52 protein-coding genes and 1 pseudogene (2 of these 53 running past the window's edge) are annotated in these 57671 nt (G+C 71.3%); 35 read left to right on the plus strand and 18 right to left on the minus strand.

Annotated features, from left to right (window positions below):
* The 21 genes from ACFYO5_RS22930 to ACFYO5_RS23030 form a co-directional block, all read left to right on the plus strand.
* Nucleotides 1-482, plus strand: the 3' end of a protein-coding gene (locus ACFYO5_RS22930) for an alpha-ketoacid dehydrogenase subunit beta (protein WP_356565534.1). Its footprint begins 523 nt before the window's first position; only the last 482 of its 1005 coding nucleotides appear in the window; its start codon lies beyond the left edge, outside the window; its stop codon occupies nt 480-482.
* 23 nt (nt 483-505) lie between these two features.
* Nucleotides 506-1846 carry a dihydrolipoamide acetyltransferase family protein gene (locus ACFYO5_RS22935; RefSeq protein WP_388711518.1) on the plus strand — a complete coding sequence of 447 codons (1341 nt, stop codon included), beginning with the start codon at nt 506-508 and terminating at the stop codon, nt 1844-1846.
* Between the two features lie 192 nt (nt 1847-2038).
* On the plus strand, nt 2039-3139 hold the full coding sequence (locus ACFYO5_RS22940; protein WP_388711521.1) for an LLM class flavin-dependent oxidoreductase: 1101 nt from the start codon (nt 2039-2041) through the stop codon (nt 3137-3139).
* A 45-nt stretch (nt 3140-3184) separates the two neighbouring features.
* Nucleotides 3185-4585: an MFS transporter gene (locus tag ACFYO5_RS22945; protein ID WP_388711524.1), complete on the plus strand. Its 1401-nt coding sequence runs from the start codon at nt 3185-3187 to the stop codon at nt 4583-4585.
* A complete protein-coding gene (locus tag ACFYO5_RS22950) occupies nt 4582-5271 on the plus strand; it encodes an HAD family hydrolase (protein ID WP_388711527.1) in 690 nt (229 codons plus the stop codon). Before ACFYO5_RS22945 ends, ACFYO5_RS22950 begins: the two co-directional genes overlap by 4 nt.
* Complete coding sequence (locus tag ACFYO5_RS22955) at nt 5268-6002, plus strand: SDR family NAD(P)-dependent oxidoreductase (RefSeq protein WP_388711530.1); 735 nt, start codon at nt 5268-5270, stop codon at nt 6000-6002. Before ACFYO5_RS22950 ends, ACFYO5_RS22955 begins: the two co-directional genes overlap by 4 nt.
* Nucleotides 5999-6778: an AfsA-related hotdog domain-containing protein gene (locus ACFYO5_RS22960; protein WP_388711533.1), complete on the plus strand. Its 780-nt coding sequence runs from the start codon at nt 5999-6001 to the stop codon at nt 6776-6778. Before ACFYO5_RS22955 ends, ACFYO5_RS22960 begins: the two co-directional genes overlap by 4 nt.
* A gap of 124 nt (nt 6779-6902) precedes the next feature.
* The gene (locus ACFYO5_RS22965) at nt 6903-7514 is read left to right on the plus strand and encodes a hypothetical protein (protein WP_356565521.1); all 612 of its coding nucleotides are present in this window, start codon (nt 6903-6905) and stop codon (nt 7512-7514) included.
* 26 nt (nt 7515-7540) lie between these two features.
* Complete coding sequence (locus tag ACFYO5_RS22970) at nt 7541-8362, plus strand: hypothetical protein (protein ID WP_388711536.1); 822 nt, start codon at nt 7541-7543, stop codon at nt 8360-8362.
* Between the two features lie 36 nt (nt 8363-8398).
* Nucleotides 8399-8923 (plus strand): flavin reductase family protein, encoded by a 525-nt coding sequence (locus ACFYO5_RS22975; RefSeq protein WP_356565517.1) that lies wholly within the window; start codon nt 8399-8401, stop codon nt 8921-8923.
* Between the two features lie 9 nt (nt 8924-8932).
* The gene (locus tag ACFYO5_RS22980) at nt 8933-9589 is read left to right on the plus strand and encodes an MBL fold metallo-hydrolase (RefSeq protein ID WP_356565515.1); all 657 of its coding nucleotides are present in this window, start codon (nt 8933-8935) and stop codon (nt 9587-9589) included.
* A gap of 80 nt (nt 9590-9669) precedes the next feature.
* Nucleotides 9670-10758 carry a 3-oxoacyl-ACP synthase III family protein gene (locus ACFYO5_RS22985; protein WP_388711541.1) on the plus strand — a complete coding sequence of 363 codons (1089 nt, stop codon included), beginning with the start codon at nt 9670-9672 and terminating at the stop codon, nt 10756-10758.
* 2 nt (nt 10759-10760) lie between these two features.
* On the plus strand, nt 10761-11735 hold the full coding sequence (locus ACFYO5_RS22990) for a zinc-binding dehydrogenase (protein ID WP_356565511.1): 975 nt from the start codon (nt 10761-10763) through the stop codon (nt 11733-11735).
* 213 nt (nt 11736-11948) lie between these two features.
* The gene (locus ACFYO5_RS22995; RefSeq protein ID WP_356565509.1) at nt 11949-12203 is read left to right on the plus strand and encodes an acyl carrier protein; all 255 of its coding nucleotides are present in this window, start codon (nt 11949-11951) and stop codon (nt 12201-12203) included.
* Nucleotides 12204-12234: 31 nt separating this feature from the next.
* Nucleotides 12235-13185: a 3-oxoacyl-ACP synthase III family protein gene (locus tag ACFYO5_RS23000; protein ID WP_388711545.1), complete on the plus strand. Its 951-nt coding sequence runs from the start codon at nt 12235-12237 to the stop codon at nt 13183-13185.
* A 68-nt stretch (nt 13186-13253) separates the two neighbouring features.
* A complete protein-coding gene (locus ACFYO5_RS23005; protein ID WP_388711548.1) occupies nt 13254-14237 on the plus strand; it encodes a JmjC domain-containing protein in 984 nt (327 codons plus the stop codon).
* On the plus strand, nt 14234-15553 hold the full coding sequence (locus tag ACFYO5_RS23010) for an MDR family MFS transporter (protein WP_388711551.1): 1320 nt from the start codon (nt 14234-14236) through the stop codon (nt 15551-15553). Before ACFYO5_RS23005 ends, ACFYO5_RS23010 begins: the two co-directional genes overlap by 4 nt.
* Nucleotides 15550-15693 carry a hypothetical protein gene (locus ACFYO5_RS23015; RefSeq protein ID WP_388711553.1) on the plus strand — a complete coding sequence of 48 codons (144 nt, stop codon included), beginning with the start codon at nt 15550-15552 and terminating at the stop codon, nt 15691-15693. The genes ACFYO5_RS23010 and ACFYO5_RS23015 overlap by 4 nt, the downstream gene beginning before the upstream one ends.
* 4 nt (nt 15694-15697) lie before the next feature.
* Entirely contained in the window at nt 15698-17083 is a 1386-nt protein-coding gene (locus ACFYO5_RS23020) for a YcaO-like family protein (RefSeq protein ID WP_388711556.1), read from the plus strand.
* A 229-nt stretch (nt 17084-17312) separates the two neighbouring features.
* The gene (locus tag ACFYO5_RS23025) at nt 17313-18047 is read left to right on the plus strand and encodes a ScbR family autoregulator-binding transcription factor (protein WP_388711559.1); all 735 of its coding nucleotides are present in this window, start codon (nt 17313-17315) and stop codon (nt 18045-18047) included.
* The gene (locus ACFYO5_RS23030; protein WP_356565495.1) at nt 17972-18733 is read left to right on the plus strand and encodes an SDR family NAD(P)-dependent oxidoreductase; all 762 of its coding nucleotides are present in this window, start codon (nt 17972-17974) and stop codon (nt 18731-18733) included. The genes ACFYO5_RS23025 and ACFYO5_RS23030 overlap by 76 nt, the downstream gene beginning before the upstream one ends.
* A gap of 61 nt (nt 18734-18794) precedes the next feature.
* Here ACFYO5_RS23030 and ACFYO5_RS23035 read toward each other — a convergent pair whose 3' ends face one another.
* Nucleotides 18795-19442 carry a ScbR family autoregulator-binding transcription factor gene (locus tag ACFYO5_RS23035; RefSeq protein WP_388711563.1) on the minus strand — a complete coding sequence of 216 codons (648 nt, stop codon included), beginning with the start codon at nt 19440-19442 and terminating at the stop codon, nt 18795-18797.
* 166 nt (nt 19443-19608) lie between these two features.
* Here ACFYO5_RS23035 and ACFYO5_RS23040 point away from each other — a divergent pair, with 166 nt between their 5' ends.
* The 8 genes from ACFYO5_RS23040 (at nt 19609) to ACFYO5_RS23075 (ending at nt 28125) form a co-directional block, all read left to right on the plus strand.
* Nucleotides 19609-20670, plus strand: coding sequence for a ScbA/BarX family gamma-butyrolactone biosynthesis protein (locus ACFYO5_RS23040; RefSeq protein WP_388711566.1), 1062 nt, complete (start codon nt 19609-19611; stop codon nt 20668-20670).
* Nucleotides 20667-21821, plus strand: a complete 1155-nt coding sequence (locus tag ACFYO5_RS23045; protein ID WP_388711569.1) for an acyl-CoA dehydrogenase family protein — start codon at nt 20667-20669, stop codon at nt 21819-21821. Before ACFYO5_RS23040 ends, ACFYO5_RS23045 begins: the two co-directional genes overlap by 4 nt.
* 164 nt (nt 21822-21985) lie before the next feature.
* Complete coding sequence (gene hpt, locus ACFYO5_RS23050) at nt 21986-22549, plus strand: hypoxanthine phosphoribosyltransferase (protein WP_388711572.1); 564 nt, start codon at nt 21986-21988, stop codon at nt 22547-22549.
* Nucleotides 22550-22620: 71 nt separating this feature from the next.
* On the plus strand, nt 22621-23886 hold the full coding sequence (locus ACFYO5_RS23055) for an FAD-binding protein (RefSeq protein WP_388711575.1): 1266 nt from the start codon (nt 22621-22623) through the stop codon (nt 23884-23886).
* Nucleotides 23883-24374: an NUDIX hydrolase gene (locus ACFYO5_RS23060; RefSeq protein ID WP_388711578.1), complete on the plus strand. Its 492-nt coding sequence runs from the start codon at nt 23883-23885 to the stop codon at nt 24372-24374. The genes ACFYO5_RS23055 and ACFYO5_RS23060 overlap by 4 nt, the downstream gene beginning before the upstream one ends.
* Nucleotides 24371-25051, plus strand: a complete 681-nt coding sequence (locus ACFYO5_RS23065; RefSeq protein WP_388711581.1) for an HAD family hydrolase — start codon at nt 24371-24373, stop codon at nt 25049-25051. Before ACFYO5_RS23060 ends, ACFYO5_RS23065 begins: the two co-directional genes overlap by 4 nt.
* A complete protein-coding gene (locus tag ACFYO5_RS23070; RefSeq protein WP_388711584.1) occupies nt 25048-26445 on the plus strand; it encodes an MFS transporter in 1398 nt (465 codons plus the stop codon). Before ACFYO5_RS23065 ends, ACFYO5_RS23070 begins: the two co-directional genes overlap by 4 nt.
* Before the next feature lie 318 nt (nt 26446-26763).
* A complete protein-coding gene (locus tag ACFYO5_RS23075) occupies nt 26764-28125 on the plus strand; it encodes a DUF3500 domain-containing protein (RefSeq protein WP_388711586.1) in 1362 nt (453 codons plus the stop codon).
* Nucleotides 28126-28307: 182 nt separating this feature from the next.
* Here the strand turns inward: ACFYO5_RS23075 and ACFYO5_RS23080 are convergent, their stop codons facing one another.
* Both ACFYO5_RS23080 and ACFYO5_RS23085 read right to left on the minus strand, forming a co-directional pair.
* Nucleotides 28308-30719 carry a glycoside hydrolase family 44 protein gene (locus ACFYO5_RS23080; RefSeq protein ID WP_388711589.1) on the minus strand — a complete coding sequence of 804 codons (2412 nt, stop codon included), beginning with the start codon at nt 30717-30719 and terminating at the stop codon, nt 28308-28310.
* 912 nt (nt 30720-31631) lie between these two features.
* On the minus strand, nt 31632-32216 hold the full coding sequence (locus ACFYO5_RS23085) for a tetratricopeptide repeat protein (protein ID WP_356565475.1): 585 nt from the start codon (nt 32214-32216) through the stop codon (nt 31632-31634).
* 152 nt (nt 32217-32368) lie between these two features.
* On the opposite strand from ACFYO5_RS23085, the gene ACFYO5_RS23090 reads away from it, so the two are divergent.
* Nucleotides 32369-32809, plus strand: coding sequence for a hypothetical protein (locus tag ACFYO5_RS23090; protein WP_388711592.1), 441 nt, complete (start codon nt 32369-32371; stop codon nt 32807-32809).
* Complete coding sequence (locus ACFYO5_RS23095; RefSeq protein ID WP_388711595.1) at nt 32806-36636, plus strand: hypothetical protein; 3831 nt, start codon at nt 32806-32808, stop codon at nt 36634-36636. Before ACFYO5_RS23090 ends, ACFYO5_RS23095 begins: the two co-directional genes overlap by 4 nt.
* Before the next feature lie 720 nt (nt 36637-37356).
* Here the strand turns inward: ACFYO5_RS23095 and ACFYO5_RS23100 are convergent.
* The 4 genes from ACFYO5_RS23100 to ACFYO5_RS23115 all read right to left on the minus strand — a co-directional run bounded on the left by ACFYO5_RS23100 (nt 37357) and on the right by ACFYO5_RS23115 (nt 39627).
* A complete protein-coding gene (locus ACFYO5_RS23100) occupies nt 37357-37977 on the minus strand; it encodes a hypothetical protein (protein WP_388711598.1) in 621 nt (206 codons plus the stop codon).
* Nucleotides 37978-38026: 49 nt separating this feature from the next.
* Nucleotides 38027-38863: a rod shape-determining protein gene (locus tag ACFYO5_RS23105; protein ID WP_388711601.1), complete on the minus strand. Its 837-nt coding sequence runs from the start codon at nt 38861-38863 to the stop codon at nt 38027-38029.
* A gap of 4 nt (nt 38864-38867) precedes the next feature.
* Nucleotides 38868-39239, minus strand: a complete 372-nt coding sequence (locus ACFYO5_RS23110; RefSeq protein ID WP_388711604.1) for a TraR/DksA family transcriptional regulator — start codon at nt 39237-39239, stop codon at nt 38868-38870.
* Nucleotides 39240-39300: 61 nt separating this feature from the next.
* A complete protein-coding gene (locus ACFYO5_RS23115; RefSeq protein WP_388711607.1) occupies nt 39301-39627 on the minus strand; it encodes a TraR/DksA family transcriptional regulator in 327 nt (108 codons plus the stop codon).
* A 363-nt stretch (nt 39628-39990) separates the two neighbouring features.
* On the opposite strand from ACFYO5_RS23115, the gene ACFYO5_RS23120 reads away from it, so the two are divergent.
* From ACFYO5_RS23120 to ACFYO5_RS23135, 4 genes are all read left to right on the plus strand, one after another.
* Nucleotides 39991-40977, plus strand: a complete 987-nt coding sequence (locus tag ACFYO5_RS23120) for a HAMP domain-containing sensor histidine kinase (RefSeq protein WP_388711610.1) — start codon at nt 39991-39993, stop codon at nt 40975-40977.
* On the plus strand, nt 40970-41629 hold the full coding sequence (locus ACFYO5_RS23125) for a response regulator (RefSeq protein ID WP_388711612.1): 660 nt from the start codon (nt 40970-40972) through the stop codon (nt 41627-41629). The genes ACFYO5_RS23120 and ACFYO5_RS23125 overlap by 8 nt, the downstream gene beginning before the upstream one ends.
* 581 nt (nt 41630-42210) lie before the next feature.
* On the plus strand, nt 42211-44481 hold the full coding sequence (secD, locus tag ACFYO5_RS23130; RefSeq protein ID WP_388712293.1) for a protein translocase subunit SecD: 2271 nt from the start codon (nt 42211-42213) through the stop codon (nt 44479-44481).
* Between the two features lie 141 nt (nt 44482-44622).
* On the plus strand, nt 44623-45138 hold the full coding sequence (locus tag ACFYO5_RS23135; RefSeq protein ID WP_388711615.1) for a MarR family winged helix-turn-helix transcriptional regulator: 516 nt from the start codon (nt 44623-44625) through the stop codon (nt 45136-45138).
* 428 nt (nt 45139-45566) lie between these two features.
* Here the strand turns inward: ACFYO5_RS23135 and ACFYO5_RS23140 are convergent, their stop codons facing one another.
* The 11 genes and pseudogenes from ACFYO5_RS23140 to ACFYO5_RS23190 all read right to left on the minus strand — a co-directional run.
* Nucleotides 45567-45962, minus strand: a complete 396-nt coding sequence (locus ACFYO5_RS23140; RefSeq protein ID WP_388711618.1) for a nuclear transport factor 2 family protein — start codon at nt 45960-45962, stop codon at nt 45567-45569.
* Nucleotides 45963-45989: 27 nt separating this feature from the next.
* Nucleotides 45990-46780: pseudogene (locus ACFYO5_RS23145) on the minus strand (MBL fold metallo-hydrolase).
* A 614-nt stretch (nt 46781-47394) separates the two neighbouring features.
* Nucleotides 47395-47778 (minus strand): toxin Doc, encoded by a 384-nt coding sequence (locus ACFYO5_RS23150; RefSeq protein WP_388711621.1) that lies wholly within the window; start codon nt 47776-47778, stop codon nt 47395-47397.
* Nucleotides 47778-48017: a hypothetical protein gene (locus ACFYO5_RS23155; protein WP_388711624.1), complete on the minus strand. Its 240-nt coding sequence runs from the start codon at nt 48015-48017 to the stop codon at nt 47778-47780. The genes ACFYO5_RS23150 and ACFYO5_RS23155 overlap by 1 nt, the downstream gene beginning before the upstream one ends.
* 402 nt (nt 48018-48419) lie before the next feature.
* On the minus strand, nt 48420-49196 hold the full coding sequence (locus ACFYO5_RS23160; protein ID WP_388711627.1) for a hypothetical protein: 777 nt from the start codon (nt 49194-49196) through the stop codon (nt 48420-48422).
* A gap of 224 nt (nt 49197-49420) precedes the next feature.
* Entirely contained in the window at nt 49421-50008 is a 588-nt protein-coding gene (locus tag ACFYO5_RS23165; protein WP_388711630.1) for a hypothetical protein, read from the minus strand.
* Nucleotides 50009-50966: 958 nt separating this feature from the next.
* Complete coding sequence (locus ACFYO5_RS23170; protein ID WP_388711633.1) at nt 50967-52913, minus strand: alpha-L-fucosidase; 1947 nt, start codon at nt 52911-52913, stop codon at nt 50967-50969.
* A 434-nt stretch (nt 52914-53347) separates the two neighbouring features.
* A complete protein-coding gene (locus tag ACFYO5_RS23175) occupies nt 53348-54064 on the minus strand; it encodes a FadR/GntR family transcriptional regulator (RefSeq protein WP_388712296.1) in 717 nt (238 codons plus the stop codon).
* A 79-nt stretch (nt 54065-54143) separates the two neighbouring features.
* Entirely contained in the window at nt 54144-55187 is a 1044-nt protein-coding gene (locus tag ACFYO5_RS23180; protein WP_388711635.1) for an ABC transporter permease, read from the minus strand.
* Nucleotides 55188-55189: 2 nt separating this feature from the next.
* Entirely contained in the window at nt 55190-56782 is a 1593-nt protein-coding gene (locus ACFYO5_RS23185) for a sugar ABC transporter ATP-binding protein (RefSeq protein ID WP_388711638.1), read from the minus strand.
* 97 nt (nt 56783-56879) lie between these two features.
* A protein-coding gene (locus tag ACFYO5_RS23190) for a sugar ABC transporter substrate-binding protein (RefSeq protein WP_388711641.1) crosses the window boundary here: on the minus strand, nt 56880-57671 show its 3' portion. It continues 264 nt past the right edge of the window; the window shows 792 of its 1056 coding nt (coding positions 265-1056); its start codon lies beyond the right edge, outside the window; its stop codon occupies nt 56880-56882.

Here is a 57671-nt window from a genome sequence, read left to right on the forward strand (position 1 = left end):
ACGACCCCGTCATCTTCCTGGAGCCCAAACGCCGTTACTACGACAAGGGCGAGGTGGACACCGCGGCGCCCGTGGCACCCCTGCACGGGGCACGGGTGGCACGCCCCGGGCGCGACGTGACGGTCGTCGGCTACGGTCCGACGCTCCGCCCCTGCCTGGAGGCGGCAGCCGCGGGCGAGGAGGACGGCATCAGCCTGGAGGTCGTCGACCTGCGCTCCGTCTCACCCATCGACTTCGACACGATCGAGGCCTCGGTGGCCCGGACCGGCCGGCTGGTCGTCGTGCACGAGGCGCCCGTCTTCTTCGGGGCCGGCGCCGAGATCGCCGCCCGGATCACCGAGCGCTGCTTCCATCGTCTGGAGTCCCCGGTCCTTCGGGTGGGCGGCTATCACATGCCGTATCCGCCTTCGCGCACGGAACACGAATACCTGCCCGACCTCGACCGGATCCTGGATGCCGCCGAGCGAGCCCTGGCCTACTGATATCGAGGAATCGGAAAACATCGGTGACGGTGAACATGCAGCGCTTCCGTGAATTCTCCATGCCCGACGTCGGAGAGGGGCTGACCGAAGCGGAAATACTCCGGTGGTACGTCTCCTCGGGAGATCCCGTGCACGACGGAATGACCGTGTGCGAGGTCGAGACGGCGAAAGCCGTGGTCGAACTGCCCATTCCGTACGACGGTACGGTGCACGCGATCCACTCCGGCGAGGGAACGACGGTCGACATCGGCGCGGTGATCATCACCGTGGACACGGCACCGAGCGGCGAGGCCGGCCCGGCGCCCGCCGTGCCGGTGGAGCCGCCCGCAGCCGAGGAAGCGCCGCAGCCGGAGCCCCGCCAGGCCGTCCTGGTGGGCTACGGCGTGGCGAACGGGTCGACCAAGCGCCGCCCCCGCAAGTCGGCCGCGGTGGCGGCGGGCCGGCCACGCCGGCCCGGACCCCCCGCCGACGGTCCCGCCCCCGCGGCGAAGCCCCCGGTCCGCAAACTCGCTCGTGACCTCGGCGTCGAACTCGCCCGGGTGACACCGACCGGACCGGGCGGGGTGATCACCCGCGCGGACGTGCACGCGGCCCTGCCCGCGGCGCCCGCGGACGTCCACCCCGCGCTGCCCGCGGCACCCGCACCCGCACCGCCGGACCGGCAGGCCGGGGAGCGGCGGATACCGGTCAAGGGCGTGCGCAAGGCCGTCGCCGAGGCGATGGTCGCCAGTGCCTTCACCGCGCCGCACGTGACGGAGTTCCTCACGGTCGACGTCACCCGCACCATGAAACTCGTCCGACGGCTCAGGGGAGACCCGGACTTCGCCGGGCTACGGGTCACCCCCATGCTGCTGGTCGCCAAGGCGCTGCTGTCCGCGGTCAGGAGGCACCCGGCCGTCAACGCCTCGTGGGACGAGGCCCGGCAGGAGATCGTCCTCAAGGACGACGTCCACCTGGGCATCGCCGCCGCCACCCCCCGTGGGCTGATCGTTCCGCACATCCGGGACGCCCACGCCCGGACCCTCCCCGAACTGGCCCGCTGCTTGCACGACTTGGTCGACACGGCGCGTGCGGGGAAGACCGCCCCGGCGGACCTGTCCGGCAGCACGGTCACGGTCACCAACATCGGCGTGTTCGGTGTGGACACCGGTACCCCGATCCTCAACCCCGGGGAGGCCGCCATCCTCGCCGTGGGCGCGATCAGGGAACGCCCCTGGGTCCACAAGGGCCGGATCGTGCCCCGTCAGGTCACCACCCTCGCCATCTCCTTCGACCATCGCCTGGTCGACGGTGAACTCGGTTCCCGGGTGCTCACGGAGATCGCCGCCGTACTGGAGCGCCCCAAACGGCTCATCACCCGGTGAGCCATTCCCCGCGGCCCGAATCGGCTGTACGGACGGCGATTTGAACAAGGTTCCGCCATCCGTCGCAGCGGGTTATGGTCGACCCACCGACTTTCTTTTCTTCTCGATCGCCTTTCGCGTTCGTCCGCGTGCCGCCCGATTCCGAGCCGCGCCACGCCATGTGACACCCACTTTTGCTCCTGGAGGAATGCCGTGCACAGCCGTATCGGAGTCTTTCTTTCCCCTGTGCACGCCACAGGGCAGGACCCGCACCTCGCGATCCGCCGCAACCTCGACCTGGTCGAGCTGCTGGACGACCTCAACTTCGACGAGGCGTGGTTCGGTGAGCACCACTCCCTCGGTTGGGGGCTCGTCGGCTCCCCGGAGACGCTGATAGCGGCCGCCTCGCAGCGCACGCGTCAGATCAAGCTCGCCCATGGCGTGGTCCCGCTGTCCTGGCACCACCCCTTCCACGTCGCCAGCCGCGCCGTGCACCTCGACCACCTCTCCCGCGGCCGGTACATCCTGGGGGTCGGCCCCGGGGTGCCGACGGACGCGAAGATGCTCGGCCTGGAGCCGGCCGACCAGCGGACCCGGCTCGCCGAGGCGTTGCCGTCGGTCATCGAACTGGTCAACGGCGACGAGCCGGTGACCGACAAGACGGACTGGTACGGCCTGAACGAGGCCAAGTTGCAGCTTCCCCGCTACAGCAGGGAGGGTCTGGAGATCGCCATCGCCAGCGGCGGTACCACGCCCACCGCTCCCAAGCTGGCCGGCCAGTACGGGCTCAGCATGGTGTCGTTCGCCCTCTCCCAGCCGGGCATCCCGGTCAACATCGGCCTGGCCGAGCAGTGGCGGATCGCCGAGGAGAGCGCCGCCGAGCACGGCCGCACCATGTGGCGGGAGAACTGGCGCGTCGCGCTGCCCGTGCATGTCGCCGAGACGCGCGAGGAAGCCTTCGCCGATGTTCAGGACGGCTTCGCCAACTGGCTGTTCGACTACTTCGGCCGGGCCGGCGGACGCGACGTGTCCACCCCGGGACACAGCCGCGACCAGGAGCTCCAGGCCCGCGTCGAGGCGGGCGGCGCCCTCGTCGGCTCGGTCGACGACGTCGTCGCCGGCATCCAGCGACTCCAGGAGAGCACGGGCGGCTTCGGCAACCTCCTCGTCTACGTGCCCGACTGGTGCTCGTGGGAGAAGACCGACCGCAGCATGCAGCTGCTCGCCCGCTACGTGGCCCCCCACTTCACCGGCACCCTCGAGCGCCCGCACGAGTCGATGGAACGGCACGTGGCCAGGCTCGCCCGCCGCTGACGGCACCGGACCACTGATGTCACAGCATTCTGAATTGGAGTTCACATGACAATCTCTGGGGACAAGGTGTCCCAGGTGTCGGCGGGCGGGGGAGGTGTCACGGCGCGCGGGACCAGCGCGCTGCTGTTCGCGGGCCTCGTGGTCGGCAACTTCCTCGTCATCCTCGACGTGTCGATCCTCAACGTGGCGCTCCCGGACGTCAAAGCCGACCTGGGCGCCTCGGCGGCCCAGCTGCCGTGGACCGCGGACGCCTACACCGTGATTTTCGCGGGCCTGCTGATGGCCTCGGGAGCGGTCGCGGACCGGCTCGGCCCCCGGAGGGTCTACCGCCTCGCCCTGGCGCTGTTCGCGCTGCTCTCGCTGGCCTGCGCGGCGTCGCCGAACGCGACCAGCCTGATCGTGGGCCGTGCCCTGCTCGGAGCGGCGGCCGCCGGCCTCGTCCCGGCGTCCCTGGCGTTGCTGGCCCGGCTGTACCCGGAGCCGGCCAGGCGGTCCCGGGCGATCGGTTCCTGGGCCGCGCTCAGCAGCTGCGGTTTCATCGCCGGCCCCGTCATCGGCGGTGCGCTGGTGGACCTCGGTGGCTGGCGCTGGGTGTTCCTCGTCAACCCGCTGATCGTGCTGGTGGCGCTGCTGCCGACCCGCGGCCTGAGCGGCCACCGGCCGGAGACGCGCAAGAAGGTCGACGTCGCGGGCCTGTCGCTGTCCATCCTCGGGCTGGGCGCCCTCACCTTCGGTCTGATCGACGCCGGTTCCAACGGCTGGGGCCGCCCCGTCCCCCTGGTGTCCCTGGCCCTCGGAATCGCCGCGTTCGTCGCGCTGGGGGCCGTGGAACGCAAGGTGGAGACCCCCGTACTGCCGCCCGCCCTGATGAAACTGGGCCGAGTCCGCGCGGACCTGTTCGCCGGCGCCATGGCGAGTTTCGTCTTCTACGGGACCTTCTTCGGCCTGACCCTGTGGATGATCCACGTGCGGGGCTACTCTCCGCTGGAGACCGGACTGGCGTTCCTGCCGATGACGCTGCCCGCCTGCTTCCTGCCGTGGCTGTCCGGACGGTCCGTCGCCAAGTTCGGCTCCCGCCCCGTCATCCTGGTCGGTTTCGCGGTGAGCCTCGTGTCCGGCCTGGGGCTCGTCCTCGCCGGATCCAACCCCCCGCTTCCCCTCCTCATCGTGCTGATGCTGGGACTGACCGTCGCCGGCACCTCGGTGATCCCGGCGGTCACCGCCGACATGTCCGGTGCCGCTCCCGCGGAGTACGCGGCCACCGCCATGGGCGCGCTGAGCGCCTCACGACAGGCCGGCGTGGCCCTGGGCGTGGCCGTGCTCGGCACGGTCAGCACCTTGCGTACGGCCGCGGTGATCGTCTCGATCAGCTCGGCGGTCTCCCTGCTCGTCATCGCGGCGGTCCTGCGCAAGCCCCGGGCCACCGTGCCGGGCGGTACCGGGTGAGCCAAGTCCGGCGCGCCGCCTTCTTCGACGTCGACGAGACGCTCATCACCGCCAAGAGCATGTTCCTGTTCCTGCGCCTCTGGCTGGCGGCCAACGGGGACGACGGGACGCTGTACCGACGGCAGGCCGACGCGCTGCGCGCCACCGTCACGCAGGGCCTGCCCCGGGAAGTGGGCAACCGTGCCTACTACCGGAACTTCGCGGGTGCCCCGGCCGCCGACGTCCTGGCGGCCGGCCGGGCCTGGTACGCCGATTACCGCCGGCTCCCGGAAGCCTTCGTCACCTCGTGCGTGGCCGCGCTGGAGCGTCACCGGGCTGCGGGGGACACGGTCGTGCTGGTCTCCGGATCCTTCGAGGCCTGCCTGGCCCCGATCGCCGAGGACCTCGGCGCCGACCTCGTGCTGTGCTCCGACCCGCAGACGGCCCCCGACGGCACGTACACCGGCGACGTCGGCACGCCCATGATCGGCGCGGCCAAGACGGAGGCGGTGACCAAAGCCATCGCGGACCTGGGCGTAGCCGCCTCGGACTGCTTCGCCTACGGGGACCACTCCAGCGACCTCGGCATGCTCGGCGCGGTGGGACATCCCGTCGTCGTGGGCGACGACGCGGTGCTGGGTGACATCGCGGACAAGAAGGGCTGGCCGGTTCTGCCGGCGGCCGGTGGACGAAGGGACGACAGGTGACCAGGTTTCAGGACAAGGTCGCCCTCATCACGGGGGCGGACCGGGGGATCGGCCGCGCGCTGGCGGGGCGGCTCGGCGCCGAGGGGTGCAGGCTCGTCCTGCACTCCCACGACGCGGAGGGCCTGCACAAGGCCGTCGCGGAAGAGGGCTGGCCGCACGAACAGGTACTCACCGCCGTGCACGACGTGGCGGACAGCGAGGCCGTGGAGGCGTCCGTCGCCGAGGCGATCGAGCGCTTCGGGCGGCTCGACCACCTGCTGAACGTGGCGGGGGTCGCCCACCCGGGCGGTGTCCTCACCACCTCCCGGCAGGTGTGGGACGCCACCCTCTCCACCAACTTGACCGGCTACTTCGTGGCGGCCCGTGCCGTCCTGCCGCACATGAAACGGGCCGGTGACGGCTTCATCGTCAACATGTCCTCGATCTGGGGCAGGCGTGCCTCGGCCCCCGGCGGCGGACTGGCCTACTCGGTCTCCAAGTGGGGCGTGGAGGGCCTGACCAAGGGACTCGCCGAGGAGGCCAGGCCCTGGGGCGTACGGGTGTCCGGCATCGTCCTGGACAAGGTCGACACCCTTTTCGCCGAGAACATGCCCGTCACCCTCACCGCCGAGCAGCGCGCCAGGATGATGAGCACCGAGGACGTCGCCGACGCGACGCTGGAGATCCTCACCAGCTCCCCCCGCGCTCATGTCTCCACCGTGGAGCTCGACGCCTGGCAGTGGGGCCGGTGAACACGCTGTTCGTCGTCGGCGACCGCTACGCGGCCTTCGCCGACCAGACGGGCGCCGTGACGGTGTCCCGGCTGGTGAGCGAGATACGCGCCGGTGCGCTCCGGCCGCCGGCCCAGGATCCCGTCGGCCCGCTGGTCCTCGCCGAGGGCCAGGGAGTCAGCCCCTACGACTGGGAGCTGATCGTCGCCGAACTGGCGCGTCAGGGCATGTCGGACGGCACCCGTATCCTGCGCGCCGAGCGGGGAACGCCCGCCACCCGCGCCGAGACGCACAAGCATCGCGAGCGCAACGTGCTGATCGCCGGGCTCACCCGGACGGATGAGCACACCTTCACCGCCTCGCTGCGCATCGACAACGACGAGGAACTCCAGCTCGACCACCAGGCGAGCCACGTCCAGGGCATGGTGCTGCTGGAGGCGGCCCGCCAGATGTACCTGGCGGTGTGCGAGCGCCACTACGCCTCGCGCTGGCCCGAACGCCACTACGCGTACGTGTTCGAGAGCCTGCACACCACCTTCCGCAACTTCGTCTTCCCCCTGGAGACCACGATCCGGTGTCAGGTCCTTGGCGCGGACCTGAGCGACCCCGAACTGCTCTCCTTCGACGTCCAGGTCGACTTCGGGCAGGCCCGGCTGCACGCGGCCGGCGTCCGCATGGTCGGCACCGCGTTCGACCGGGAGCTGATGGCACGCAAGGAGGCCCGGGGCGCCCAGCGGTCCGTGCGGCAGGCGCTGCGCGGACTGCCCGCACCGGCGGACCTCGTCCCGGCCGGCTGAGCCGGCCGGAGAACCTCCGCTGCCCGGCCCGCCGTCCGGACTCCCACGGCTTCACGCGCACCCCCGTGTGCGCACCCCATCCTCATGCCGACGCACGTCGGCCGGCGAGAACAGAAGGACACCCATGACCGCCCCACTCCTGCTGGTGACCGAGATCCCCGTGGACCCCGCCGAGACGGCCAAGGCGATCGCCGTCTGGCAGTCCCAGACCCCCGTCGTCGACGGCGCCGTCCTCTACCGGAGCACCGAGGCCTCCACCCTGCTGGAACTGACCCCGCTGAGCGGCCTCGCCCAGCTCGACGACCTGACCGCCGGCTGGCGCGAGGCGGCCGGGGCGCTCGCCCCGCTGTCCACCGGCGACGTACGGCGCCAGGTGCTGGAGTTCGTCGAGGCGCCCAAGCCGGTCGCCGGCGAACTGCCCGACACCCCTTACGTCCAGCTCCGTCACGTCGAGGTGAAGCCCCCCGTCAAGGAGGAGTACCTGGACTGGCGGGTGGACACCATCTTCGCCGAGGTGCACAAGTCCGAGCGGATCGAGGCGTTCCTCGCCTATCACTCCGTGCTCAGCACCGAGCCGGGCGTCATGTTCGTCTCCGGCTTCTCCTGCGAGCCCGAGGAGTACCTGCCCACCTTCGCCTCCGAACGCTACGCGGAGATAGCCCGGCAGGCGCACCCTCGCTTCGTCACCGACGACGGGCTCTACACCCGCGTCTACCGACGGGTCGACGCGCGGTGACGACGAGCCGCTCCTACCAGCTGAGCATGACGACGCAGGGCCCGCTCTACCCGCCGAGCGAGGTGATGAACGCCGACGGCGACTTCGTGGTCGTCGGCGCCGTCAACCGGCCCGGCCCCGACGGTGGCGTCACCACCACATGGGGCGGCGCGATCGTCTCCAAGGACAGCCCGGTGCCGCCCTTCGGACAGAACGAGCCGTACACGATCGTCAGGGAGCTGTCCCCGGACCTCAGCGATCCGGCCGACCGTGACATGGTCCTGTACACGTTGCCGTTGCCGCTGCCCTGCCTGAACTACCCCGCCGTCTTCGCCCCGGAGCAGGTGCCCGAACCGTTCGCGGTGCAGCGCCCCAGCTACGCCTTCCACGAGGTCCCCATCCCGGACCTGCAGCCGGAGGACGGCCCCAGGCTCACCGAGCCGGTGACTCTCGGCCAGTGGGCGCAGGCGGCCGGCGAACTGACCGTCTCGACGGTCGACGACGACCGCGCGGCCGAGTTCCGCGGCACGTTCACCGGACTGATCCCCGACAGCCTCTACACCGTGATGTCGGTACGGCTGCGAGACCTGGATCCCGGCGGGCCGGCCCATCCGAGCCCGCTCGGCGTGCCCAACGTCTTCGTCACGGACCACAAGGGTGCCGGTACCTACAACGCGGCCCTTCCCAACCCGTTCCCCGCGCCGGGCACCCCCGAGGCGTCCCAGCGCGTCGTCAACGTCATCGTGCTGTGGATGAGCCACCAGCGGAACTACGGCGGGGCCATCGGACACCACGGGCTGGGCGGGGACGTCCACGCCCAACTGCGCCTGGCGGCACCGTCCTTCGCCGAGTTCACCACTCGACCCTGACCCGGCCCCGCGGGCCCCGAAACGGAAGTCCGACACATGGAGAACGCGTTGCTGACCCAGCGGTCCTTCCGCGACGTCCTCGGCCGTTTCGGTACGGGGGTCGTCCTGGTCACCGCGCAGACCGGGGACGGGCCCGTCGGCATGGCCGCGAACTCCTTCACCTCGGTCTCGCTGGACCCGCCGCTCGTGGCGCTGTGCGCAGCTCGCTCGTCGACCACCTGGCCGGCGGTCCGCGCCGCGGGGGGTTTCGCGATCACGATCCTGGGCGCCCACCAGGAGGAGGTGTGCCGGACCTTCGCCACCCGGGGGATCGACCGGTTCGTGGGCCTGGACTGGTCGCACACGCCCGCCGGCCACCCGGTGCTCGCGGACGGGCTGGGCTGGCTCGACTGCGTCGTCGAGACGGTCCATCCGGCCGGTGACCACGAGCTGGTGGTGGCGCGGGCCGACCGGTGGGCCGTGATGCCCCGGAGCAGTCCGCTGATCTTCCACTCCGGCCGCTACACGCGCCTGGCCGAGGGCCGAACGCCGCGTGTCGTACCCACTCACGAACAGCACTGAGGACACGACATGACCTACACAGGAGTCGTCCGGGCCGGTGGCCCCCCGGACGTACGCGAGACGAGTCTGTTGACCATCACCAAGGCCTCGGTCGGCTCCATCGACAACAACGTCTACCTGCTGCGCTGCCGGGCGACCGGCGAGCAGTTGCTGATCGACGCCGCCGACGAGCCGCACACGCTGCTCGCCCTCGCCGGCGACGGCGGACTCGCCTCGGTGTTCACCACGCACCAGCACTGGGACCACCACCGTGCGCTGCCCCAGGTGGTCGAGGCCACCGGTGCGCGCGTCCTCGTCGGCAGGGACGACGCCGAGGGCCTCCCGCTGCCCGCCGACGTCCTGCTCACCGACGGGGACGTGGTGCGGGTGGGGGAGGCGGAACTGACCGCCCGGCATCTGGTCGGTCACTCACCGGGCAGCATCGCGCTGATCCACCGTGACCCGCGCGGACACGCCCACGCCTTCACCGGCGACTCCCTCTTCCCGGGTGGTGTCGGCAACACCCAGAAGGACCCGGCACGGTTCGCGTCCCTCTTCCACGACGTGAAGACGAAGATCTTCGACGCACTCCCGGACGACACATGGGTCTATCCGGGCCATGGCAAGGACACCACGCTCGGCGCCGAGCGGCCGAACCTGGACGAATGGCGCGCCCGCGGCTGGTGAACGGCCGCTGTCGAGAAAAAAGGCATCCGGTCCTTTTCCGGGGCCGTGGAAAAAGAAGCAACCAGAACGGGGTGGGGAAAATGAAGGACAGTGTTCTCGACGCGATACCGGCTTCCGTCGCGGGATCCGGCACGGCGCTCCTCGAAGCCGAAGCGGTGAATCCCGCGAGGGGCCTGACACATCCGGTGGGCATTCTCGCGACCGGGCTCTACGTTCCCGACCGGGTGGTCACCAACGAGGAACTCACCCGTACTCTCGACACGTCGGAGGAGTGGATCACCTCCCGCACCGGCATCGTGGAACGGCGCTTCCTGGAGGAGACCCAGGCAACCTCCGACATGGGGCTGCGGGCCGCCCGCCAAGCGCTGGCCCGGGCCGGCCTGGACCCGGCCGAGCTGGACGCCATCATCGTCACCACCTTCACCCCCGACCAGCCGCTGCCGTCCACGGCCCTGATCATCAAGGAGGCCCTGGGCGCCCGCAACGCGATGCCGCTCGACCTCACCCAGGCAGCCTGCGCCGGCGGCATCTACGCCCTGCTGACGGGCGCGCACCTGCTGCAGAACGAGGCGTTCCGGCACGTCCTGGTCATCGGCGCCGACGCCGGGTCACGCGCCACCGACCCACGGGACCGGACCACCCGGGTGTTCCTCGGCGACGCCGCCGGCGCCGCGCTCCTCGGCCGCACCGCTCCGGGCTACGGGCTGCTCGCCTGGGACACCGACGACGAGCTGTCGTACGAGGTGGAGATCCCCGCCGGCGGTTCCCGCAGGCCGACGACCCCGCGGACCGCGGACGACCGCGACCAGTACCTGAAGATGAACGGCAAGGCCGTGTGGAACATGGCCACCGAGAAGCTGCCGCAGAGCGTCCGGCTGACGGCGGCCCGGGCCGGCGTCAGCCTCGACGACGTCCAGCACGTCCTGCTGCACCAGGCCAACCTCAACATCATCAACGAGGCGGCGCTGGCCCTGGGCGTACCGTCGGACCGCGTCCCCACCACCGTGGGCCGCTACGGCAACACCGCCGCGGCCAGCGTGTTCACCGTTCTGCACGAGACCATGGAGCACCGCGTCCGGCACGGAGACCTGGTGATGATGGCCGCGATCGGAGCCGGTTTCCTGTGGGGATCGGCCTGCTTCCGCCACTTCGCGCCCGACGAGGCCTGACCGTGTTCGCCGTGGCGGCCAAGGGCACCGACCGCGACGACCCGCTCGGCTGCCTGTACGCCGGCGCGTGGCCGGAACCGGAACCGCAACCGGGCTGGACGACCGTGTCGGTCCGTGCGGCCGCGCTGAACATGCACGATGTCTGGACCCTGCGCGGTGTGGCGCCCCCCGGCCAGCGGCTGCCCGTCGTCCTCGGATCCGACGCGGCCGGCGTGGACGAGGACGGCAACGAGGTCGTCGTCCACTCGGTGATCGGTGACCCGGCCGCCGGCGGCGGTGACGAGACCCTCGACCCGCGCCGCACGGTGCTCGGCGAGGAGTACGACGGCACGTTCGCCCAGCGGGTCGCCGTTCCCCGCGCCAACCTGGTGCCCAAGCCGCCGGGGCTGTCCTTCGAGGAGGCCGCCTGTCTGCCGGGCGCCTGGCTCACGGCGTACCGGATGCTCTTCGACCGGGCGGCACTGGAGCCCGGTGGCAGCGTTCTGGTCCAGGGCGCCGGCGGGGGCGTCGCCACGGCGCTGATCGCACTGGGCTCGGCCGCCGGCTATCGCGTGTGGGTGACCGGCCGCACCGAGGAGCGTCGGGCCCGCGCCCGGGAGCTGGGCGCCCACGCCGTCCTTCCGGCCGGGGCGCGGCTGCCCGAGCGGGTCGACGCGGTCATGGAGACGGTCGGCGAGGCCACCTGGGCACACTCGCTGCGCAGCGTACGGCCGGGCGGCCGGATCGTGGTCAGCGGCGCCACCACCGGGTCCATGCCGCCGGCCGACCTGACGCACATCTTCTTCCGGCAGCTCACGGTCGTCGGCTCCACCCTCGGCACCCGCGGCCAACTGGAGGACCTCTCCCGGTTCTGCGCGGTCCACCGGCTGAGCCCGGTGGTCGACCGGGTGCTGCCGCTCGCCCGGGCGCGTGAGGGGTTCCAGGCCCTGCTGGACGGCCGCGTCTTCGGCAAGGTCGTCTTCACCCCGCCCGCCTGACGCGCACGCCGGACCTCCGGCGAGGAGAACACCTCTCCTTCATCGCCCCCTGAATAGGGCCTTCCCCGGTTTTCCGTGCCATTGTCCGGGCGGCCGGGCGGAGGGTGGGAACAGTTGAACGAGAATATTCTTGACGCTCCACCCGGCGGCGTCTAGCTTCTTTCCGGACACGAATTCCCGGCAGAATTCGTGAGATAAATCGAGGAGTTTTTCATGGCCAGTCCCGCTCTCACCAGAGAGTTCGTCGAACAATTCGTCTTCACCGAGCTGGTACGACTCGGAGCCGAGGAATCCGAGGTCGAGACCCGGGCCGCTTTCGAGGACCTCGGCCTTGATTCGCTCGACATGACCGAGCTGGGTACGGCGGTCAAGCGGCAGCTCGGCGTCGAGGTGCGGCCCAGGGACTTCGAGGACGTGGTGGTCGTCCAGGACGCCCTCGACGTCATTCACGGCCGGGCGGGCCTGTGACTGCCGCGCGGACGGGCGGGAGCCGGATCTCGTGAGCGTCATCCTGGCCGGTGCCGGCGCGGCACTGCCCGAACGCACCCTCGTCAACAGCGACTTCGACCACCTCGGTTCCTCCGACGCCTGGATCGTCAAGCGCACCGGCATCCGCGAGCGCCGCTGGCTCCGCGACGACGAGCGCCTCGCGGACCTCGCCACCCCGGCGTGCGAGCGGGCGCTGGCGGACGCGGGCATCGACGCCAAGGACGTCCAGCGGGTGATCGTGGCCACCTCCACGGCCGACCGGATCAGCCCGGGGATCGCCGTGGAGATCGCCGACCGGATCGGCGCCGTCCGCCCGGCCGCCCACGACGTGTCCGCCGGCTGCTCCGGCTTCCTGTACGCCCTCGACCAGGCCATCGCGGCCATCGAGACGGGGCGGGCCGAGCATGTGCTGGTCTGCGGCGCGGAGGCGCTGTCCAGGATCACCGACAAGACCGACCGGTCCACCGCCGTACTGCTGGGCGACGGGGCGGGCGCGGTCGTCGTCTCGGCCCACCCCGACGCGCTGCGTCCCTCCTTCGCGCTCGCCTCCGACGGCACGCAGATCGACCTGCTGTACGTCGGCAAGGAGGACCGGCTCCTGCGGATGCGGGGACGCGACATCTACGAGGCGGCGGTGGACGCCATGGCCGGGCACACCGGCATGGTCCTCGCCGACCGCGGCCTCACCGCCGACGACCTGGACCTCTTCGTCGCCCACCAGGCCAACGCCCGCATCGTGCAGGCCGTCGCACGACGCCTGGAGATGCCGGCCGCGAAGGTGTTCCTCAACATCGAGAAGGTCGCCAACACGTCCGCGGCCTCCATCCCGATCGCCCTGACGGCCGCGCAGGAGACGCAGGCGCTGCGTCCCGGCGCACTGGTCGGGCTCGCGGCCTTCGGCGCGGGTCTCACCTGGGCGGCCGGCGTCATCGGCTGGAAAGTCCCTCGTGCAACCGCGTGACACCCGCAGTTGCACACCCCTCTGACGGCCCGCGGGGCCGGAACAGACCACGGAGCATCGGAGTCGTTGTGGACACTCTCATCGCGGGCGCAGCGCACTGCGCCGCCGCCGACGGTCTCGCCGGCCTGCTGAGTCCGCTCACCGAGTCCGCGTTCCTCCGCCACCGGCTCGGCGTGGAGCCCGTCCTGATCCGGGGCCGGGAGCGGCGCTTCACCGGCCTCTTCGGATGGAGCCAGCTCAACGAGGTCCTCGCCTCGCACCGTGCCGACGCGGCCCGCGTCCACCTGGTCCGGTCCGCCGACGGGATGTCCCTGGCGTCCTGCTCCGAACCGGTACCGCAACTGGCACGGCGCGGACGTCCGACGAGGCTGCGGCCGGACCGGCTGCAGGAGGCTCTGGCGGCCGGCGCCACCCTGGTCGTCGACGGCGTCGAGGAACTCCACGCCCCCCTGCGGGACCTGGTCGCGGAGGTCGAGCGCTCGCTCGGTGCCCTCGTCCAGGCCAATCTCTATGTGAACCTGGGCGGCGCCCAGCAGGGCTTTCACACCCACTGGGACGACCACGACGTGCTCATCCTGCAGGCCGAGGGCACCAAGCGCTGGGACATCCACCCGCCGACCACCGAGCACCCCGTCGGTGTCCTGAGCAACCCGCCGCGCCCGGCGGCCGGCGCCGTCTCCTGGTCGGGCGAACTCACCGACGGAGACGTGCTCTACCTGCCGCGCGGCTGGTGGCACACCGTCCGCGCGGTCGAGGGCGCCCCGTCCGCACATCTCACCCTTGGCACCCGGCTGCCGTCAGCCGGCGACCTGCTGCGGCGGCTGCTCGTCCACCTGGTCGGCGAACACGGCATCGTCCGGCAGGACCTGCCCCGGTTCGCCGACGCGGAGCGCGCCGACGGCTGGTACGCCGCCCTGCGCCGGGTGCTGGCCGACGCCGCGGCCGAACCGGGTCTGCTGGAGAAGCTGGCCGCCGAACTCGACGCCGGCGCTCCGGCACGGCCGCGCTTCTCCCTCCCGCACGGTGGACCGGTCGAATCAGGGCCCCGATGACTGGGGCGGTGTACCGCCGGACGGCGATGGTGCGCGGCCTGCCGTCGGCCTTCTGGTGGATCTGGCTGAGCATCCTGGTGAACTGGATCGGCGGCTTCGCCGGTCCCATGCTGGCCCTGTCGCTGACCGCGGGGCGTGGCTACTCGGCCTCGTCCGCGGGGCTGGTCCTGTCGTCCATCGGGCTCGGCGGAATCATCGGGACGTTTCTGGGCGGGGCGTCGGCCGACCGGATCGGGCGGCGCCCGACCATGGTCGCCGCCCATGTCTGGACGGCGGTGAGCATGGCGCTGCTCGGGCTGAGCGAGGCCCCCTGGGCGGTGGCCCTGGCCGCGCTGGCGATGGGGATCGGCGCCACCGCCGTGCGGCCGGCGATGCAGGCGTCGCTGACCGACCTGGTCCGCCCGCAGGACCGGCAGCGGGCCTTCTCCCTCAACTACTGGGCGCTGAACGCCGGAGGAGCGGTGTCCGCGGTGCTGGCCGGACTCATGGTCACCCACGGCTACACCCTGATCTTCCTGGCCGACGCGTGCGCGACGCTGCTGTGCGCAGTCGTGGTCCTGGTCAAGGTCCCCGAGACACGGCCGCCCCACGCGCCGAAGACGCCCGGGGCGCCGCACGCGACGACCACGACACCGCCCCCGCCGACCGTGCCGGTCCACCGGGACCTCCCGTTCATGGTGTTCGTCCTGATGACCACCGTGTTCGCGGCGGTCTTCCAGCAGGGAACGTCCACCCTGCCCGTGGTCATGTCCGGCGAGGGACACTCTCCGCAGATGTACAGCCTGGTCAGCGCGGTGAACGGCCTGATGGTGGTCCTCCTCCAGATTCCGCTGACCCGGCTGGCGAGCCGACGGTCGCGGCCCCTGGTCCTGCTGGCCGGCGGAGTGCTCGTCGGCTGGGGGTTCGGCCTGACCGCGCTCGCCGGCAGCATGGGGATGTTCGCCCTGACCGTCGTGATCTGGACCGTCGGCGAGATCCTCCAGGCTCCGGCCGGGATCGCGGTCACCGCGGACCGTGCCCCGGCCCACCAACGCGGCCGCTACCAGGGCATGTACGGCGGCGCCTGGTCGATCGCCGCCTTCCTGGCCCCGGCCTGCGGGGGCTGGGTCCTGGACCGGTGGGGGCAGACCACGCTGTGGACCGGGTGCGCGGTCCTGGGGACCACCGCCGGCATCGGCTGCGCGCTGATCACCGCGCGCCACACAAGCTTCCGTACGGGTGTCACGAACGCCGTACGGGACGGAAGCGGCACCCCGCTTCCCCACTCCTCTCCCGCACCCGGGAGAGGGATCGCCACCGAAGGGAGCACGCCATGAACGAGCAGCTCGTCGTCAACAACTGCGTCGCGGGCTACGTCGACGCCGAGGCGGAACTCATCGCCAACAACTGCGTGTCCGCCTACGTCGACGAGGAAGAACTCCTCATCGTCGACAACTGTGTCGCCGCGTACGTGTGAACCGATGACGTCCACCGACACCCAGGAGTCCGGCCCGGGCAGCTGCAGCTGCCCGGCGCCGGGCCCCGGCCCACGGGACCTGATCGCCGCGACCCGCGTCCTCACCGGCCCCGGCGGCACCCCGCCCGCACTGCGCCTGGCCGTCAGCGACCTGGCCCAGCACGCGACCACCCAGCCCTGGCAGGCCGACGGGCAGGCGTTCGGCACCTCCTGGGACTGTCCCGAGCAGGCGCGCCGCAGCGCCGAGGGCGAAGCCGTCGAGCGGTTGTGCGGTGCCGTACCGCCGGACCCCGGCCGCGTCGTGTACGGCAGTCACCGGGAGCTGATCCGCAGAGGCGTCCCCGCCCTGGACCCCCGCCGACTCGTGCTGTACTCGCCGCGCCAGTACGCCACGCCCGGCTTCCCCTTCCGCCCCTTCCTGCCGGTCTCGCCGGCCCACTGGGTCGAGGGCCGTTTCGCCGACCGCGACGAACCGGTGTACGTACCCGCCTTCCTCGTGTACACCGCCTGGCGGCGCATGCCCCATGAGCGGCCCGAACCGCGGTACGCCTTCCCCGCCCTGGGAGGCACCGCGGCGGGGGCCACCGCCGAACACGCCGTCGTGTCGGGGCTGCTGGAGGTGATCGAACGGGACGCGGCGGCCGTCTGGTGGGCCAACGCCCACCCGCTGGCCGCCCTTCAGCCCACCCCGTACCTCCTGGAGCTGATCGGCGGGGCCCCACGGGACTTCGACGTCCGGCTCGCGTACGTGGAGAACGAGTTCGGCGTCCCGGTGCTCGCCGCAGGAGTGCGCAGCAGGGACGAGGGCTGGCTGACGTACGGTTTCGCGGCCCGCGCCGATCCGGTCGAAGCCGCGGCGAAGGCCCTGGCCGAGGCGTACACCCTTCAGCTCACCTGCCGCACCCTGGACAACCCGGCCGCGCGGCCGCGGACCCCGGGCCGCACCTCACCGCTCAAGCCGTGGCGCCGCGACCGCCGTTACCTCGACTCCTACCGTGCCGACTTCTCCGACGTGGTCGAGCAGCTGTGCCAGCAGCAGGTGTACCTCGACCGGCGTGCGGCGGACCGCGTCGCCCCCTGGGCCTGGGACCTGCCGCCCGGCAGCTGGGCGGACGTGCCCGTACTGCCCGGGAGCGGCCTCGGCGTGCTGCTCGACCGGGTCCGGGCGCGCGGTCATGAGGTCATCACCGTGGACCTGACCACCACCGGGGCGGCCGCGGCGGGAGCGCACGCGGTACGGGTCGTCGTCCCGGGCAGCGTGGGCGCGGCGCCCGCGGCCTATCCCGCCCTGGGGGGCGGACGGATGCGGGGGGCCGGCGCCCGGCTGGGGTGGCACCCGTCCGCACTGGGCGAGGAGCAGCTCAACACCTTCCCCATGCCGCACTCATGACCCTGCCGTATCTCGATCCAGCCGCACTCCTGATTTGTTCCGGCGTGTACCAGTGGTCCTGGGAACAACGAAACCTGCCCAAAGGTATGTTGTGTACGCCCGGCACACGAGACGTCCGCGAGTCCCGCAGTGCCGAGGAGCGGTACACGCGTCCACGTGACGCAGACCCATGACACGAGATCGACGGCAGGAGCCGCACATGGCCGCGACAGAAGAACAGCCCTCTTCCATGAACAGAAGCAACAGCCCGCGCCACAGAGGCTTAAAACAGGAGCGCGCGGTCCGTACCTACGGCCAGATCCTGCAGGCCGCCGCCGACCTCTTCGCGAAGACGGGGTTCGCCAACGTCACACTCGTCGACATCGCGGAACACGCGGGCGTGACCAAGGGCGCCGTGTATTTCCACTTCATGAACAAGGAAGCCCTCGCGGTCGCGGTCATGGACGAGTACTACGTCCGGCTGGCCGCGGTGGCCAAGGACGTCAGACAGTCGTCGCTGTCACCCCTGGACGCCGCCGCCGAGCTGATCACGCGGACGACGGCGGTGCTGCGCCGGGACACCGTCTTCCAGTCCGCGGTCCGGCTCCAGAAGGAGCTGTTCCTCTTCGACAACCAGCTCCCCACGCCCTTCGTCAGTTTCATCGAGGCCGTCGGTGAACTGCTCGCCGAGGGCAAGCTGCGCGGCCAACTCCCCGAGGACGCCGACCCGAGGGCCCTAGCCCGCGTGCTCGTCGCCGCGTTCTACGGGGCGCAGCACATCTCCTGGGTGCTCACGGGCCGAGCGGACGTCGTCGAACGCGTACGGGAGGTCATAGACGCCATCATTCCCCGTCGGTCACCCGAGCCGCCGGGAGAGCCCGCACAGACGCTGAGGAGCGAGCAACCACCATGGACCTCAACGGCACCGTCGCACTCGTCACCGGAGGCACATCCGGACTGGGGTTCGCCACCGCGCGTCGGCTGAACGCCTCGGGCGCCCGCGTGGTGTTCCTGGGCCGTCCCTCGCCCCGGGCGGAGAAGGCGGCCGCGGACCTCGGCAGCGGCGCCCGGTTCGTCCCCGGCGACGTCACCAGCACCGAGGACGTCGCCCGGGCCGTGGCGGTGGCGACCTCGCTCGGGCCGCTGCGCGTGGCCGTCACCTGCGCCGGAACCTCCGCGTCGGGACGCACGCTCGGACGCAGGGGGCCGCTGCCCCTGGAGGACTTCGAGGCGGTCCTCCGCGTGAACCTGCTGGGCACGTTCAACGTGGTGCGCCTCGCGGCCGAGGCGATGGCCGGCAACGAACCGGCGGACGGCGATCGCGGCGTCGTGGTCTGCACCTCCTCGATCGCCGCCTACGACGGCCAGGAGGGCCAGGCCGCCTACACCGCGTCCAAGGCCGCCGTCGCGGGCATGACGCTTCCGCTGGCACGCGACCTGGCCCGGCACGCCATCCGCGTGGTGACCATCGCCCCGGGCCTGTTCAGCACCCCCATGGTCGAGAAGCTGCCCCAGGAGACGCGAGAGTCGCTGGCGAGGCAGTCGCCGCACCCGCCGCGCTTCGGGCACGCCGAGGAGTTCGCCTCGCTCGTCGCGCACATCGTGGACAACCCCATGCTCAACGGCGAAGTCATCCGGCTGGACGGCGCGATGCGGCTGAGCCGGTCCTGAGGCCGGCGTTCCGGCCGGCCCGGGACGCGTCAGGGCCCGGACGCGTCAGGCCCGGGAAGCGTCAGGCCCGGATGGCGGACAACAGCAGCTTGCGCAACTCGGCCCAGCGCTCCGGCAGGTCGGCCCGCCCGTTCAGGACGTCGGAGATGTGCTGCATCCCGAAGAACGAGGCGACGATCAGACGCGCCGCCTCCTCGGGAGTCACTCCCTCACGCAACTGGCCGGCCGCCCGCGCGTCGGCGAGCAGCTCGGTGATCAACTGCGTCCAGCCCACGTACGGAGCGGGCAGGGGTGCGCCTATCAGGGACCGCTCCAGCTGCAGCCGGGCGCCCGCCTGCACGATCGGGTCCTGATGGAAGGCGGAGGCGACCCCGTCGAGCAGGTCCACCACGGTGTCGAACGGCGACAGACCCTTGGTCCGCGTCTCCGCCAGCAGCACGGGCCAGCGCGCGTAGTGCTCCTCGACCACGGCGATGGCGAGCACCTCCTTGCTGGGGAAGTGGTGGTACACCGCGCCCTTCGTCATGCCCGCCCGCTCGGCGACGTCCAGGACCGAGGTGTCCGCGTAGCCGTTCTCGGCGAAGCACTCGGCTGCCTTGAGCAGGACCAGCTGCCGGGTACGGACGGAGCGGTCCTGCTTGGGCGCGGCACCGCGCCCCGGGGAACCGGCGCGCACGGTGCGCGAAGCGGAATGGACAACCGGCTTCACGCCTGGCCTCCCTCTCGGTCGTGGCCTCGCGGAGCGCTGTGCGGTCCTGTCGGCGGGCGGGTCTTGCAACATATCTGCCGGACGGTATGTTGCGAAACCGCGACCGGGGCCCGGTCGCCTTCACGGCGGGTCGTACCGGCCGGCCGCCACTGACACGGGGGATGTCATGCAGGGGACAGATCGTCATGCCACCGAGGTGCGCCCGCACGCACCGCGGACCCGGCCGACCGGGCGGGATCACTGGTCCGACGCCGGAACGCTACGCGCAACGGTCCACAAGCGAGCCGCCGCGGAGGTCTTCCTGACCAATGCCGTACAAGTGGCGGACGACCGGTTCAGCGTCGCCGTCCGCTGGCCCCGCGAACACGGCCTGTACCAGCCGGGACCCCGGGGGGACGGAGACCCGCTGCTGTGGATCGAAACGGTCCGCCAGGCGGGAATCCACCTCTCGCACCGCTTCTACGGCGTCCCCATGCACCACCCCTTCGTGCTCGCCGAGGTCACCCTCGCGGTCGGCCCATCGGCGGGAAGCCGCGTGGCGCATCCGGCGCCCGTCACTCTGGACGTCGTCGTTCGCCGCGAGGCGCAGGACACGCGCCGCATGGCCGCCTCGGCGGAGGCCGTCGTCCTGGCCGGCGGACGGGCCATGGGCCGGGTGGGGCTGCGCTGGCAGGCGGTCGATCCCGTCCGGTACGCGGTGCTGCGCCGACGCAACTCCCCGTCCCAGCCGATCGGCGCCGTGCCCGGGGACGCCGACGCCGTGCCGCTGACCGCCGGGGCCGTCGGACGGGCGCGGGAACGGGACGTGATGCTGGCCGCCACCCGCGACGACGACACCTGGATGCTCCGCCTGGACACCGGTCACCCGGTGTTCTTCGACCACGCGGTCGACCACATACCGGGCATGGCACTCCTCGAGGCCCTCGCCCAGGCGGCCGCCGTCGGCACGGCGCGCGCGGCCGGCCCCGCGGCGACGCGCACGACCGGTTGCGCGCCGCGCGCCTCGCTGCTGCGCTCGGGCACCTTCGTCTTCGAGGCCTTCGGCGAACTCGACGCGCCGGTCACCGTGACGACCCGTGCCACGTCCGGTCCCGCCTCCGCCGACGACGCCTCCGCCCTGTGCGTATCGGCCGTCCAGGGTGACAGGACTCTGGTGCGCGCGGATCTGCTGTACGGGCCCGCCTCGTGTTGCAGGCCTGACGGTGACGCCGCCGGGGGGCACCGATGACCGTGCCCGTGCCGGATACCGTCGGCGCGTCCGCTCTTGTGGCCGGGGCGCACATCGCCCGAACCACCGCCCACCGGACGGCGGCGGACGTCGAGCGCCTGAACCGGCTGACCGGCGAGCTGGCCCGGGCCGTGACGGACGCGGGCTTCGCCCGCCACTTCGTGCCGCACCGCTGGGGCGGCGTCGCCGGGACCTTCACCGAACTGGTCGCGGCCGTCGCCGTGCTGGGGCAGGCCTGCGCGTCGACCGCCTGGTGCGCGGCGCTCTACGCGGCCCACGGACGGCTGGCCGCCTACCTGCCCGTCACCGGCCAGCGGGAGTTGTGGGAGGCCGGCCCCGATGTGCGGCTGGCCGCCGCGGTCGTGCCGCCGTCAGGGGAGGCCGTCGCCTCCACCGGAGGCTGGCGGCTCACCGGCCGCTGGAACTTCGCCAGCGGCGCGGACCACGCGGACTGGCTCCTCCTCGCGAGCTGGACCGGAACCGGCACGGTACGCGAGCAACGGGTCTTCGTGGTGCCCTTCGCCGCGTGCGAGGTGCTCGACACCTGGCGCAATGTCGGCCTCAAGGGCACCGGCAGCAACACGGTCGCGGTGACGGACGTCTTCGTGCCCGAGTACCGCACGTTCACCCTCGGGACTCTCGCGCGCACCGAGCAGGGCGCCGCCCGCTGCCATGCCGTGCCCTACCGCATGGTCGCCCCCTTGCAGTTCGCCGCTCCCGTCCTCGGGGCCGCGCAGGGTGCTCTGGACGCCTGGGTCGGCACCGTGGCGGCGAAGAGGGGGATCGACGGGAACCTGGTGCGCGAGGCGGTCCCCGCGCAGCAGACACTGACCCGTGCCGCCGCGGAGATCGAGGCGGCACGGCTGCTGCTCCACCAGGCGGCCCGGCGCGCGGACTGCGGGGAGATCAGCGCGCTGACGGTCGCGGCGAACGGCAGGGACGCCGCGAAGGCCGCCGATCTGTGCGTCACGGCGGTGGGGCGTCTCATGCGCGGCGCGGGCGCCCGAAGCCAGCAGGAGGGTGACCCCGTGCAACAGCGTTGGCGGGACGTCACCGCGGCCGCCGGTCATCCGATGCTCGACCTCGACGCCGCGTCGTCCGGTTACGCACAGGCGGTCTTCGCGGCGGCCGGCCCCGGCAGCACCGCCTGACGAAGGGGGCACGGGCCGGGAAGAGCCCTGCTCCGACGGACAGTTGATCGCGGGTAGGTTGGCGAACGAGCGTGCCCACGGCGTGCTCATGTACGAACACCTGCGGTGGGCGGGCCTTCGGCCTGCCCGGAACCACGCGAGCCCGCAGGGACCACAGAGGGGGGATGGGCGTGACCGCCCACGACGAGGAACTCGGCCGCGTGCTGCTGACCGACCGTCAGATAGCGGATCGTGTGCGGCAACTCGGTGCCGAGATCACCCGGGACTACCAGGGGCGCGACCTGGTGATCGTGGGCGTGCTCAAGGGGGCGGCCGCCTTCACGGTCGACCTGGCCCGGGCCGTCGATCTGCCGGTCGCGATGGACTGGGTCGCCGTGTCGACGTACGGGCGCGGCAGCACGCCCGGGACACCCCGGTTGCTCAAGGACGTCGGCGAGGATCTCGCCGGACGCGACGTCCTGGTCGTCGAGGACATCCTGGACACGGGGACAACCCTCTCGTGGCTCATGGCACGGCTGCGTGAGCGGTCTCCCGCCTCGGTGAACTGCTGTGTGCTGCTGCGCAAGCCGCACGCGCTCACCGAACCCGTGGAACCGCGGTACGCCGGATTCGACATCGCCGAACACTGGGTCGCCGGTTACGGCATCGACTATGCGGAGCGGCACCGCAACCTCGGCGGCATCCACGAGGTGCTCCTTCCCTCAGCCGCGTCGCCGGCATCTTCCTGAATCGAACTCCCGCCCGGATCACCGTCCCCGCCGCCCGAGGCGGTGATCAGGCATGCCCGTCTGGAGAAGTCATGGACACCTTCGACCTCGTCATCGTCGGCGCCGGCCCCGCGGGGCTCGCGGCCGCACAGCGACTGGCCGGATCCGGCCGAAGCGTCGCGCTCGTCGACGGCGGAAAGCCCATCGGTGAGCGAGACCGGTACGCCGCCGTCGACATGACACGCGGACACGGCGGCGCCGGCCTGTTCTCGGACGGGAAGTTCTCGTTCTTCCCGTCGGCCAGCGAACTGTGGACGCTGCCCCGCTCCGCCGATCTGCGGGCCGCGTACGACTGGACGTGCGAACTGCTCGGTTCCTACGGCCTGGACACCCCGCCCTTCCCGTCCGATCCCACGGCCTTCACCGTGGGCCGCGGGGAGTGGGTTCTGAAGGACTACCCCTCCGACTACCTCTCGCTGGAGGCGCGCCTGCGGCTCACCGCGGACATGGTCGCCGCCACGGACGCCACCGTCCTCAGCGAGACCGACGTGGTGACGACCGAGTACGACCGCGTCGACGACACGTTCCTGCTGGGTCTGCGTGACTCCAAGGGGCAGGAGTCACAGGTGCTCGCCCGGCGCCTCATCCTGGCCACCGGCAGGTTCGGCCCGCTCGGCCTCGGAACACTGACGGGCGAGCGATCGTTCCGCCGTCTGGAGGTGGGATTCCGGATCGAGCAGCCGTCCGACCGGGCGTTCTTCAAGGACATGAAGCAGCTCGACCCGAAACTGCGCTTCAGCGAACAGGACGGCAGCGTGGAGTGGCGCACCTTCTGCGCGTGCCGTGAGGGGGAGGCGGCGCTGACCGAGACACAGGGGTTGTGGACCGTCTCCGGCCGCTCCGACTGCCCTCCCACCGGCCGGTCCAACGTGGGCTTCAACACCCGCATCCTGGACGAGGAGGTGGCGGCACGGGCCATGGCGCCCGCGCTGGCCGCGATGGCGGAGGAGGAGTCCTACTTCACCCTGTCCCTGACCCGGCTCATGGCCGGGGAGCCGGAGACGGTCGCTGCCTTCGACGGTGTCTACGGACCCGAGCTGCGCGAGATCATGACGCGCGGTCTGTCCCGGCTCGCGGCCGCCTACCCGGTCATCCAGGACGACGCCACACAGCTGATCGGCCCCACCCTGGAAGGCGTCGGCTGGTATCCGAAGGTCGACGGCGACCTGCGGCTCCTCGACGCCCCGGCCTGGGTGACCGGCGACGCGTGCGGATTGTTCCGCGGCATCGTCGCGGCGATGATCAGCGGCCACTACGCGGCCGGTTCCGCGCTGTCCGCGCTGAACGGGCCCCGATGACCGGGGCGCCCGAGAACCGCCGGGCACCGGTCGTCGGCGTCGGGGCCATCCTGGTGCGCTCCGACGGTGCCGTGCTCATCGGCCGGCGGATCAAGCGGGGGGAGACCCCGACCTGGTGCCTGCCCGGCGGACACGTGGAGGCGGGCGAGACCTTCGAGACCGCCGCCGTACGCGAGATCGCGGAGGAGAGCGGCCTGCGGGAGGTCGCAGGACCGCGCGTGTTCGCTGTCGCCCTGCGCATCGACGCGGACGGCACCCAGCTGACCGCCGGTGTGGTGGCCCGCTCCACGGACCCGGGCGCCGAGCCGGCCACCCCGGAGCCCGAGGTGTTCGACCGCTGGACATGGGCCCGGCCCGAGGCCCTTCCCACCCCGCTGTTCCCGGCGAGCGCGGCTCTGCTCGCCGCCTGGCGGGGGAGGCCCGCACCCGACGGGTGGACCGTGTACGCGACGCCGGGAGTCCCGGCGGAGGAAGAAGGGGGACGATGAGCCGCCTCCACGTCTTCGACATGGACGGCACCTTGCTGCGCGGCACCACCGCGAGCCTGGAGATCGCGCGCCGTCTCGGCTGCCTGCCCGACCTGATCCGGCTCGAGACGGAGTTCGCGACCGGCACGGTCGACACCCGCGCCTTCGCGGCGCGAATCTGCCTGCTGTGGCGGGAGCTGACCTACGACGTCGTGGCGGACGTCTTCGCCCGGGCACCCTGGATCGGCGGGCTCGCCGAGGTGTTCGAGGACATCCGCCGGCGTGGTGAGAGATCGATCGTGGTCACCATGTCCCCGGACTTCTTCGCCGACGGCCTGCGGGCCTTCGGCGCCGACGACGTCGTGGCGTCCCGCTTTCCCGCGCTGCCGTTGCGCACCGGGCCCGATCCCCAGGCGATCCTCACGCCCGCGGACAAGGTCACCATCGTGCACCGCGCCCGTGCCGCACTGGGACTGCACCAGGACCAGTGCGTCGCCTACGGAGACTCCGCCTCGGACCTGCCCCTGTTCAGGGAACTCACACACACCGTGGCCGTGAACGCCGATCGCACCCTCGCCGGGCTCGCCCGCCACCGGTACGACGGTGACGACCTGCGCGTGGCGTATCGGATCGCCCGAGTCCGGCCGCCGTCCGCGCCGGACGGGCCGTCCCGCGTCCGTCCCAAGGAGCGTCAGTGACCACCTCTTCCCCGACCTCGGAAGACTTCCGGTTCGACGGACGCGCATGGACCAGGCTGCTGGTGCTGTGCACGGCCATCCTCTTCGAGGGCATGAGCCTGTCGAGTATCAATGTGCAACTCGCCGGTATCCAGCGGGATCTCGAACTGCCCCCCGACCAGCTTCAGTTGGTGGCGAGTTCGTTCCTCACCCTGTACGCGGCGCTGCTCCTGGCCGGGGGAAGCTGCGCGGACCGGTGGGGTCACCGGCGGGTGTTCCTGGCCGGCGTGGCCGTCTTCGGCGCCGGATCGCTCGGCGCGGCACTGGCGCAGGGGCCGGTGCTGCTCATCACGGCCCGAGCCGTCCAGGGAGTCGGCGCCGCGATCACCGCGCCCGCCGCCGTCGCGCTCATCGTCCGGGGATTCCCGCAGGGAGCCGCACGCAATCGGGCGCTCGGCGTCTTCAGCGCCATGGGCGCGGCGGGCTTCTCGCTCGGCGTCGTCGTCGGCGGCCTGCTGACCCAGGCGGTCGACTGGCGAGGCGCCTTCGTCCTCTACGTGCCCCTGAGCCTGGTGGTCCTCGTCCTGGGCGTACGCGTCCTGGACCGCGACCCCGGCGCAGGAGCGGGCAACCGGGTGCCGCTGGTGTCCGCCCTGCTGATCACGGGTGGTCTCGTCACCCTCGTGTACGGCGTGGGCCGGGTCGGCAGCGGCTCCCTTCCCGAGACCGGGCTGCTCATGGCCGTGGGCACCGCGGCGATCATCACGTTCCTCGGGTTGCAGGCCAGGGCGGCGACACCGCTGCTGCCGCTCGCGCTCGTCACCGACCGCCGTATGGCAGCGGCGGCTCTCGCGCTCGGCGGTGCCTTCGCGGCGATCACCGGGGCCCTGTTCCTGGTGGCGACAGACCTGCAGGAACACCAGCACTACTCGGCACTGGCGGCCGGACTGGCCTTCCTGCCACAGGGACTCGCCGTGGGCGCACTCTCGACACCGGCCGCCCGCTGGGCCGACCGCGTCTCCCCGCCACGCCTGCTGCTCACCGGGCTCGGCGTCATCACCGCCGGGCAACTGCTCTACACCGGAGCCGAGCACGGTGACTACCCCACCCACCTGCTGCCCGCGGCGCTCCTGGTCGGCACGGGCATCGCCCTGGCCTACCCGGCGGCGGTGATGCTCGCCAGCAAGGCCGCCTCCTCCGACGGGCAGGGAACGGCGTCGGGCTTCCTGGTCACCTGCCAGCAGGCGGGCGGAGCCATCGGGGTCGCGACGGTCACCGGGATCCAGAATGTCGCACCCGGCACCTTCTGGAGCGGCCCGTACAGCCTGTGGGGCTGCTTCGCCTTCGCCGCCGCGGCGCTGCTCGGCTGCATGCTCCTCCTGCTCCCGAACAAGGTGCGTGTCCGAGTGGCCTGACCCCCCGGGTGGGGGCGGCCGCCGGCTCCCCCCTCGTGCGGACACGGCCGGTACGAGGCGGGGGGCGCAGGGCGCGGCCAGGACCGGCGGGTGACGACGTGTCATGCCGGGTGGTGGCCACGACGGGGAAGACGTCGGCCTGCCCGAGTGCGTATCGCCGGCCTTCGCTGTAGCCGTGAGCGGCGTCCGCCGCCTCCAGTTCCTCCCCGCCGCGGCCCGCTTCTACGGGCGCCGACGGTGTGCTGGAAGGACGAACTCCTATACAGCTCACAGGCTTTTACCATGCCAATCCTAGTTGTCAACGAAATCGTCAGTGACATGGTCAACTCAGTGCACGGACACAAGCCGAGAACGCCAGCAGCCCACCGTTCCCGCCGCTGGTTCATGAACAAGGCCCTGCTCGCCGGCGGTGTCTCCGCCGTCGCGGTCATGGGCGGCTACACCGCCGGCCAGGCCGGTGCGGAGGAAACGTCGACCGCCGACGCCACGGCGAGCGCCACCCCGTCCCGCCCGCCGACCGGCGGCGGCCGGACCATCGCGTACGACGACTTCGTCGGCGTCACCACCGACGGCACCGTCATCAGCGACCTGTACGCGATTCACCGGACCGGCGTCTCCACCACGCCGGTGGTGCGCGCCGGGTCGGCTTTCGTGAACTCGCTGACCGACGACCAGAAGGCGGCCACGCTCTACGACATAGACGCCGACCAGTGGCTCGACTGGACCAACGTCGACTCCAACGACCGCGACGGTCTCGCCCTGCGCGACATGGACGAGAAGCAGTACAGGCTCGCCATCAAGCTGCTCAAGGCCGCGTTGTCCGCGCGTGGGCTCGAGAACGCCACCCAGATCCGCAAGCTCAACCACTTCCTCGGTGAGTACAGCGGCGACACCTCCAAGGCGCTCAACTACGACGCCTACTGGTTCACGATCATGGGCACCCCATCGGCGACCGACCCCTGGGGCTTCCAGTTCGAGGGCCACCACCTGGTCATCAACTACTTCGTCCTCGGTGACCAGGTCGTCGCGACACCGACCTTCCGCGGCTCCGAGCCGACGAAGATCACGTACGACGGTGTGGACTACCACCTCTTCCGGGAGGAGACCGCTGCGGGCCTCAAGCTGTTGCGCTCGCTGGACGCCGCCCGACTCGCCACCGCGGCGCCGGGCACCGAGCAGAAGACCGGCACCAACCTGACCGTCGGCGCCCACAACGACAACGCGGTCCTGCCCTACAAGGGCATCAGGGGCTCGGAGTTGAACCGCAAGCAGCAGAAACTGCTGCTCGACTTGGTCGAGGTCCACACCGGCACCATCGACGAAGGTCACTCCAGGGTGTGGCTGCGTGACATCGAGAAGCACCTCGACGACACGTACTTCTACTGGATCGGCGAGTCCGAGGACGACTCGGCGTTCTACTACCGCGTGCACTCCCCGGTCGTACTGATCGAGTACGACGCCGAGTCCCCGCTCGCCTACCACGAGGACGACGACTCCAGCTCAGCCTCCCCCAGCGCGTCGGCGACGCCCACAGCCTCCGCCTCGGCCGGCCCCGGCGGTGGCATGGGCGGCCCGAACGGCACCCCCACCCAGCAGCACATCCACACCATCATCCGCACCCCCAACGGCAACGACTACGGTGTGGACCTGCTCAAGCTCCACCTGGCAACCGACCACTGACACCGGCTCCACGTCTGGTCCGTCCAGTGAAACCCGTGCATCGTCGACCGGTCCGGGTAGGAACAGGTTCGGGACTTGTCAGGCCGGTGATCTCCTGCCCGGCCCGGCGCGACCGGGACCCGCACGGCGGTGCGGTCGGGGCGTCACCGCGGAACGAGTGGTCCGCGGTGACGCCCCGGTCGTCAGCGCACGGCGTGACTGCCGGGTGCGTGCCCGACGGTGGTCACGACACGCGCGGCCGCGGTGCCGGATATGATTCCGCAGGTTTTCCCGTTGAGGGTGAAGCTCCTCGGGGCGGTGTTGCCGCCGCTGTAGGCGGCGTTGAAGCCGATCGTGGTGGAGGCGCCGGTGGGCAGGGCCGCGTTCCAGCCCATGTCCTTGACGGTGACCGCCGCGTCCTTCTGCGACCAGGTGCCGTTCCACCCCTGGGTGATCTTCTGGCTGCCGGTGAAGGAGAAGCCGAGCTGCCAGCCGTTCATCGGAGCGCCCTGGTTGGTGATCTTGATGTTTCCGGTGAAGCCGCTGCCCCAGTCGGTGCTCACGCCGTAGCCGACGGTGCAGGCGGCGGGGGGCGCGCTCGCGGTGGTCAGCGTCACCGGGGCCGACGCCGGCGAGCTGCGGCCGGCGGTGTCCTTGGCCACGACCCGGAAGGTGTACGCGGTGGCCGGGTTCAGTCCGGTGATCGTGGCGGTGGTGGCCGGTGCGTTCACCGTGGCGATCGGGGTGGATCCGGCGGGATCACCGGAGAACACCTGGTAGGACGCGACCGGGGCCGACCCGGGGGTGGAGGCGGCCCAGGTCAGGGTGGCCCGGTCGGTGCCCACCGCGGAGGCCGCCGGGGTGCCGGGGCCGGAAGGCGGCGTGGTGCCGGTGGAACCGGCCGGGATGACGTACTCGGTGATCGAGTACGCCGGGAAGGTCCCGGTGAAGGCACCGCCCGACATCGGTTGGTCGGCGGCGTGCTGAACCTTGGTCAGGTCGGTCTGGCCGTAGCGGTAGACCTGCGCGGTGGCAGGGAGGGCGGTGCGGCCGGTGATGGAGACCGGCGCGGTCAGGTCACCGGTGGTCTTGTTGATCACCATGACCGTCGTCGCGTGGTCGGAGCTGCGCTCGGCTGCGTAGACCGAGAGGGTGTCCTGGTCGGCGCTGGCGGCCTTGACCGCGGTGTCGCCGAAAGCGCCACCGCTGCCGTCGTAGTTGAGGAACATCCGGAAGGCGTAGGCACCGGGATCGGTCGCCTTCGGCGGTGACCACAAGGTGGCCAGGTCCAGGCCCTCGCGTCCGAAGATGCCCAGGACGTCGGCCTGCGCCAGAGCGCCGTTGACGTGGTCCAGCGCACCCCAGTTGTACTCGGTGACGGCCAGCTTGGTACCCGGGTAGTTCTGGTCGACCAGCGAGCGCATCCGGGGGATGAACTGGATGGGCTGGTTGATCCAGCTCTCGTCGACGTACGACGGGTCCCACAGCTGCCTGGTGGAGCGCAGCCGCAGCGCCTGGGTCGCGGCGTCACCGGCGCCGGCCAGCGCCACCCCCGTCTGCTGCGGGTAGATGTGCTCGTCGAAGTAGTCCAGGATCCGGCGGCCGTGGGCTTGGTCGTACGCCTTCATCTGCTGCAGGTACCAGGGGGCGAACTGCACACCGCCGTGCGCCGCCCGGTCCGGCGGGTCCGACCAGCAGCTGCCGCCCTGCTTGCCGCAGACCTCCTGGTCCAGGCCGGAGTAGACCAGGGAGTTGAAGCCCCAGCCGACCGGGCCGAGGGTCTGCGCGCCGGCGTCGGCGTCCTTGATGGCGGCGCCGGCGGCGTAGGTGCTGTCCCGCATCTCGTCGTAGCTCGCGCCGGTGGGGTGCACGTCCCGGTGGGTGGCGTGCCACAGGTCGGGTTCGTTGTCCAGGTTGTAGAAGCGCACCCCGCCGTCGCCGGCCTTGCCGTGGGCGCCTCCGAGGTACTGCACCCAGCCTTTTGTGAAGTCCGCGCCGATGGGGATGCTGGTCTCCGCCGGGTTGTTCCCGGTGATGTCGGTGCCGTCGGGCTTCTTGCCGTTGCCGCAGTCGGGCCGCCATTGAGCGTCACTGCCCTGCTGGGGACCGTACTTGGCGATGCTGAAGCCGCAGGCGTCGTCGCGGGCCGCCGCCGTCCGGCCGACCAGCGGCACGGTGAGCACCGAGTCGGTGCCGGTCCTGCGGTTCTGTCCGACGAACTTGTCGGCCTCGGACCCGGCGGGCAGAGTCGCCGGGTCGTTGTTGTAGTGCAGGTTCTCGAAGTACCAGTCGGAACCCGCGTTGTAGGCGTCGAGCTTGTAGTTGTACCGCGTCGTGGCGTTGCCGCCCCAGCGGCTGAGCGGCAGGCGCAGTTCCTGGGCCAGCGCCTCGTCGGCGAAGTTCATTCCGTAGATGTGCGGATCGATGGGATGCCGTCCGGTGGTGGCGTCCACGCTGATCGCCGGGCCCGCGGCGTCGGTGGCGGCGACCGCCAGGGCGCGGGCGGCCTGGTCGGTTTCCGATCGGGCCACGCCCGCTTGCGCGGGACCGGCCAGGCCGGCGCTGCTCACCAGCAGGGACAGCGCCGCGAGAGCGGCTCTCGGTGCTGTACGCATGGTCTCCTTCTCAACGGCCATGCGGCGCTCGCCCGTTGGCCGCACGGCGCAGGTGGACGTACGACGACGTACCGGTGATGGCACCGAGTGGGAGGACACCGAACGGCCTGACGTGGGGGATGGCTGGCGGTGGTGCGGTGGTGCCTGGTCGGCGGGGTGCGGCGCGACAGCGAGGTGCGAGGTGCGCAGTGCGATGTACGCGCGCGGGCGCGCTGCTGTGCTGTGATCACGGGCACCGGCGGGTGGGAGCGCTCCCACCACTTGCCGGACGGGTCCGCCGATCCTCTTTTTTGCGGGACGGGAGGGGTGCGAGATCAACCGGCATGGCACCCGCGCGGCCGGCGGTCGAGCCGGGCCAGGTATGAACCACACCGATCCGAAACATTCTCATCACTGGGTGATGATTTCTGCTCCGGGACTCTAGGGTCGACTTGCGAGCCGAGTCAAGAAGCCGTACAGCCCGGATCGGGACGAGGTCGCGGACGAGGCTCTGTGCGGCGGGCGGTCGGCGGCGGGTGGATGGCTCCGAGAAGTTCGGACCGGCAGCCGTAGCCGTTGCCCATGAGCACGGCCGGCGAGGCTCGCCCGTTCGGTGCCCCGGCCGCCGGACCGCTGACGCTCGCTCAGATCGCCGAGCCGGCCGGGATCTCGATGGCCATGGTCGCCACAGTGTGAACGGGCGGACCGATGCCGCCGACGGTGGTCGTCGATACACCACTCCCACGGACGTGACCGCAGCCCGGATCGGCACGGTCCACCGGAGCGACGATGTGCCGAAGGAACATCGGTTCGAGTACTGGCGCGAGTTGATGCACCAGGTGATCGCCCCCAGCCATATGAGCAGCCAGTTCGCCGGCGACTTCTGGGCGCGACAAAGGCGGGGACCGGGTGGCCTGCCGACGGCTCCGCCGGTCAGCCGCCCGCGTTCCGTTCCGCGATCCGCAGATTGTCGGCGATGTCCACACGCACCGGATGTCCGGCCGGCAGGCCAGTGCTCTGGGCGTGGGCGCGGCGCAGGACCGTGAGGCCGTCGCGGCGGAGGCCTGCGGCGAAGAGGGTCGCGCCGAGGGTGTTGGCGGTGGTGAGGGTGGATTCGTGGGCGGCTCCGAGGCGGCGGGCGCGGCGCTGCCAGGTGTCGTCGAGAACCGCGACGGACGCCGAGACGTCGCCCTGAATGGCCAGGGCCCCGCCGAGGTTGTGAGCGCAGTCGAGGGTCGCGGGGTCGTCCGGGCCCCAGGCGCGGGTCGCACGGTCGGTGGCTTCGCGGGCGATCTGCGCGGACGAAGCCGCCTTACGCTGCTGGTAGAGGGTGGAGCCGAGCAGATTGAGCAAGCCGATGGTCTCCCCGTGGTGCGCTCCCAGCTCTGCCTCGCAGTCGGGCAGCAGGCGGCGCAGGAGCACCTCCGCCGCGGCGAAGTCGCCGCTGTCGAACAGGACGCGCGCCGTGCGGAGCTGCCGACGCAGGCCGGTGCGGTTCGGTCCCTTGCGACGCCACACGACGACCCCTCGCCCACGGCGTCGTCGCCGTGTCGTTGTTCCGGTGGTGCGGCCGACCATCGTATAACCGCGGCATGTTGGTCAGCGAGGGCGCGGGCGCGGACCGCGCTGCGGTGGCACGATGAGGTGAGCACGGCAACGGGAGGACACCCATGATCGAATCCCTGTCTGCGGTCGCAACGGCCGCTTCGACGACGCTCGTCGCCGCGATGGCGACGGATGCCTGGGGCGCCGCCCGCTCCGGTTTGCTGCGGTTGTTCAGGCGGGACGACGCACCCGAAGAGGGTGCGCTGGTTGCACTGCTGGAGAGCGAGGCCGCGCTGGTGTCCGAGGCGGAGGATCCGGAGGCGGCACGCCGCCAGTTGGCACCGGCGTGGCAGTTGCGGCTCGAACAGTTCCTTCATACGCACCCGGAGGTGGCCGACGACGTGCGTGAGCTGACCCGGCGGCTTCAGGACGAACTGCCCGCCCCGCAGCGGCACTGGGTGCAGCACGTCGAGGCGCGCGACCACGGGCAGGCGTTCGGCGCGCAGGGCGGGAACGTGATCGTCCATCAGGAGCCCGGCGTCGGCCGAGGTGACCGCGCGACGTGAGTGAGCAGCACGTCAGCGCGACGGGCGGGTTCGCCTACGGTGTCGTCGGCGCGGACATCCATGTGTTCGGCGACGGCACGCCGTTGTACGTGCTGCGCAGATGGGCGGCGGCCCCCGAGGCGGATCCGCAGTGGCTGCGGCAACAACCCAGCCGGATGCTCCAGGCCCGGTATGCCGTGGCCCCGTTCACCGGGCGGGAGGACGAGCTGGGCGCGCTGCACGCCTGGTGCGCCGGCGGTCCGCAGCGGGCGGCACGCTGGCTGCACGCGCCAGGAGGGCAGGGCAAGACCCGGCTGGCCCAGCAGCTGGCCGCCCAGCTGTCCGGGCAGGGTTGGAAGGTGGTCACGGCGGTCGAAGGGCCCGGGACCGTGCTGCCTCCGCCCGGCAGCCAGGACCTGACGCCGGACAGGGCGGCCGGGCTCCTGCTCCTGGTCGACTATGCGGATCGCTGGCCACTGACCACCCTCACCTGGCTGTTCAGCAACGCCCTGCTGCACCGGCCGGACGTGCGCGCCCGCGTCCTACTGCTGGCGCGCGGCACCGACCCGTGGCCCGCGCTGCGCGGGGCGCTCGCCAGTGAGCAGATCGATGTGTCGACACAGGCCCTCGGGCCACTGGACCAGCCGAGCGGCCCGGCGGCCGGGCAGGGTGAGCGGGGCGCGATGTTCCGTGCGGCACGCGCCGCCTTCGCGGAGCGGTACGGGATCCCGGCGCCGGTGGGCGAACCCGACCTGGCCGACGACAACTTCGGGCTGGTCCTCGCCGTGCACATGGCCGCCCTGGTCGCCGTCGACGCCGAGGCCTCGGGCCGGCGCGCCCCGCCCGACCTGGCGGGGCTCACCCTCTACCTCCTCGACCGCGAGCACCTGGGCTGGGCGTTGCTGCACGACCGGCGGGGCGGGGGACGGATCACCCTGCCCCCCGCGGTCATGAACCGGGTGGTCTTCGCCGCCTCCCTGAGCGGCGCACAACCGCAAGAGCAGGGAACAGCGCTGGTGGACGCGCTGGAGGTCGGGCAGCCGACGCCCACCGTGCTGGCGGACCACAGCACGTGCTATCCGCCGCCCGAGGGCATGGACGGCACGGTCCTGGAGCCGCTCTATCCGGACCGGTTGGCGGAGGATTTCGTCGCGCTGACCGTGCCGGGCCACGCGGCCGACTACCCGGCGCAGGCGTGGGCGGCGGACACCACGGGCACCGTGCTGCGGCATGGTTCCGGCACCGCCCGGGCGGTGCCGACGCTGATCGCGGCGGCGGGCCGCTGGCCGCACCTCGGGCCCGCCTGCCTGTATCCGCTGCTGGCCGCCGATCCCGGCCTCGGCGTGTCCGCCGGGGGCGCCGCCCTCAGCGCTCTGGCCGAGCTGCCCGACATCACGACGGCACTCTTGGAGGAGGTGGTGGGCGCCGTGCCGCGCCCGGCCCCCGCGAACCTCGTGGTGGGAGCAGCCGCCGTCGACGTCCGGCTGTTCGCGTCCCGGATCGCAGCGGCACCGGACCGGCACGAACGCGCCTGGCTGTACGCCGGGTACGGCAACGACCTGCACGAACTGGGGCGCACGCAGGAGGCGCTGCGGGCGGCACGGCGCGGTGCGGAACTCTTCCAGGAACTGGCCGCCGACGATCCGGAGACGTACGAGGAGCACGTCGGCCGTACCCTGACGAACGTCGCCGGTCTGCTGCACGGCACCGGCGAGGCCGACGAAGCGGTGGCGACGCAGCAGCGCGTGGTGGACCTCTTCACCCGTCTCGCTCGGGACGATCCGCGCCGCTACGAACCGTACCGGGCGACCGCGCTGGCCAATGTCAGCGTGTATCTGGAGTCGGCCGGTCGGTGGGAGGAGGCGTACCGGGCCAACCAGGAGGCGGCGAGCGCGTACCGCAAAGCGGCCGTCCACGATCCGGGGCAGCGCAGGGGACTGGCGATCGCGCTGTCCAACGGGGCGGCCCTCACGTTCCGTCCGCCTGCGGAGGACGTCGCCCTGCGTGAAGCCGTGCAGTTGGGACGTGGGTTGGTGCGCGAGGGGGCTCTGGTCGAGGACACGCCGCTCGTCGCGTCGCTGGAGCGGCTCCGCGATCACCTGTCCGCGCGCGGCCGGCACGCCGAGGCCGTCGCGCCGGCGCGGGAGGTGGCCGAACTCAACCGGCGCCTCGCCGAGGCCGACCCGCAGCGGTACACCTCTGCGTGGACGACGGCGCTGATGAGCCTGCACGGGATCCTGCTCGACGCGGACCGTCCCCAGGAGGCCGTGGAGGTCGGCGAGGAGGCGGTGACGTGGCTGCGCCGGCTGGCCGACCGTGCGCCCGCCACCTACCTGTCGTCCCTGGGCGCCGCGGTGTCGCGGCAGAACAGGGCGCTGCGGGCGGCGGGCCTGCCGCCGGAACCGGAGGTGGATGTTCCGCGGCGTGTGCTCGATCCCGACGCCCTGGCCCGGCAGGTGCCGGGGGCCCGGATCACGGTGGACGGGTGGCTCCCGGAGCTGCTGCCCGTGCCGCACGTGTCGGCGGCGGTACTGCACGACACGGCGAGCGGGCTCGTGCGTCGGCGGGACTGGCCGGCGTACTGGGAACTCGTCTGCTCCGCTCCCCTCGCCGACGCGGTGCACCTCGTGCACCGGATGCCCCGGCGCGCCGGGGCGCCGGACCATCCGCTGGACGCGGAACTGTTCGCCTGGCTGCGGTCCCTCTCCCCGCGCCGCGCCAGGGCCCTCGTGGAGGAAGCGGCCGGCGCGGCCACCCGGACGCTGCCCGAGGACTTCGGCGTGTTCTCCGCGGCGCACAGCGCGTTCGGGCACGGTGGCGAGGTGCTGGCCGCCGCGCACCTGACGGACGATCCGGACGAGCAGACGCGCGAGGTGATCGAGACCCTCGAACCGGAGTCCGGCACGCGGACGGTGGTCCACCGCGGCCCCGTGTGCCACGAGTCGCTCGCCGTCCTGGGCCCCGGGGACGTGGTCGCGCTGCGCCGCAGCGAGGGATACGCGGCCCGGGCGGAACTGGTCCGGCACACGTCGTTCGAGACGCGGGTGCTCGCACGGGGCCGCACGTTGACCGGGGCGCACCTGGCGGCCACGGCGTACGGATGCGTGGTCTCACTGCCGCTCACGCCGCAGGTCCTGGTCCTGACGGCGACAGGGCAGTTGCGCCAGGTCGATCTCGGGCAGTGGGCGCTGAGCACCGGCGGCCCGATGGCGGTGACCCCCAGGGGCGACCGCATGGTGCTGTGCGACGGCCACCGCCTGATCGCCGTCGACGCCGCACTCGGCCACGCGCTGAGCGCGGCCCCCGTACCGGCGGAGCACGCGCCGGTACGGGAGCTGGTCTTCGTCGGCGAGGACGCGCTCGCCACGACGGGGCGGCACGGCGGGCTGGTGCTGTGGCGGCTGGACGCCGCCGGGATGCGGCCGGTGGCGTCCCGCCACACCCCGATGCTGTCGCAGCTGTGCGCGGTCCCGGCCTGGGACGTGGTCGGCGGTCACGCCGGCTCGGAGGACCGGGTCCGCTTCTTCGACCCGTGGCGGGATCTCGCCCCGGTCGACGCCCCGCCCGCGATCGTCGGCTCGGCCCGTCGCCTGCGCGCGGTGCTGGCGGCGCCGGGCGGACGCCACGTCGTCTACTCCGGGCAGCTCGACGTGGACGCGCCGCCGCGGCGCCGCTCCTTCGCCTTCGTGACCCGGGTGCACGATCTCCACCATCCCGGTTCGCTGTTGCGGCGGTCACCGGCCGGTTTGGGCGACGCCGAGCGCGCGGCTCTGGCCCGGGCCGACGGGGATGGTCCGGGCGCGCGCGACCTGTTGCGCCTCGCGCACGTGATGGCCACCCGCCTCTGACGACCAGGGAGCAGACGCCGAGGATTCCGGCGGGCCCCGGACGTCGGGACCATCCCCGCGCGTGCGGGGAGCAGACCGGTGTCCGGGTGGGCGTGGGGGCCGCGGGCGGACCATCCCCGCGCGTGCGGGGAGCGGACCGGTGTCCGGGTGGGCGTGGGGGCCGCGGGCGGACCATCCCCGCGCGTGCGGGGAGCAGACCGGTGTCCGGGTGGGCGTGGGTGCCGCGGGCGGACCATCCCTGCGCGTGCGGGGAGCAGACTGCTCACCTTTGCGTTTCTCTGGAGCCAGGCCCGGTGCTCCCAGCGGCGAAGCCCTCTCGGCGGTCCTGTCCCGCGGCGCACGGTCCCTGGTTCGGCGCATGCCTCCACCGGTGCTGTCGCCGGGAGCACGGCTGGTGGGCCATAGGCGCACCGTGCTCCGGGCTCATGACTCGGAGGACTCGGAGGACGCGACGAATGGCGATCACGGGGGTGAGGGCCGCCGGTTCGTCGACGACCTCTTCGCTCGGCGCCACCCGCGTCATCAGGTGTGCTTCTGAGCGGCCTCCGCCACGGAACCCGGCAGATCGGCACCGACGAGGGGCCTCCGCGTTGTACGACTCTTCCTGGAGCGAGGCCCGGGAATGCCAGGAAGCTGAAGCCATCAGGTGATGCACGGTGTCCGGTCCACTGACGGCTGGGAAACATGTCACCGGCGGCCTGCCTGGCAGGCGAGCGGCCGTCACGGTGATGTCGTCCAGCGGGGTGCGGTCCGGGCCCATGCCTGGTCCCAGTCGGCATGGCGTCGCCGGTCCAGTGCGCGGGCGGCCGCGGCGTAGGTGAGAGCTCCGGCAGTGAGCACGCCTACGCCTGCTGCGCCGGCCGAGCCGAGAGTGCGGCTGCGGATCTGCTCGGCGGTCCAGGGCGGGTCGGTGGTTTCTCCGCTGTCGGTGGTCCACACCTGGACAGTGCTCCCGGCGGGCAGACCGGGCCGTACCTCGGTCGTGGCGGTTCGGGGGTGTCCGGTGGGATCGGTGAAGCGGACCTTGACCGGGTAGCGGGTGTGCCGGTCCTCGGCTGATCCGGGTTCGGGGTGCCGGGGGGCGCCGTGGAGCAGCACGGCCGTGGTGAGGTGGCGTGACCGGGCCTGTTCGCCGGCGGTCTGCTGCAGGGAACGGTGCACGGTGGTGCCCACCAGCACCATGGCCGACGGGGTGGCAGCCAGCACGGCGAAGGCCAGGGCAAGCCCGATCCATGCCTGCACCAGGTCGGTCGGGCGGCGCAGAGGGTTGCGCCGCCATCGCCACAGCCGGGTGGGGCGCAGGGTGGGGAGCGGCTGGGCCTGCGGTATCTCGTCGGTCACGTCGCTTCTCTCCTTCGATGCCGAACCGGCCGGGCGGCGGGCACAACGATCAGGGAGGTTCGGCCGCGCCGCTGCTCCTGCGATGGCGGGGGTCGGCGACGTGGGTGACAGAGGGGTGTCCGCGGGCGGACCGCAGGACTTTCGCGGCGCCGCGAACGGCGGCGGTGTGCGGGGCGGGCAGTGGTCTCACGGGCACGTGCAGGTCTTGAGCCAGCTGGTGGGCGAATTCTGGGTGCCGGGCGCCGCCGCCGGCCAGGAGGACGCCTCTTCGGACGGCGTCGAGGGTCTGCGTGGTGTGGTCCTGCCGGAGCATGTCGGTCACCGTGCCGCTGACCGCGTCGGTGATGGCGCGGTGGGTGGTCGCTTGGTCCAGGTCGTCGGTGCCCAGGGCGGTGCGGTGGGCATCGACCACCGCACCGTCGGCCAGCAGGAAGACCTCGGTGAGGTGGGCGCCGAAGTCCACGATGAGCAGGGGGCGGCTCATGTCCGCCCCGGCGCCCAGTGCCACTGCCGTGGCGGTGGGGATGGTCAACACCGTGCGGGGCCGTAGAACTTCCAGTGCGGCGCGCGCCGCCTTGCGGTAGGCGATGCCGCCCAGCACGGGCGTGGTCAGGGCGATCAGCGGCCGGGCGTGGCGGGGAACACGGGGGCGCAAAAGACGCTGCAGCATCCGGGCGGTGCCCTCGGGGTCGACGATCGTGCCGCGCTGAATGGGGTGGGAGCCTGCGGCGCCCTCGACGCTGATGGTGGGGACGTCCAGGATGATCCCGCGGCCGGGCACCCAGGCGCGGGTGCGGGAGCTGCCCAGGTCGAGGGCGATCCCCGGACACCGCCGGCACACCGGCCAGGTGGGGGAGCCGTCAGCGGGTGCGAAGTACACGGACATACGGTCACCGTGCCGCTTCTCGGAGCTGGTGGCAGTGGCCGCAGTAGCGGGCTTGCGGCACGATCTTCAGGCGTGCCACGGCGATGGGCCGGGCGCACCGATGGCACCTTCCGTAGCGGCCCTGGTCCATCCGCTCAAGGGCCGCTACCACGTCGGAGAGGACCATGCGGGCGGAGGCGGCGAGCTTGACGTGGACCTCGATCTGCGAGGCCGCCTGCCGCCCGCGTATCCGCTCGGCCCGGGTCGGGGAGGGCGACGCGATCTGCCGCAGCTGCTCCTCGCGGAACAGGCGCTGCTCAAGCAGGTTCTCTCGCAGCCCGGCGAGATCCCCGGGGCGCAGGCCCGCGTTGTCGGCGTCGATGACCTGTTTGTTCACTTCTTCATGCCTCCACACAGCGGAAAGGGAACTCGACCCACGCACCGCCGGCTGTCTGCGGTCAGGTGCTGCGCCGCTGGCATCCGACGCAGCAGCGCGCGTACGGCAGGATCTCCAGTCGTTCGACGGGGATGGGCTGGGCACAGTCCTGGCACAGTCCGTACGTGCCGTCCTCGATGCGGCGGAAGGCGGCGTCGATCTCTTTCAGCACGCGCCGCAGGGCGTCCTTCTGTACGGCCATGAGGTGGTCGTTCGTTCCAGGTCCGGCCTCTTCGATCGCGGTGAGCTGGGTGAGCCGCGTGTCGCGCTCGTGCTCAAGACGCTGCCGGACCTCATGCGCCGTGAGACGTTCGGGGCCCAGCTCGCGGCGGGCGGTGTCGAGCGGCATGGAAAGCAGTCCCTTCACATCGGGGCGGTCGGCGGCCCGTGGCGCGCATCCGCCGCATCGCGGAAGGCACGGTGGGCTACGTGCCACAGGTGCCTGCGGCCGTGTTCGTGGGGCGGCCGTCTGGTTCGTGGTTCCCACCCTGGTCGGCCCGGTCGGGGGAAGCCATCGGCTGCGGTACCCATCTGCGGGGGGCTCGGTGGTGCAGGCGTCAGGGGGAGATGGGTGTCGCACCCCATCGACGCGCACACCGCGCCCGGAGAAGCTGGTACGAAGCCGACGCGAGATCCCGGGCGGCGTGAGGTGGGATCCGCCTGACGGATAGTGGTGTCGTGGGGTGCACGCCAAAAGGAGGCTCGACAGGCTGTGTCGTTGTTCTGGCGGATCTTCGGGCTCAACGCCGTGGTGCTCGGTGCGGCCACGGCGCTGTTGCTGTGGGCACCGGTGACCGTCTCGGTGCCGGTGCTGCTGACCGAGGCGGCGATCCTGGTCGGCGGACTGATCGTCATGCTGGTGGCCAACGCAGCTCTGCTGCGTATCGGGCTGGCTCCGCTGGAGCGTCTCACCCGGCTGATGACCAGGGTGGACCTGCTGCGCCCGGGCCAGCGCCTGCCGGTGGCCGGACACGGCGGGGTGGCCGAGATGATCCGCACCTTCAACGCCATGCTCGACCGGCTGGAGGCCGAACGTGCCACGAGCAGCGCCCGCGCCCTGTCCGCCCAGGAGTCCGAGCGGCAACGCATCGCCCAGGAACTCCACGACGAGGTCGGGCAGAGCCTGACCGCGGTCCTGCTGGGACTCAAGCGAGCAGCCGACCAGGCCCCCGAGCCGCTGCGCGCCGAGCTGCGGCAGGTGCAGGAGACCACCCGCGAAAGCCTGGACGAAGTACGCCGGCTCGCGCGTCGGCTGCGCCCCGGCGTTCTGGAGGATCTGGGCCTGGTCAGCGCGCTGACGGCACTGACCAACGACTTCGCCACCCACACCGGCCTGAAGATCACTCGCCACTTCGCCGCGGACCTGCCGCCTCTTGACCCGCAGACCGAACTGGTGCTCTACCGGGTGGCGCAGGAGGGGTTGACCAACGTCGCCCGCCACGCCGAAGCCGAACGCATCGAGCTGAGGCTGCGGCGAACCGACGGTGCCGTGGTGCTGGGCATCAGTGACGACGGCCGAGGCATCGGTATCGCCCGGGAGGGTGCCGGTATCCGCGGTATGCGCGAACGCGCCCTGCTCGTCGGTGCCACGCTCGAGATCGACACCGGCACCACCGAGGGCACGCACGTGGTCCTGTCCGCACCCCTCACCAAGAGTCCCGTGCCCCGCGCAGAGGAAGAGGACGCCGATCATGGCTGACAAGGCCCCGATCCGGATCTTGCTCGCCGATGACCATGCCCTGGTCCGCCGCGGGGTGCGGCTCATCCTCGATGGCGAACCCGACCTTGAGGTCGTAGCCGAGGCCGGTGACGGCGCGGAGGCCATCGCCCTGGCCCGCACGCACGAAGTGGACCTGGCCGTCCTGGATGTGGCGATGCCGCGCATGACGGGGCTGCAGGCCGCGCGGGAACTGTCGTCCCGACGACCGCAGCTGCGGATCCTGATGCTGACGATGTACGACAACGAGCAGTACTTCTTCGAGGCACTCAAAGCCGGAGCCTGCGGCTACGTCCTGAAGTCCGTCGCCGACCGCGATCTGGTCGCGGCCTGCCGGGCGGCGATGCGGGGGGAGTCGTTCCTCTACCCCGGAGCGGTCACCGCCCTCGTCCGCAACTACCTCGACCGGGTCCGGCGTGGCGAGGAGGTTGCGGACCGCGTGCTGACGGCCCGGGAGGAGGAGGTCCTCAAACTCGTCGCCGAGGGCCATTCCTCCAAGGAGATCGCGGAGACGCTGTTCATCAGTGTCAAAACGGTGCAGCGCCATCGGGCGAACCTGCTGCAGAAGCTAGGACTGCGCGACCGCCTGGAGCTGACGCGCTATGCCATCAGGGCGGGCCTGATCGAGCCCTGAACCGCCTGTACCCCCCCGAGACCTGCTCCCGGTTCCACGTGCCGGATCGGGTATGACGACAGAGCCCGAGGAGGCGGCGTATGGCCCAGCCCCGTCGCGGCGCCACCCCTTGCGATCGTCCGCGCCGCGCGGGCACCGCCGGCAGGCTGCTGCCCGCACTGGTCGCCCTCCTCGGCCTACTGACCATCCTCGGCACCGCAGCCCCCGCCTCTCCCAGCGGCGTGACGACGTCGATCCCCGTGGTGGCCCAGGGGAGCGGCGGCGGTATCGCTCCGCACACCGACGAGACGTGCACCCCCGCCTGGGGTGTCGCGGCGCGAGTACACCGGGACACCACCGCTGAGCGGCAGGCTCCGCCGACCGGGGGCACGCCCGTCCCACGCTGCCCCGTGCTGCCGCGACCCGAGCCGGGGGCGTGGTCGGCGCCCGCGGCCGGGACGGCCGGACCTCCTGAGCACACCGTGCGGCACAGTGAGCGGGCGCCACCGTCTCCAGCCGGCCCCTGACATCTCCCCTTTGTCTTCTCCGCGCCGCCCGGGGCGGCCGCGGTATGCCTGCTGGAGGCACTCTTGACGCGCGCCATGCGTGTACGGGCGTTCTTCGCCCTCGCTGTTGTAGCCCTGTCACTCTCCATCACGGCGGCCGTACCGGTCCGCCTCGGCCTCGACCTGCGCGGCGGCACCCAGATCGTGCTGGAAACCCGTGACTCGCCGACCGCCGAGGCGGACTCGGCGGCAACCGATCGCACCCTGGAGGTGTTGCGCCGCCGCGTCGACGCGCTCGGCGTCGCCGAGCCGGCCATCGCCCGTTCCGGGGACAACCGGATCATCGTCGAGTTGCCCGGTGTGCAGGACCCGCGTGAGGCCGCCGACGTCCTGGGCCGTACCGCCCAGCTCACCTTCCACCCCGTCCTCGGCGTCGCCGAACCGGGACAGGCCCCGACCGAGCGGCCGGAGGAACGCACCCTGCCCGACGAATCCGGCCAGCGGCTGCGCCTGGGGCCCTCCTCACTGACGGGAGCCGACGTCGACGGCGCCGAAGCGCGGATCGACCAGCAGGGCCTGGGCGGCTGGTTCGTCGGCGTCGACTTCAAGGACGCGGGCGGCTGGGCGGATCTGACCGGTGCGGCGGCCTGCGCCCCGGCCGGCGACCCCACGCGCCGCGTGGCCATCGTGCTGGACCACAAGGTCATCTCCTCCCCGCAGGTCGACCCCTCGGTCGCCTGCCGCACCGGCATCACCGGCGGAACCACCCAGATCACCGGATCCTTCAGCCGGCCAGAGGCCCGGGAACTGGCCCTGCTCATCAACGGCGGCGCCCTGCCTGTGCCGGTCGAGACCGTCGAACAGCGCACCGTCGGCCCCACGCTGGGAGCCCAGGCCATCCGGGCCAGCGCGCAGGCCGCCGTCATCGGCACCGTGCTGACCTCCCTGTTCCTCATCGCCGTCTACCGGCTCATGGGCACGCTGGCCGTCCTGGCACTGGCCTGCTACGGACTGATCTCCTACGCCACCCTCGCCGCCCTGGGTGCCACGCTCACCCTGCCCGGACTCGCCGGATTCGTCCTGGCCATCGGCATGGCGGTCGACGCCAACGTCCTCGTCTTCGAACGCGCCCGCGAGGAATACACCACCCGTCGCCGCAAAAGCCTGCGCTCCGCCCTGACGGCCGGCTTCCGCAACGCCTTCAGCGCCATCGCCGACTCCAACATCACCACCCTCATCGCCGCCGGACTGCTGTTCTTCCTCGCCTCCGGCCCCGTGCGCGGTTTCGGCGTCACCCTGGGCATCGGCGTCCTCGCCTCCATGCTCAGCGCCCTGGTGGTCACCCGCGTCCTCGCCGACTTCGCCGTCACCCGCCGCGCGGTGAGACGACGTCCCCGCCTCACCGGTATCGCCGGCACCGGCACGGTCAGCGACTGGCTCTCCCGCCGCAGCCCGGACCTGATGCGCCACCGGCGCCACTGGCTGGCCCTGTCCGCTGCGGCCCTCGTCCTGGCCACCTCCGGGATCGCGGTGCGCGGGCTGAACTTCGGCGTGGAGTTCACCGGCGGCCGGCTCATCGAGTACTCCACCACCGCACCGGTGTCTGCCGACCGGGCCCGGGATGCCCTGGCCGACGCGGGCTTCCCCCGCGCCGTCGTCCAGACCTCCGGGGAAGACGCCCTGACCGTGCGCACCGACGAACTCTCCAACGCCGAGGAGGCCCGGATCACCGAGACGATCGACGACCTCACCGGCACCGCGGAGAAGACACGCGACGAACTGATCGGGCCCAGCCTGGGCGCAGAGCTGCGCCGCGGCGCCGTCATCGCCCTCGGCACGGCTCTCGCCGCCCAGCTGCTCTACCTCGCCGTCCGCTTCCGCTGGACGTTCGGCACCGCAGCGGTCGCCGCCATGGCACACGACGCCCTCATCCTCATCGGCGTCTTCGCCTGGCTGGGCAAGCCCGTCGACGGGGTGTTCCTGGCCGCCCTGCTCACCGTCATCGGCTACTCGGTCAACGACTCCGTCGTCGTCTTCGACCGAGTCCGGGAACTGTGGCCGGGCGGGAAGACGGCGGCCGCGCCGGGTAGGACACCCTTCGCCCGGGTCACCAACACGGCGATCCTGCAGACGGTCCCGCGCACCGTCAACACCGGCATGGGCGCGGCGTTCATCCTGTCCGCGCTCGCCCTGCTGGGCGGGGACTCCCTGACCGACTTCGCCCTCGCCCTGCTCATCGGCATCGTCGTCGGCACCTACTCCTCGATGTTCACCGCAGCGCCGCTGGCCGTCGAACTCCACTCCCGCGGCACCCAGTCGTCGGGATTCACCCGAGGAGCGGCCACTCGGAACACGGAAACTCCCTGACGCGGTAGGTGCGAGGCGTCATGCTCCAGCTCCACCCACGCCTCGTCATCCGGCTCGGGATCACCGATCTCCTGTGACGAGTCCTCGTACCGGTGACTAGAATTAACTGTCTATGGAAGATAATTCTTCGGAAGACGAGTAATGGCTGACACTGACCTGAAGCTGCTGTACCGGGAGCTGGTCTCGCTGGAGATCGAAATGTGGGACGGCATCGAGGGGCGGTTGAGGGCCGAGTACGACTTGGCGCTGACCTCGTTCGAGGTGCTGCACCTGCTGTTGCGGCGGCCTGGGCGGCGGATTCAGGACATCGCGGAGGAGTTCTCGATCACGGTGGGCGGCACGAGCAAGGTCGTCGACCGTCTGGAAGCGGCGGGCCTGTGTGGACGGAGGGCCAACCCGCACGATCGCCGTTCCTCGATCGTCGAACTCACTGCTGACGGGCGGAAGCTGGTGGACGGGGCGCTGAAGGTCTTCGAGGAGGAGCTGGAACTGCGGATCGGGTCGGTGATTCCCGAGAAGTCGGTACGCGAGGTGACCACGGTCCTCAGTACGCTGCGGGCGGCCGGACGTGCTCTGGACGCGGAGCGGAAGGCCGCGGGTCGGACGCCGGTTCCGGGGATGCGGGCGCAGAAGCAGCCTGGCCGGCCGGCCTCGTGAGCCAGGGCCTCTCGGTTCACTCGGCGATGCCGGTGAAGGCGGTGACTGCGTTGAGGTGGGCGCGGACGAGGAGGCTGCCGGGGCCTCCGTCGCGGGCGGCGTATTCGCGGGTGTGGTCTTCGCCCATGTAGCGGGGCCGAGGAGGCTGCCCGGTGCGGCATCTCGTCGGGGTTCGCGAAGGTCTTGCGTATCTTGCGTCGGGGTTCGCGAGGTCTCGACGTGTCCTTGGCGGAGGACGAACGCGTTGAGGGTGGTCGTCGTCGTCGCGGAGGGCGAAGCGGCCGTCGCGGGCGAGGTTGCGGCCCTTGACGCCGTCCTTCGTGCTGAGAAGCACGGCGTCGTCGCCGTCGAGGGGGAACCGGTCCGGTCCGACCTTGGGCCGTTCGCCACCCCGAGGTCGGGGACGGCCTCGGGGCACACAGTCGGTGTCAGCGGCCCCAGAAGGCGTCTTCGGCGTTCTGGTCGCCGGAGAAGAGCCACATCTCGGTGATCTTGTCGTTCTGGATGCGCAGGAGATCCACGCCGTCCATGGCCATGGACGTGCCGCCGCTGCGGCCGGTGAAGTGGATGGTGGCGGCGACCAGGTCGCCGTTGCCCATGAGGGAGTGGATCTTGTCGATGGCGAAGGTGCCCTGACTGGCCTCCATCATGTTGCCGAGCATCCGGAAGACGGCGCGCTGTCCCTTGTGCTCGCCGGAGAACTGGTTGGTGCCGGGCTGGTGCCACACGATCTGCTCGTCGAGAAGGTCGCCGAGGGCGGCCATGTCTCCGGTCTGCACGGCCTGGAAGTAGGCGCGGGCCAGGTCGAGGTTGGCGGTGGTCATCGTGGTCTCCATGGGCTCGGTCGGGCTTTATCGGGTGAAGTCGAGGCGGTCGGCCAGGCCGGCAGCGGTGAAGGCGGCCTCGATCTCGGTGCGGTCTTCCGGGAAGTGGGCCCAGCTGTCGTAGTGCGCGGGGACGACGCGTCGGACGCCGAGTGTCTTGGCGGCCTCGGCGCCGAGGGCGCTGTCGAGGGTGAGCAGGGCGCCGTCGAAGGCGAAGGGCATGCGGGCGCCGCCGAGGAAGAGGATCGCGGTGTCCACCGGGGCGTACTTCTCGGCGATCTCCCTGACGTCCTCCAGGGCGGCGTTGTCGCCGCTGACATAGACCGAGGGCAGGTCGTCGGAGGTGAGCATGAAGCCGATGACGTCACCGGAGATCGGCTCGCAGCCCACGGGACCGTGCCGGGCGGGCACGCCGGTGATGGTCACGGTGCCGCCGTCGGGCCGCCTGAGTTGGCCGTGTGCCAGAAGGCGAGGCCGCGGGCCTTCCCGCCCAGGCGGCCGGCGCCGCTTTCGGTGGTGAAGACGACCGGCACCTCGGCCAGGAGAGCACGGCCGGCGTTGTACGGGTTGTCGTCGTGCTCCTCGTGCTCGTCGTGGGTGAGCAGGACGGCGTCGATGGGGCTGAGGTCGGCGGCGGTGTCCGGCGAGGGGGCGGTCTTGACGAGCTTCTGGTCGCCCGCGAGGGGCATGGGGTACTCGCCGGGCGGGTCGAAGGTCGGGTCGGTGACGACCCTGAGCCCGCCGTACTCGAACACGACGGTGGGGCCGCCGTAGACGTGGACGGGGATCCTTTCGCTGGTGGCGCTGGCGCCGGACATCGGGGAACCTCTCGGTCGGGGGCACGGTGGTACGAGGCGCTGCGCAGGCTCCGACGGGCAGGCAGGCCGAAAGAAGCACGGGTCGCGGGGGCGCCCGCTACCTGAAAGGGGTCTCCAGCAAATCATTTACATTCCAAGGAAGCAACTTCCGTAGATTATTGTTCCGTGTGTGGGGGTTCGTGACCTGCCGTCTGCCGGCCCTCGGACAGCACAGGACCCCGGCGCGTCGAACACGGATGCCGGGCCGCAGGAAGGAAGTACGTCATGGAGTCGGTCGAGATCGAGGCGAAGACCCTGATCCAGAAGTCGAAGACCCCGTCGAACGACTACGTCATCAACCCCTGCACCGGCTGTGTGATCGGCTGCGCCTGCTGCTTCGCCAGCTGGGCCAGGCGCGGAGCTACGCGGTACAGGCGGAGCCGAAGCGACAGGGGATCAGCGGCAAAGACCGGGGAGACATGGAAGCCCGCAGAACCGTAGCCGGTTACGAGCGGACGGATTCGCCGGCCGGTCCCGGATGCCGTAAGGCATGACTGTGCGCGTCCGGAGTCGACCGCGTCCGTGTGTGATTGGTGCGTGCTGGCTGGGACGTCGCTCGGAATTCCCCGCCGGCCTCAGATTCGCCAGGAGCGGAGCGCCTCCGCGACGTCGTAGATGCTCAGCCGGGTCTCGCGGACCTTTCTGATCAGGTCGGACAGAGCGCCATAGGGAGGGTCGATGCCTTCTCCGGACTGGTCCATGTACTGGCCGGTGACGAAGCCGGCGAAGAGGCTGTTGCGGTGGGGGAGGGGTTCGAGACGCACGATGGTGTGCAGGAGGGCGGCGGCGCGCCATGCGACGTCGGGGTTGGACGTGGCGAGAGTCGGCATGCGTGTCCTGTGGCGCGCGACAGCGGCTACAAGGGCCGAGTAGTCGGTGACCGACACGTCGTCGTGGCCGAGGGCGACCTCCTGGACGTCCAGGAGCCAGGAGACGTCGATGTACAGGATCCCGCTCATCAGGCGGCGGTGGCCCCCTGGTCGCGCCCGGACGCGGGGACCTCGTCCGGGAACGCCTCGTCGAACTCGGAACGCAACCTGTCCGCCCACGAGGCGGCGCCGGCCACGAACCGTTTGCGCTGCATCTCGCGGACACCGAGGTCGTGCAGGTACTGCTTCAGGCTCTTGCCCTCAGCCGCAGCAGCCGCGCGCACGCCTTCCATTTCTTCCTCAGTAAACGGCACGTTCAGTGATGGCATATCGGCATGGTACCTACTTGGTACCTGCGGGGGCGACCCTCAGGGCTGATCGCCGAAGGCGTCGACGGCGTGGACGCCATGGCCTTCGCCGGCCCCGCCCGCAGCGTCGAGGCTCTCGGCCGCCATGCGCCTGGACGTGTGCGGCGCGACCGCCAGCCTCATCGGTCTGCTCCAGATGTTGACGGTGGCCTGCGCCGCCGGGCGCGGGGAGTTCGTCGTGCGGGCCGGACGGTCTGTGAGCGTGTGACAAAGCTCAGCCCAGCCCGGTCCGCTGGTGGGGGTGCGGCTGACTAGCTCTTATAAGGGAGCTCTTCGGCGTGGGGTGCCCGCGGCCGGCGGATTCCGGGAGCCGCGCACACGTGGGAACCGTGCCCAGTGCCCAGTGCGCAGGGGCGGGCTCGATCAGTTGGCCGACGTGTTCCGTGTCATCTCGGCTGCCTCGGTGATGGCGCGTTGTCTGAGATCGCCGAACAGCTGCATCGTGACGGCGGCCAGGACGTCGTCCCCGCCAACAGTCCGCCCGTCCCCGCGACGGGTGGACAGGGCGAGGAGGGGGTCCTTGAGCAGCGGGGCCGGGGCTGGCTCGCCCGGCACCACCAGACTGACCGTCCCGAACCGCTTGACCCCGCCCTCGCGGACGACCTTGGCCGCGTCCCGGGCCAGGGCCGTCAGGAACACGCTCGCGATTCCGTCCAGGTCGCGGACCAACGCCGGGACCGCCCTCACCCCCCGGCTCCCCAGCAGCCTTCTCACCCCGGCCTCGAACCGGTGGGCGCCAGCCACACCACTCGGTGTACGCGCCCCGCGGCGCTCACGAAGGGACACGAGCGCACCATCGGCGTTGCGCACCTCGCCCATCAGGCCGTGGAAGGTCGGGCTGTGCAGGTACCACGCCGATCCCACCTCCACCTCGACGTTCCGGTCGATCGCCGAGATGAGGTCCTTGGGAATCAGCCTCTTCCTGACCTCCTCGGCCGCCGCACTTCTCGCGCCCTCGATGATCTCCGTCAGCACGGTCCGCGTCACCGACGCGGCGGCCCACGCGGCCGACCGGGAGACGTGCAACGAGGTCACGTCCCTGAACACCGCTTTGACGAGTTGAGGCTTGAACGGCAGGTCGGTCACGACGGAAGCGGTCTGTGGACCGCCGCGCTCGGTGCGTAGGGGTTGTGTGGTCATCGAAGAATGTGCTTTCTGCTGTCGGAGGTGTCAGTGGCCCATGCCGCACCGGGCGGCGAGACCACAGAGCTCTGCGGAGGGCGCCGAGCCGACACAGTGCCTGCCGGGCGGGGCCGCCGGCACCGAGGTGCAGGCGGCCCCGCCGGATTCTCGACGCTCCGGCGACCGGGCGTGCGGCAGGGGGTGCCACCCGGGCGACGCGCTGTGGTGCGGCGTCGTGCCGGTCAGGCGACCTGGTACCTGCCGACCTCCAGGAAGTGGCGCAGTGCTTCGGGTGTGTTGTCGTCCAGGGCGGCGTTGGCTGCCGCGCGCAGGGCAGGGCTGATGGACGAATCGGCGAGGATACGGGCGATGGCGACGCGGTCGTCCTCGGCCTGGGCGATGCGGTAGCCGGTCTCGAGCCAGGCGCGCATCGCGTCGGGGTCGTTGGCGTCCAGGAGGGCGTTGACCTCGGCGATGACGCGCCGGCCGCTGTCGGGGTCGGCGAGGATACGCGTGATGGCGACGCGGTCGTCCTCGGCCTGGGCGATGCGGTAGCCGGTCTCCAGCCAGGCGCGCATCGCGTCGGAGTCGTTGGCGTCCAGGAGGGCGTTGGCCTCTCGTGTCACACGCCGGCCGCTGTCCGGGTCGGCGAGGATCCGGACTATGGCCACCCTCAGGTCGTCGGCGTCCGGCTCGTCCGCGGACGAGGACACCGCCGGCACCGTCACCGCGGCTGGTGCCGCCGTGGCGGCGAAGGACGGGGTGGCGAGCAGGAGGGCCGGGGCAAGGATGCCCGCGGCGATGCCGGGCGCTACGCGATGCAGTCGCAAGGGGAATGCTCCTCTTCGTTTGCTACGAGCATGAGTTGAGGACGCCTCAGGGCGTTCACTTCGGTGATGCTGCCACCTGGGTCTGACAGTGGCAGTCGGCCCGCCGCGGTCGCAGGGCACCGTCGCCGCGGACGTGGCCGGTGTTTCATGGCGACGCGCCTTCGAGAAGGGGGGCCTTGAGCGCGGCTCGGGGCTGTCGGGCATGATCGGGGCGAGACGATTCCTGGGGCGGTCGTGGTGGGTCCGAGCGTGTGGTGGTGCGCGCGACGGGGTTCGGCTCGTCTGCCGGGACCGGGGCGGGGGAGCCGGCCGTGTCGCCGCACGGCTTGGCCGGTCATGCGAATGAGTGGGCGCCAGGTCGTGGGAAAGCGACAGTCGCGGCCGTGGCTCATCTCGGATGAACTGTGGTCGCTGATCGAGCCGTTGTTGCGGGAGCCGGGGCCGAAGCAGGTGGAGGGACGGCCGAGGGTGCCGGACCGGCAGGGGGTTGCGGCGTGCTGTTCGTGCTGCACACCGGCATCGAGTGGGAGTACCTCCGCAGGAGGCGGCGTTCGGTTCCTGGACGACCTGCTGACGGCGTCTGGTGGCCTGGAACGAAGCCTGGCCCTGGCCCAGATGTTCTACGCCGACAGCCCGCTTCGGGCGCCACCCCCTGCGCTGTGGCGCCGAGTTGTTCGGCCACGACCGCGTCCTGTCGTGCAGCGATCGGCCCTGTGATCCGGAGAAGGGGGCGGCTACGTCCGCTTGGCTGTCGCCACCGTGGAGGAACTCGACCTCAAAACACGGACCACTCCGCGATCTACGGGACAACGCCGTGCTGCTCGGTCCGCGGCTCACGCCGTGAACCGCCCGGTGGTCCGTACCCGGCGGACGGCCGAGCCCTGCCCGCCGCGTACGGCCATGGTGTCACTCTCACGCAGTATGCAGCCGACGGTGCGACCAGCGTGGCGTGGGTTGGTCAGGAGGGGAGGATCCGCCACTGCTGCTGGGTCAGTGACTCGTACGTCTGCTGCTCGACGTTGGCCCCGTCCGAGGTCGAGCTGCCGGCCACACCCATGGCCAGGCCGCTGAATCGGTTGACGAGCAGGTAGTAGCCGTCAGCGGTGGGCGTCACGGCCCAGTGCTGCTGGGTGACATGGGCGTCCTGCCAGATGGCGACGTTCCCGCCGGGGACACGGGAGAGGCCGGCCACCTCCACGAGTTTGCCGCTGTTGACGCCGCGGATCTTGAAGTAGCCGTCGCCGGTGGCTATGAAGGTGAACTTCTGGGTGGTGTTGTTCAGCCAGGGCCACTGCTGGCAGTTGGTGCCGTTGGTGGTGCCCCGACTGTCGACGTCGAGTACCTTGCCGCTGTGCCGCGCGGCCAGCCGGTAGGTGGTGCCCGCGGCCGGGAAGCCGGAGGACACCAGCGTCGGCTTGGCCGACCGCCCGCCGATCCTGATTCCGCTGATGTTGGCGTAGCCGCCGGTGCCGGCGTTCACCTGGACGCGTACGAAGCCCGCATCGCGGTTGGGCCACTCCACCGACTTGGTCCTGTTGTTGCCTGCCCAGGTGCCGGTGGCGACCTGGGTGAAGGTGACGCCGTCCGTGCTGGTGGAGATGGTGTACGAGGTGATGTCGCCGTCGGTGGCATTGGTGCGGTTCCACTGCTTGGGCAGGTACTCAAGGGTGGAGACGTTGCTCCAGACTCCGCCCAGGTCGATCGTGATCGACTGCGGCAGCGTCAGGCCCCATGTCGACCAGCAGGTCTCGTAGCGGACGTCGCTGAGTCCGTCGATCGCGCCGAGCGGTCCCTCTCCGGTGTGGTAGCCGGTCGCGTACGCGTTGACCGGTGTGATGGGGTGCTCGGCGCGCAGCATCTGCGTGGGCAGCGGCGGCCTGGAGGCGTTCGGGCTCCAGGCCGCGCCGACCTCGGCGAGCCGGTTGACGATGTTGGTGTCCAGCAGGCCGTTGCGGTTGGGCGGGCAGTTCAGGATGAACGAGGTGTACTTCGGTTCCAGGTCGGTCAGATGCGACAGGATCGAAGCCTTGCTCATGAGGCTCTCGGTCGGAGTCGACGGGTGCCAGAACCAGCCGTTGCTGATGGTCTGCCCCTGCATACCGGCGTACGTGTTGCCCGCAGGCGCCGTGACCCCCAACGGCTCCTCGAAGAAGATCGCGTCGCTGAGGAACGGCTCCGAGAGCCCGCCGATGTCGATCATGACGCAGTCCGGTTGCAGTGACTTCACCAGGGAACGGATCCTCTGGTACGAGATCGCCTGCTGACCCATCTGCCACGCGTACCCGTCGGTCATGAACATGTCTATCGTGCCGTAGTTGGTCAGCAGCTCGGTGATCTGGTTGAGGATGAACGCCATGTCCGCGGGCTCGATGGCGTCGTTGACGTCGAGCCCGGTCACCTTGTGCCGGGTTTCCCACGCCTCGACGCCGAAGGTGCGGTCCCAGATCGAGTAGTAGAAACCGACCTTGAGCCCCTTCGCCCGAAACGCGTCGCAGTACGCCTGCACGACGTCGTGCTTGTAGGAACTGTTCGCGACGTTCTGCGTGCCGTGGGCGGACGGCCACAGGGCGAAGCCGTCGTGGTGCTTGGTCGTCAGGATGCCGTAGTTCATCTTCGCGGCGGCGGCAGCGGCCGCCCACTGCTCGCAGTTCACGGTCGGGGGAGCGAAGAGGGTGGGACTCTGGTTCGGCTCGGCCCACTCCTGGTCGGTGAACGTGCCCAGGCTGAAGTGGTTGAACATGCCGAACCGCAGGTCGACCATCTTGCTCAGGTTGGTCTGCGTGTCCGCGGCGGACGCCTTCGGCAGAAGGCCGGAGAGGCCGGGAAGGACGGGCAGTGCGGTCGCGGTGGTGGCCGCACTCCCCGCACCGATGAACGTGCGACGGGACATTCTCCCTGCGGGCATGGCCGACTCCCATGATCTGGTGGCGTGGATCCGGTGACGGCGCCTGAGGCCGACAGCCATCGGATGTTAAGAGCGCGTTTTTATCCTGGTCAATGCTTCTGGCGCCCGAGTGAACGAAAAAATCGATAAAACTGGGGCATATTCACGCATGGAGCGGCGGGAGGTGAGACGCCCTCCGCTTATACATCGGATGTATCAAGTCGCGCTGCACAAGGGGTGGGGTGAGCCCGGCGAGACTCTGCGGCCCTCGGGTCGGGCGTGCCACCTGGTGGTCGGACTCACGCCGGACGGCGATCCCCGACGGGGGGAACAGCTCCGCCACCCGTCGGTGTGAGAGCGACCTGGGGGCGGGGCACCCCGTGATCGTGATGGCGGCGTGCGTCCGGCCCGCGCCTCCGCTGTCCCGGACGCCCCCGTCGGGATTCGATGAACCCTCAGTGCGTGTGGTCGCCGGTGTGCTCCGGCGCAGGGGCGTCGACGGCGGGATTGCCCGCCAGCCACTGTTCCACCGCGGCGATGTGGACGGTAGCGGTGGAGATGGCCAACGGGGCGTCGCGTGCCTGGAGGGCGGCGAGGATGGCCTCGTGGTCCCGATGGGCGTGCTCCAGGGCATGCCGGGTGCGGCTGCCCCGGACGATGCGCACGCGCTGGGTACGGGTGGAGAGCACCTGGAGGAGCATCGTCAGGACGGGGTTGCCGACCGCTTCGACGATCCGCAGGTGGAAGGCGATGTCGTGGGCGACGAACTCCTCGACGGAGGCGGCGGCGCGGCTCCGGTCGAGTATGCCCCGCAGCGCCCGGAGGTCCTCCGGCCGAAGCAGGGAGGCGGCCAGCCCGGTCGCCTGGGGTTCCAGCAGCCGGCGCACCTGGACCATCTGCTGGGCTGTCCGCCCCTGGGAGACGTCGGCCGCGAAGGACAGCGACTCGAGCAGGAGGTGGGGCTCCAGGCTCGACACGTACGTGCCGTCACCCTGGCGGGTGACGAGGATGCGCATGGCGGTCAGCGCCCGGACCGCCTCGCGCAGCGAGCTGCGGGACAGGCCGAGCTGGTCCGCGAGGTCGTCCTCCCTGGGCAGGCGGGAGCCGGGGGCGAGATCACCGCGCACGATCATGGCCTTGATCTGGTCCATCGCCTCGTCGGTCAGCGCCATGGGGGTGCCTTTCATGCTGGGCGGACAGGGAGCGGCTCACGCGAGGGCGGGGTCCCGGCGGAGCCGCGTCGCATGGCCTCTACTCCTGCTTCTCGCCGGAGGCGAAGCGGGAGATGATCAGCGCGACGATGATAATGGCCCCGTTGAGGAACTGGTTCCACAGCGGCGGCACGCCCGCCAACGTCATGACATTGACGACGAGTTGCAGGGTCAGGACGCCGGTGAGAGCGCCGAACACCGACCCTTTGCCGCCATTGAGGCTGACCCCGCCGATGACGGTCGCGGCGAAGACCTGGAAGATCCAGCCGCTGCCCTGGGTGGCGGAGATGGAGCCGTAGTGCCCGCTGTAGAGGATACCGGCGAACGCGGCGAGCACGCTGCCGAGGATGAGGACGACCCACACGATCCGGTCGACGCGGATGCCGGCGGTGCGGGCGGCCTCGGCGTTGCCGCCGATCGCGTACAGCGCCCGTCCATGGCGCAGCCAGGCCAGTGCGCCGCCGCCGAGAGCGAACAGCAGCGCGCAGATCCAGATGGCAGCCGGCATGCCCAGCCAGGACGCCTTGCCCAGGTAGGTGAAGGACGAGGGCAGTTCCACGATGGACTGGCCCTCGGACAGCGCCACTTGGAGGCCGCGCAGCATGGTGAGACCGCCGAGGGTGACGATGAACCCGTTCAGTCGGAGCTTGAGGATGAGGAAGCCGTTGACGGCGCCGATCACCGCTCCGACGGCCAGGCACAGCGGGACCGCCGTCCACTCGGGGAACAGTCCGAGCCCGGTGAAGCGCCCTCCGGTGCTGGGCAGCACCAGCCATACGGCGATGACAGGGGCGACGCCGATCGTGGACTCCAGCGACAGGTCCATCCGCCCGCAGATCAGGATCAGTGCGGTGGCGAGGACCAGGAGGCTCAGCTCCGTGGACTGCTGGGCCACGCCGATGAGGTTGTCGGCGGTGAGGAAGGCCGGCGAGACGATGAACCCGATCAGGCCCAGCACCAGGATGGCGGGAACGAGCGACAGTTCTCGGAATCTGCCGAGGCCGAGCCGGCGGCGAGGGGTGGTCTCCGCGGCGGGCTGCTTCTCCGCCACGGTGGCTTCGGTGGCGTCTGTGGTGGCGGACATGGCTACCTTCCGTGCTCGTGTCGCGAGGGGGCGGTCTGTTCGGTGGGGGACACGGCGGGCGTTCCGGACACGCCTTCCATGGCGGCGACCAGGTGTTCGTCCTTCCAGCCGCGGTCGAACTCCGCGACCACCTGTCCGTGGAACATGACGATCACGCGGTCGCACACCTTGAGGTCGTCCAGCTCGTCGGAGACGATCAGGGCCGCCCTACCGCCGTCCGCCACCTGGCGGATGCGGCTGAGGAGGAACTCCTTGGACTTGACGTCGACCCCGTTGGTGGGCCGGATGGCCACCAGGACCCGCGGATCGGTGGCCAGCGCGCGGGCGACGACGACCTTTTGTTGATTGCCGCCGGACAGGGCGGAGACCGCGGTGGCTGCCCCCGGCGTCTTGATGTCGAGGCTCTGGATCATGCGTTGGGCGAAGGACCTGGTGCGTGAGGGCAGCACGGTGCCGTACGGACCCAACTGGTCGGTGACGGTCAGCGTCGCGTTCTCCGCGACACTGCGGTTGTTGACCAGACCCTGTAGGTGGCGGTCCTCGGGGACCAGCCCGACCCCCGCGGCGAGCGCCCGCGGCACACTGCCGGTACGGACCTCACGGCCGCCCACCGAGATCCGGCCGGCATCGGCGCGGTGCAGACCTGCGACGGTCTCGCCCAGCTGTACGTTTCCGCTGGTGGCAGCACCGGCCAGCCCCACCACTTCGCCCGCTCGCACGGCCAGGGACAGGTCGCGGCAGGCGCCGGACAGGGTCAGGCCCTCGATCGTCAGCAGCTCCTCGGCGTCGGGCCGCACGGCCGCGGAGCCGGCCGCGGCCGCCGGGGAAGCCGTCTCACCGGTCATGGCTTCCACCAGGGCCTGGTGACCGAGTTCGGCCACGGGCGCGGTCAGGATGTGGGCTGCGTCCCGGTAGACGGTGACCGTGGCGCACAGGTCGTAGACCTCTTGCAGATGGTGAGAGATGAAGAGGAAGGCGACACCCTGCCGCTGGAGGTCGCGGAGCTTGTCGAACAGACGCGCGATGCCGCGGGCGTCCAGCTTCGCGGTCGGCTCGTCGAGGATGATGAACCGGGCGCCGAAGGACAGCGCCCGTGCGATCTCGATGAACTGCCGCTGCTCGACGGTGAGGTCCTTCGCCCGGGCGGCCGGGTCGATGTCCACCCCGTACTCGCCGAGCAGCTGCGCGGCCCGCTGCCGCAGCTGGTTCCAGCGGATGGGCCGCAGCGCGGTGGGGCTCTGCCGGTCCAGGAAGAGGTTTTCCGCCACGCTCAGCTCTTGGATGATCGTGGACCGCTGGTAGACGCAGGCGACACGGGAGCGCCACGCGTCGGTGTCGACGAAAGCGGGTGCCGGCTCGCCCGAGAAGCGCAACGACCCGGTGTCCGGCTGCTGGAGGCCGGTGAGGATGGACACGAGCGTGGACTTGCCCGCGCCGTTGCGTCCCACCAAGGCGTGCGACTCGCCCGGGGCGATGGTGATGCGGGCGTCGCGCAGTGCGACGGTGGCGCCGAACCGTTTGCTGATCCCGGTCGCCTCGACCACCGGGGCCTGGCCGCCCGCGCCGTTCGTCGGGGCGGTCGCGGTGTCCGCCATGGTGAATACCGTCCTTCTGTCGAGTTCGGGGGACGTGTCGAGCGAGGCGGAGGGACGAGATGCCGCCCGTCCCTCCGCTCGGCCGTCGGCCGGTCGGTCACCGGCTGATGTTGTTGCCCCACAGGGACGTGTCTTCCACGTTCTCCTTGGTCACCAGTGGTGCTGCCAGCTGGTCCTCCAGGCCGTTCGGGAGCTTCACGATGGTGGAGTCGTGGTCCGTCGGACCCGGCTCGAACGTCTTGCCCTCGGCTGCCGCCTGCGCGTAGAAGATGGCGTACTTGGCGTACAGGTCGGCGGGCTGGGAGATGGTGGCGTCGATCCGGCCCTTGCGGATCGCGTCGAACTCCTGCGGGATGCCGTCGTTGGAGATGATGCTGATGTGGCCCTTCTCGCCGGCCGGCTTGAGCAGGCCCTTCTGCTCCAGCAGCGCCAGGGTCGGCTGGAGGAAGACGCCGCCCGCCTGCATGTAGATGCCGTTGAGGTCGGGGTGCTGGGCGAGCAGGCTCTGCAGCTTGGCGGAGGCGACGTCGCCCTTCCAGTCGGTGGGCAGCTCGAAGACCGCGATGTCGGGGAACTTGTCCTTCATGCAGGCGGCGAACGCCTCGGATCGGTCGCGTCCGTTGATGGAGTCCAGGGCCCCCTGGAGTTCGGCCACCTTGCCCTTGCCGCCCAGCTGCTTGCCGAGGAACTCGCAGGCCTGGGTGCCGTACGCCTTGTTGTCGGCGCGTACGACCATGTAGACGTCGCCCTTGTCCGGTCTGGTGTCGACGCTGACGACCGGGATCTTCTTCGTCCTGAGGGTGTCGAGGGTGGAGGCGACGGCACCGGTGTCCTGGGGCGCCATGACGACGGCCTTGGCTCCGGTGTTCTGGAACACCTGGACGTTGGC

It is taken from the genome of Streptomyces sp. NPDC006259 (genome assembly GCF_042870975.1).
GTDB lineage: Bacteria > Actinomycetota > Actinomycetes > Streptomycetales > Streptomycetaceae > Streptomyces.

Coding starts and splice junctions, on each gene's coding strand:
- ACFYO5_RS23025 (WP_388711559.1), top strand. CDS start 17,313: ATGAACAGAAGCAACAGCCCGCGCCACAGAGGCTTAAAACAGGAGCGC.
- ACFYO5_RS23020 (WP_388711556.1), top strand. CDS start 15,698: ATGACGTCCACCGACACCCAGGAGTCCGGCCCGGGCAGCTGCAGCTGC.
- ACFYO5_RS23150 (WP_388711621.1), bottom strand. CDS start 47,778: ATGAGCGGGATCCTGTACATCGACGTCTCCTGGCTCCTGGACGTCCAG.
- ACFYO5_RS23080 (WP_388711589.1), bottom strand. CDS start 30,719: ATGCGTACAGCACCGAGAGCCGCTCTCGCGGCGCTGTCCCTGCTGGTG.
- ACFYO5_RS23160 (WP_388711627.1), bottom strand. CDS start 49,196: ATGACCACACAACCCCTACGCACCGAGCGCGGCGGTCCACAGACCGCT.
- ACFYO5_RS23010 (WP_388711551.1), top strand. CDS start 14,234: ATGACTGGGGCGGTGTACCGCCGGACGGCGATGGTGCGCGGCCTGCCG.
- ACFYO5_RS22980 (WP_356565515.1), top strand. CDS start 8,933: ATGACCTACACAGGAGTCGTCCGGGCCGGTGGCCCCCCGGACGTACGC.
- ACFYO5_RS23175 (WP_388712296.1), bottom strand. CDS start 54,064: ATGGCGCTGACCGACGAGGCGATGGACCAGATCAAGGCCATGATCGTG.
- hpt (WP_388711572.1), top strand. CDS start 21,986: ATGGGCGTGACCGCCCACGACGAGGAACTCGGCCGCGTGCTGCTGACC.
- ACFYO5_RS23040 (WP_388711566.1), top strand. CDS start 19,609: ATGCAGGGGACAGATCGTCATGCCACCGAGGTGCGCCCGCACGCACCG.
- secD (WP_388712293.1), top strand. CDS start 42,211: ATGCGTGTACGGGCGTTCTTCGCCCTCGCTGTTGTAGCCCTGTCACTC.
- ACFYO5_RS22995 (WP_356565509.1), top strand. CDS start 11,949: ATGGCCAGTCCCGCTCTCACCAGAGAGTTCGTCGAACAATTCGTCTTC.
- ACFYO5_RS23140 (WP_388711618.1), bottom strand. CDS start 45,962: ATGACCACCGCCAACCTCGACCTGGCCCGCGCCTACTTCCAGGCCGTG.
- ACFYO5_RS23045 (WP_388711569.1), top strand. CDS start 20,667: ATGACCGTGCCCGTGCCGGATACCGTCGGCGCGTCCGCTCTTGTGGCC.
- ACFYO5_RS23135 (WP_388711615.1), top strand. CDS start 44,623: ATGGCTGACACTGACCTGAAGCTGCTGTACCGGGAGCTGGTCTCGCTG.
- ACFYO5_RS23105 (WP_388711601.1), bottom strand. CDS start 38,863: ATGTCCGTGTACTTCGCACCCGCTGACGGCTCCCCCACCTGGCCGGTG.
- ACFYO5_RS23065 (WP_388711581.1), top strand. CDS start 24,371: ATGAGCCGCCTCCACGTCTTCGACATGGACGGCACCTTGCTGCGCGGC.
- ACFYO5_RS23090 (WP_388711592.1), top strand. CDS start 32,369: ATGATCGAATCCCTGTCTGCGGTCGCAACGGCCGCTTCGACGACGCTC.
- ACFYO5_RS22970 (WP_388711536.1), top strand. CDS start 7,541: ATGACGACGCAGGGCCCGCTCTACCCGCCGAGCGAGGTGATGAACGCC.
- ACFYO5_RS23075 (WP_388711586.1), top strand. CDS start 26,764: ATGGTCAACTCAGTGCACGGACACAAGCCGAGAACGCCAGCAGCCCAC.
- ACFYO5_RS22985 (WP_388711541.1), top strand. CDS start 9,670: ATGAAGGACAGTGTTCTCGACGCGATACCGGCTTCCGTCGCGGGATCC.
- ACFYO5_RS23115 (WP_388711607.1), bottom strand. CDS start 39,627: ATGCCGCTCGACACCGCCCGCCGCGAGCTGGGCCCCGAACGTCTCACG.
- ACFYO5_RS22975 (WP_356565517.1), top strand. CDS start 8,399: ATGGAGAACGCGTTGCTGACCCAGCGGTCCTTCCGCGACGTCCTCGGC.
- ACFYO5_RS23055 (WP_388711575.1), top strand. CDS start 22,621: ATGGACACCTTCGACCTCGTCATCGTCGGCGCCGGCCCCGCGGGGCTC.
- ACFYO5_RS22965 (WP_356565521.1), top strand. CDS start 6,903: ATGACCGCCCCACTCCTGCTGGTGACCGAGATCCCCGTGGACCCCGCC.
- ACFYO5_RS23170 (WP_388711633.1), bottom strand. CDS start 52,913: ATGCCCGCAGGGAGAATGTCCCGTCGCACGTTCATCGGTGCGGGGAGT.
- ACFYO5_RS23030 (WP_356565495.1), top strand. CDS start 17,972: ATGGACCTCAACGGCACCGTCGCACTCGTCACCGGAGGCACATCCGGA.
- ACFYO5_RS22945 (WP_388711524.1), top strand. CDS start 3,185: ATGACAATCTCTGGGGACAAGGTGTCCCAGGTGTCGGCGGGCGGGGGA.
- ACFYO5_RS23185 (WP_388711638.1), bottom strand. CDS start 56,782: ATGGCGGACACCGCGACCGCCCCGACGAACGGCGCGGGCGGCCAGGCC.
- ACFYO5_RS23180 (WP_388711635.1), bottom strand. CDS start 55,187: ATGTCCGCCACCACAGACGCCACCGAAGCCACCGTGGCGGAGAAGCAG.
- ACFYO5_RS23015 (WP_388711553.1), top strand. CDS start 15,550: ATGAACGAGCAGCTCGTCGTCAACAACTGCGTCGCGGGCTACGTCGAC.
- ACFYO5_RS23060 (WP_388711578.1), top strand. CDS start 23,883: ATGACCGGGGCGCCCGAGAACCGCCGGGCACCGGTCGTCGGCGTCGGG.
- ACFYO5_RS23155 (WP_388711624.1), bottom strand. CDS start 48,017: ATGCCATCACTGAACGTGCCGTTTACTGAGGAAGAAATGGAAGGCGTG.
- ACFYO5_RS23125 (WP_388711612.1), top strand. CDS start 40,970: ATGGCTGACAAGGCCCCGATCCGGATCTTGCTCGCCGATGACCATGCC.